This is a genomic window from Candidatus Omnitrophota bacterium, from assembly GCA_023227985.1.
Classification (GTDB): domain Bacteria; phylum Omnitrophota; class Gorgyraeia; order Gygaellales; family Profunditerraquicolaceae; genus JALOCB01.
This window is the reverse complement of sequence record JALOCB010000005.1, coordinates 1-56,632: the sequence shown is the minus strand read 5'-3', so window position 1 is coordinate 56,632 and position 56,632 is coordinate 1. Positions and strand designations below refer to the sequence as shown.

The following is a 56,632-nucleotide window of genomic DNA, read 5'->3' as shown; positions in this document are numbered from 1 at the left end:
TGTTAGATCCGCATCGTTCTGATGCAGGAAAAAATTCCAAATAACCTCGGTTATCTTATCGTAATCGGGAATATTTGAAATTCCCGGATTTTCAACCCAGGATTCGCCTTGGGCGTGCTGTATATTGTTTATTTTCCATCCGGAAACTTCCCTTTTTAATATGACGGTTTTATATGAAGCGCTCAGAAAAAAAGAAACGCTGACCGTGATGGAATTGTTATCGGCGTTCAAGACAATATCATCAAGCGTAAAATCCTCCATACCCTCCCGGATATCATTTGCTTGGCGGATATTGCGTTTTGCCCGGTTAAACAAAAAAATTTCCCTGAATTCATCCGTAACGCTGGTAAAAAACTGCGTTAGGTCCGCATCATACTGATGCAGGAAAAAATTCTTAATAGTCGAGGTTAGTTTGTCGCGATCAAGGTCGCGCAAATCTATGCGCGGGGCATCAGCTTGATTCGCGGGCGGTTCGGCGGCGAGAATGGATCTTGTATCGCCGTCAGCTTTGGCATCAGGGTAAGGACTGGCGTTTACCGCCGTATTGCCCGGCGGGTTTATATCAGCGGCCGCGGGGGCCAGAGGGGATTCAATGATTTCTTTTATCTCTTCTGAAAAATATGTGATCGGTATGCCGTTTTCCTCGATACGGATGAAAGAGTCGGCCTTTTTTATTATTTTTCCTTCTATCTTTTGCCCGTCTGTTAAGATGAGCGTATCGGCGAAAGCCGCGTTCGGACAAACGGCCAGCACGACAACAAAAATAGCGGATAAAAATTTGATCCGGCCACTCATTTTTCACCCCCTCGATTTAAACGCTTCTTATGCGATTATATCATAAAGAAGCCCGTAATCAATAATTACTTGGTTATCGCCGGCAGAGGCAGGAATATGGGCAAATCGCGCAGTAATTCGGGTTTTCGTCGTCTGGACGGAATGTTGCTGCGGGGTCCAGCATTTCGCCGATCAGCGCGTCCAGCCCCTTTATGAATACCTCCATGGCCAGGCCCTTGTCCTGTTTTTCTTCGTCCTTGAAAAGAGCGGTTATCGCGGGGCTTTTGAGGTTGTAGAACGCTGCGTTTATATCGCGGCCGGAATAACAATCTTTGATAAAATAGTAATACAGCGGCAGTTGAAAGGATTTCACCGTATTTTTCAGAGCCTCCCGGCTAAAGCCCTTACTTTGTATCTTTTCTGTGCTTGCGGGTTTCAGGTCGGTGCTGCCTGTTTTATAATCCAGTATCAATAAACTTTCATCCCTCAGCCGGTCGATGCGGTCGATCCGGTATTTGAACCGGAATCCGCCGCAGGACAGGTTGATCGACCCTGTTTTTTCCTCCTCCAGGCATAGTATCTCCTGTATATCCCTGAGGCTTTCATAATCCAGAAAGTTGTTCATTCGCATAGATACGATCTCTTTAAGCATAAAAGAATCGGATTTCATTTTGCGGCTGAATTCCCGGTCAAAGCTTTTTTCAAGGATCCGGCCGAAGTAACTCCGGAAATCCCGGTCGAATGATGGAGGTTTTTTTCCCCGGAACGGCTTATAGGCGTCTTCCAGCAGGTTGTGGATGAATGTTCCGATATCCCTGGCTTCGGGATCATCAAGCAGGTCTTCTTTTTCCTCCAAACCCAGGACATACTGGTAATAAAAACGCAGCGGGCAGTTAAGATAGGTATTCACCCTGCTCGCGGAGAATGTCCGGTTAGCTAAGAATTCTACCATCTCTTTATTTTTGGGTATTTCCTGCTGTTCCGGCCGGATCTTTATCCCGAAGTTGGCGTGGATGGCCGGGTCCGCGCCCAAGGCCCCGGCAGCTTTCTGTTTTTCCCAGATCAATTCCTGGATGAACCTGCTTTTTTCCTTGTCGGTCCCGGCCGCATACACCAGGTACGCCTGCTTTGCCGCGCCCAAAAGCCGCATGAATTGATAACGCTGTATCTCGTCTTCCTTCTCCAGCCGGTTCAATCCCAGGGCCAGCATCACCTCGCGGGGTATCAACGGCTCATAAATATTCAATTTGGGCAGGACACCTTCATTCATATCCATAACGATCACGTTCTCGAAATTCAGCGACCTGGTCTCAAAAAGCCCCAGGATCTGCAGGCCCTTCAGCGGGGAACCGGAAAACGCGACCATTTCTTTTTCCAGGCCGTCCATAAAAATGCGGTAGATATCGCCGGCGCTGAACTGCTCCGCGGAAAAATCCGCTTTGCCCAATTCACGGCAGATCTCCAGCATCCGGCGGGTGACCAGGAGATTTACCGGGTAATTAGGCAACAGGCTGTCTTTGATCAGCGCGTTAAGCAGGCTTTCCAGGCAGTCCGCGAACCCCCGGAAGTCGCCAAGCCCCTGCCAGGAATAAAAAAGCAAATGATGCAGCCGGCAGATGTCCTTTTTTAGCCGGCTCGCGTTTATTTCCAGCCCCATTCCGCAGAGGGTTTCCTGCGCCTGGCTGTAAATATCCCCCATCTCCTCGACCTCATCAGGGCCGATAAAATGGCTTCCGGACACCTCGCTTTCGCGCATACCGGTCAGGTACTCCTCTATCTTATGGCAAAGCACGCGGGTTACAACCGGGTCGGCGGTTTGCGGCTTCAGGTTCTTGATCAAAGGATGGCTGATCGCCTTTAAATAATCGCGGGTATAATACTTGCCGCTCTTCATTGTTTCCTGGGCCTTGAAGATCAATTCCAAGAGCGAATACAGGGCGCTGCGTTTCAAAGGATAACCTATGGAAACATTATAATCCTGGGCAATGCCGGTTATCTCCGAAAGCAGGGGAATGACGCTGTCCGGGTCAGGCAGCAGTATAACGGTCTTGTCACGGTCAGGCGTGTCTCTTAGTATCTCGCGCACCAGGCAGACCTGGGAATGCGTATCGAAACCGGAATATATATTCAGCATATATCCGCTTTTTGCCGGTTTCTCCGGGGGGATCTTTATGCCCAGCTCTTTTTCTAACTCATCCAGCACCGGCCAGCGTTTATCATCTTTCTGAAAGAAAAGCGTTGCCGCTTCAGCGTCGTAATAGTTACGGATTATAGTTTTTTCGGTGCGATGCAGGTAGAAAAGATTGCAGAAAAATAACCGCTCAAAGCCGTTTTTCGCCGTTCGGCTGGACATCTCCGCCGCCATACGGTACAAAAGCCCCCGGGAATACCGCTTCTGTTTCTTTAATTCATTGTGGAATGACTCCCGCAATAAAATAATGTTCTTAAGCAGGATATTGATGTTTTCCGGGACATCGTAACCGATCGACGCGCTTTTCTGGATATTGTTCAGTGCGTCCGGACGGATATCTTCAACATCCAACTGCTCGATGAACAACAGTAATTCCCTGGACCACGGATAGAATTGTGAGAAGCGCTCCCTGCCTTTGAGCATCTCCGGCAGTATTTCGCGGCAGATCGTATAAAGCAGGAAACAGCCGTCCATTACGCTGATCGGCGGATATCCGGGTTCGACAAGCGCGATCGAGCGTACGAACTCATCCATCGAATAGAATTCCGGAGGCAAATACGCCTTCTTGATCCTGTTGGCCAGCTCGCGCTTCATGAATAAGGCCGGGCGTTTGCCGCCAAAAACCAAAGCGATCCTGCTGAAATCGCGTTCTTTCCCCGCGTAGTTTTGGCAGAGGAAATCGCTAATTTTCGCGATGAAATTATCCTTGAAGCCGTACGTAATGACCTTATCCATCCACTTCCTCATGCGTAGCGTCGGAAAGATAGATCAACGAGCCCCTGACCGTCTTCCCGGGATAAAGCTGTTTGACCATCCGGATATATTCGCGCATCTGGATGATCCCGGATCCCCTCTCTTCTTTTGATGATTTATAATCGGCCAGCAATACCTGGTTGGCGGTAACGATCATCCGGTCTATACGCTTTGTCTGGCCTTGAGCGTTGACAAACTCTTTCTCCGTATAGACCTTGGCGCCTTCCTCGCGGAAAAACTGCGCTAACCCCGGCGAATCCAGGGTAAGCCGGATTTTTTTCTTTAGGCCGACAAGATCAGTTATATCCTCAAAAAGCGGGTCGGCCTTTCCAATCGCCATCTTTAAGGCCTTTTGGAGGCTGACATCCTTGTCTACCAGGTTTGGTATGTAAGAAAGCACGGCGTGGCTGTATTCCCCTTCCCGGAGCCTTTGGCGGTTGTCCAATTCGGACACCTGGACGAACTCGTCCTTTAAGACCGGTATCCAACTGGCGTATCGCAACGGCGGGATATCCAGGGTTTTTACGGATATATTGGCATCCTCGCGGGATATCCGGTTTTTCTCGCCGGATTCCAGCAATTCTTCGGTTATAAGCAGGTTTGCCAGATTATAAGAATTCGCGCTTTTTGGGGGGATAAAGCAATAAAGTTCAGATCTGGCCCGGGTGAACGCGACATAGGCGTTGTTTAGTTCATCGATCAGGCTGCGCCGGTATTCGGCCCGGTAAACGCCGGCGAGGAATTCCGAAAATTGCAGGTAGTTTTTGTTCAATTTTAAAAGCCGCAGTTCTCCCTGTTCCGGATACACGGCATACGGCCTTTTATCCTGTCCCGCGCTTATTTCCGGGTTGATCTCCAAAAACGGTATTATCACCGCGTCAAACCCCAGGCCTTTGGCTTTATGCACGCTCATGACCTTTACCGCGTCCGCCGAAGAGATGTTTAAATACATATCTTCGTTATGCCCGGATTCGAAATATTCCAGGAATGATCCTATGCTCGCGTTCTCCTCGTTGACCCGGTTCTTTATCATTTCCAGGAAGCGCATTATAAATCCCTGCGCGTCCCGGAACCTCTCCGTTATCCTGAATCGGGAAAATATGGTTATGACCAGTTCGTAAATCGGGATAAACCCTACGCCTTTGAAGAATTCCTCAATAAACTCATCCCATATCCCCGGGTAACGCCTGCGGAATTCCCGGTACAGATAAACATCCCTGGCTTTGCTCTGCCGGTCGCGATGCGCCGAAAAAATAAAACCGCTTATTTCTTCTTTACTGATACCGCCGGCCCGCGTGAATATGTCGCCGAGAATAAACGAGGCGAAGGAAAGATCGTCGATGGGAGAGTTCAGGAACTTTAGGAATGAAATTATTTCCTTGATCAGGCCATGGCTGCGGATGTTCAGGGTTTTTTCGGACTCAACCGGGATATGCTCCAATCCCAGCCAGGAGGTGATCTCCTCGATCTGGCGGTTGGTCCGGCAGAGTATGGCGATATTGCGGTATCCGTTCAGCCTGGCGGACAATTCACGGATCAATTCAACGCACTTAACCCGTATAATATCGCCTGTATCTTCGCCTGCCTGGGCATCCACCCGCTCGATCCGGACATATCCCGAGCTTTTAACCTGGGACTTTTGAGCGGAGCAGTCAAAAACCGCCAGGATATCCGCGGCTTCGGAAGCGGTTAGAGTTAACCCGCTTTTTTTTGTTTCTTCCTGCGCATCTTTTTCCTGCAGGAAACGCTTGAGGTTATCCAGGGAAAATACCCGGTTATTAAAATCGACGATAGCAAAACAGCTGCGGTAATTATCGCTTAAATACGAACGTTTTACCGGAAAATTCTGAAATTGGCTCTGCAGGCCGTCAAAAAGCCGGGTATCCCCGCCCCGGAACCGGAATATAGCCTGTTTTTTGTCCCCTACGTAAAACAGGCTTCCGCCGGTTGATAAAGCCTCTTCCACCATCAAAAAAAGGTTTTTCCACTGTAATGCGCTGGTGTCCTGGAATTCGTCGATCAGGTAGTGCCGAAAACGGGTGGCCAGGCGGTAATACAGCTCAGGCACTGTTATTCCCTGCTCATCGAACAATACCCTGGCCTTGCGGTTAAGCTCCGCCAGGAAAACCACGTCATCCTTTCCCGCCGCGGATAATAATTCACCGTAGAAAAGCTTGAAAATATCTATATAGCAGTTTAAAAGCGCCAGGGCTTCCAGTTCGAACAGCTCCCCGATCTCTTTGCGGATCCGCGCCCATAGCAGGGCGGTCTTTTCCGGGGCCTGGTAATTTTTACGGATCGGGAATTCCTTCGCAATAAACGACCGGGAAAGCTCCTCGATATTCAGGCTCTCCCCGTATTTGTCCAGCTTGTTCCGAAAAGCTTTAAATACCGACTGGTTCGTCCCGTCAGGTTCATTATCGCGTAATTCAGTCATCAGCCCGATAAGGTTTCTTCTGGCAACGAACAGGCTGTTTTTATCCTTCAAGCTGTAGCCGGTAAATCCTTTCCCGTAAACATTGCTGTCGTTTAACATCTTTGCCAGCGTATCCAGGATATCTTTCTTCGGCAGCCATCCGGCTTTGTTCTCCAGGTATAAATACTGGCGCAGGTACCCCTCAAAAACCGCCATTACCTCATTATTGCCGGCTGCGCGGTCGATCAATTTATCCAGGCAGAAACTCAAATATTCGTCATAATTGGTCTTGATCTTGAACCCGGCGGAAAGGTTCAGTTTGAACGCGCACCCGGAAAGGATCGCGTTTATAAAACTGTCGATGGTCTGGACCTGGAAAAAATTATAGTTCCGGATGATCTCGTCCATCACCAGGAACGCCTTTTCCCTGGCCGCCTCTTCGCCGGTCTCCAGGAAGGATAATATCTCTTTTTTCTCCCCGGGGTCCCTGAATTGGTTAAAAGCGATCTTCTTCAGGAATTCCAGGATCCGTTCCTTCATTTCTACGGCCGCTTTATTGGTAAAGGTGATCGCCAGGATGGAGCGCAAAGGGATCTCCCCGGGTTTTAGCCCGGGGCCGATCAAAAGGCGCAGGTATTGCTTTGCCAGGGCATAGGTTTTGCCAGAGCCGGCTGAGGCCTCGACAACATATATCTGGGCTTTAGATATCGTAGTCATCTTCAGGGTCTAAGGATACATTCTGTTCAAGCTTGGACAACAGCTCAGGGCATTCCAGGAAGCGCGAGACCTTATTAAACTGGCTGGTGCCGAATCCGGCTGACTCGTGATGCAGGGATAATATCAGGTGTTTTCTGGCCCTGGTTACCGCCACATAAAAAAGCCGCTGCTCCTCCTCGATACCGTCTTCGTCGTTAAGCGAAAAACTCACCGGCAGCACGCCGTCAACCATTCCGATCAGGAAAACGCAGGTCCATTCCAGGCCTTTGGCCGAGTGTATCGTGGACAGGGTCAGCGGTTTCTCGCTTGCGTTAGCCAAACGGCTTTCCTGCGCCTGGTTTTTTTCCGGAGGATCAAGGGCGAAATCCGCCAGGAAGTCTTTAATGGAATCGTACCTGCGGCAGATCTGCTTCAACGCCTCAAGGTCGTTCAGTCTCTGCTGCCAGTCATCGAATTTCTCTTTCATTATCGGCCGGTAGTATCCCAGGATCTCGTCGAACTGCTTATAAATATCGGCTTCGCCGCCGGCGATAGCCGAGAACAGACCGCCCAGCCTGGCCAGCCCCCGGGAATATTTGGCAGGTTTATCCAGCTTGCCGGAAAGGACATTGTTCATCATCCCGTCCATGCCCGGCTCTTCTTTTAATCTGGTTATTATCCTTGAGGCTGTTTTTTCACCAATCCCGTCGATCAGCATCAATAGCCTGTTCCAGGCTAACTCATCTTTCGGATTATTAGCCGCCTTTAAATGCGCCAGCAGGTCTTTAACGTGGCTGGTCTCATTGAACTTTAAGCCTCCGAACACCTGAAAAGGGATATTGCGCTTATTCAGCTCCATCTGCAGCGGGATCGAGATATACGCGGAGCGGAACAGCACTGCCTGGCGGCCCAGATCGATGCCCTGATCGCGGAATTCCTGGATCTGCCTGCTGATCCACTCGGTTTCCTCATAAGCGTTACGGAAAAAAAGAAGCTCGGGTTTTTTTCCGGCATCCTTAACCGCCGAAACCAGGGATTTGGAGAATTTCTTTTTCATATTCTTCAATATGGCGTTAGCCACATCCAGGATCGTTTGATGGCTGCGGTAATTCTCCTCCAGCTTGATCACCCGGCATCCCGAAAAGTGTTTCGGGAAATCCAGTATATTCTGGTGCGAGGCCCCGCGAAACCCGTAAATGCTTTGGGCGTCGTCGCCGACCACCATTACGTTCTTATGCTCGCCGGCCAGAAGAAAGGTGATATCCGCCTGAAGTTTATTGGTATCCTGATATTCATCGACCATAATATAGCGGTATTTATCCGCGAGCTCTTTTCGGATAGATCCGTTCTTCTGCAAAAGCAGGCGTAAATAGATCAAAAGGTCGTCGTAATCAAAATAGCCTTTCTCGATTTTGTAGCGCAGGTACTCGTTCTTGATCTCTTCCACCTCGGCGGAATAATCCGCGAAATCCGGGTATTCTTTCTCCAGGGTTTCGCTTATCGACAGGGATTTATTGATCGACATGCTGATCACCTTGCGTATAGTGTCTTTCCTGGGGGCGCGCTTATCCTCGCTGAAAAAACCCCGCTTTTTGAGGCATGCCCCTACCGCCTCCTGGGCGTCATCCTCGTCAAGTATGGAGAAATCATCGAATCCGATGAGTTTTGAGTGTTTTTTGAGCATCTGGTAGGCGAATGAATGGAATGTCCCGCCATCTACGTGATTACAGCGGCTGTCGTGCCTGGCGGCCCTGGAGAGCATTTCCTTGGCCGCGCGCCTGGTAAAGGTGAGCAAGAGTATGGATTGCGGCCTGACGTTATTGCGTACCAGGTAAAGCACCCGGTATTCGATCACCCGGGTCTTGCCGGATCCGGCGCCGGCAATTACCAGGATCGGGCCGTCTATAGCCTTCACTACCTCAAGCTGGGCGGTATTCAGGTCTTTGGCGAATTCATGCATTTTAAAAATCCATCCTATCTCCGATTTGTATGTTATGCGCTGCCGCGAACCCGGCGTTGACCTCCAGGACATATTTTGCCGGCTCTGCCGGGTACAGGCTTTCACAGCTGTCAACGCACGGCTGCGCGCTGCGGGTAATATCCACCACTGTTTTGTCCCGGCTGATCCAGATCAGGTCCAGGGGGAATTTCATGTTCTTCATCCAGAAAGAATAGCGCAGCGGCCGGTCGAATATGAAAAGCATCCCTTCCTCAAGGCCCAATCTTTCGCGGGACATTAAACCCGCCGCCCTCTCTTCGCTTGAAAAAGCGATTTGGGCCTGGATGCAACAATCCCGGACGCAGACCTTGGATGTTCCTGCGGCCCGCGCAATGGATGGTATGAATAGCGAAGCGATGATCAGGACAAAAATGTATCCGCGCATCGGCTTATGATACTACAAAACAAGGCGCCCGGCAAGTTGGAATAACTCCATTTTCTTGCCGGGCGGCCTTATTTTTTTTATAGTTTGATCCGTTGTTTAATATTCGCGCTCGTGCGCCAGGCTCATATCCAGGAAAGTGCGCAGCCTGCGGGAACGCGTGGGATGGCGCAGTTTTTTAAGCACCTTGGCCTCGATCTGGCGGATCCGTTCGCGGGTCACCTTGAAAATATTGCCGACCTCTTCCAGGGTGCGCGGGCATCCGTCGTTTATCCCGAAGCGCAGGATCAGTATCTTTTTCTCCTTGTCGTTCAGTGTGTTCAGGATGCAGTTCATCTCTTCTTTAAGCATCGAGCGCACCGCGGTATTCGCAGGAGAAGCGACTTTCTTATCCTGGATAAAATCGCCGAAATGCGTGTCCCCCTCATCGCCGATAGGCATCTGCAGGGATATCGGCTTCTGGGCGAATTTCAATATCGCCTTGACCTTGTCCTGCGCCAGGCGCATCTTCTGGGCGATCTCATCCGGGGTAGGTTCACGGTCGTTCTTCTGCAGAAAAACCCGTGTAAAGCGGATTATCTTGTTGATGGTCTCGGTCATATGCACCGGTATGCGGATGGTCCGGGCCTGGTCCGCGATAGCCCGGGTGATCGCCTGCCGTATCCACCAGGTAGCGTATGTTGAGAACTTATAGCCTCTTTTGTATTCGAATTTCTCCACCGCGCGCATTAACCCGATATTGCCTTCCTGGATAAGGTCCAGGAACGACAGCCCGCGGTTATTGTATTTCTTGGCGATGCTGACCACTAATCTCAAGTTGGCGGCTACCAGCCGTTCTTTGGCGTGGTTGAACTTAAGATGGAAGGATTTGATCAACCTGATCTGCAGCTTTATCTTTACGTAAGGTTCCCCGATCACTTTAAGGGCTTCGCGCCATTTGGCGCTGTTGCGTTTGCCGCAGCGGTCAAGGTGGTCCAGTTCTTTCACCAGCTTATGCAGTTTATGCACCGCTTTTTCCACCACTGAAGTGGTGAAGTTGAACTGGCGGATCAATTGCATGGCTTTTTCTTCATTGCGCGTGGCCTTGATCCGGACGATTATACGCTGAAACCTGTTCATCACGCTTTTTACGCTGGTAGTCAACTCGCCTTTAAGCACTTCTTCGAGATTGACCTCCCCGGATATGACCCTCTGCGCCATTTTTATTACCTCATTCTTGGCAAACCGGGTGGCTAACACCGAGTTATAAAAATTCAACTCCGCTTCTTCGATCTTCTTGGCCAGGGCGATTTCCTCATCGCGGGTCAAAAGCGATATGGAGCCCATTTGCTTAAGGTACATCTTTACCGGATCGTCCAGCGGGAATACCTGCGCTTCGACGCGCGCGATTTCGTGTTCCGCCGAGGCGTCTTCTTTTACCCGGGAAGCGGGCTTATCCGCCGCAGCCTCCGCATCATCATCGTTCTCCACTACCGGAATATCCTCATTGCCCAGGATATCGAACAAATGGTCTATATCCGCAGAAGAAGATACGCCTTCGGGAAGCAGGTCGTTAACCTCGTCGTAAGTTATAAAACCTTTTTGCCTGCCCAGGGCGATTATTTTTTCGACGTCCTCCTTAGTGTAACTCTTGGATAATTCCTTCCCCGCGGTTGTCTTTAGCTTTAGGCTTTTCTTTTTCATCCGGATCTACCCCTTTTTTATTAATCGGTTGAATTCTTCCTTTAAGTTGTTGAGTTCATTTTCGTTTCGCTCTGTTTCCGCTTTTTTAATCTCCTGCTGAAGCCGGTGTTTTTTCTTGATCAGGCTGTTCTTCTTCAGCCGCTGCACGCATTCCTCTATGACCTTGTCCTTGTCCGGGTATTCCACCTCCGGAAGGTAAAAGCTGGTCTCGCGCAAAAGCTGGGAAAGGTTATTGTCCTCCAAATGGTTGATCAACGCGTTCGGTTTAAGCTCCCGGCCCGCCGTGACAAAGTCGAACATCAGCGATACGATCCGGGATATCTGCGTATCCTGAAAATCACAGGGCTCTATTTTTTCTTTAAGCTGCGCGATTATCCTGGTTTCTTCAAGCATGAACTTTACCAGTAGTTTTTCCGTGGGATTAGCCGCCTGCAGCGAGATCCCGGCCGCCGGCCGTTGTTCCGCGCCGCGCAGCCCGCTCGCGCCGGAAGCCTTTCCCGCTTCTTTCATCAGCGCGTCCTCGGAAACATTCAGCTCCAAAGACAGCTTCTTCAAATATTCCGATCTCAGTATGGCATTGGCGAATTTATTGATCGTCGGCAGCATCTCCGCCGATATTCCGGCTTTGCCTTCGATCTGACGGATGTCGAACTTAGCCTTTAATACCCGCATTTTATAATCGAAAAGATTATCGGCTTTGGCGATCATCTCTTTTAATCTGTCGATCCCGTGCTTGCGCACGAATGTGTCCGGGTCGAATCCCGCAGGCAATGCCGCCACCCGCACGTTCATCCCCTCTTCCACAAATATATCCAAACTGCGCAGGGTAGCCATTTCACCGGCTTTATCCCCGTCATACATAATCACCGCGTTATGGGTGTAACGTTTGATCAGCCTGACCTGATCGGAGGTCAATGCCGTGCCTAAAGAGGCGGCGATGTTATGCAATCCGGCCTGGTAGGGGACAATGCAGTCCAGATTCCCCTCAACAACCACAATGCAGTCCTCGGCGCGGACCGCTTCTTTTGCCAGGTCAAACCCAAAAAGATGTTTGCCTTTGGTATATACCGGGCTTTCCGGCGAATTGATGTATTTGGGCAGGCTGTTATCCAGGACCCTGGCCCCGAAGCCGACCACCTGCGACTTAACATCCGATATAGTGAATATTACCCGGTTGCGGAACCGGTCGTAATGCCCGCCGTCATCCCGGGGCAGGACCAATCCCGCCTTTTCCATCAAAGATACGCTTACCGATTTTACCTGCAGGTAATTCAACAACCCGTCCCATTTATCCGAAGCCAGGCCTAAACGGAATAATCCCGCGGTTTCTTTGGTGATCCCCCGTTTAACCAGGTATTCCCGGCCGGCATGCCCGGAAGCCGCGTTAAGGTTGGCGCTGTAATATTCCGCGGCCAGTTCATTGACCCGATAAACCTCTGTAGTAACCCCGGAAGGATTGCGCTGGCCCTGTTTTCTTTCCGGCAGCGTCACCCCTGTTTTTTTTGCCAGAAGTTCCACTGCCTCGGGAAACTGCAAACGCTCGTATTGCATCAGGAAATTAAATACATTGCCGCCGGCGCCGCAGCCGAAACAGTGATAGATCTGCTTGTCCACCGAGACCATGAACGACGCGGTCTTTTCATGGTGGAACGGGCAGTTAGTCTTAAAATTCCTTCCGCTTTTTTTAAGCGGGATATATTCGGAGATAACCTCGACTATATTGACCCTGCCGAGTATCTCGTTGATGATATTATCGTCTATAAGTCCGGCCATTGCTTATTCCTTAGCCCTGCGTATCCGCTGGAATCCGGAACAGGAAACGCAATTGAATTTTTCTTCCTGCTCGATCTTATCCAGCATCAGGTTAAGCCCGAGGTTATCCGAAGCGATATGCCCGGCGATGACAACATTGAGGTTGGCGTCCTTCACCTTTGATAAGTGCTCTTCGCTTAAATGCATTGAAACCAGCGTCCTGACCCCGGCCTTGTGCATCTTCCTAAAAACTTCTTTTGAGCCTTCAGTGCCTCCGGTCATATCCACGAATATCTTTCCGCAAGGCCGTTTGGGATCGCCCAGGATCAGCTTGGGCCCGGCCAGCCGTTGGGCCGCCTCTTTATACTCCGGGATCTGCAGCAATAGTTCGGGGATGTCGCCGACGCATCCGGGTTTCGCTTTTTGCAGGAATTTCAAAGCAAAATCCGCGACCTGATTGTCCGCCGGGGTGTGGATGCACATAAACGGCAGGCTTAACAGCCGCGCAGCGTCCACCGCGCGCATATGGTTAGCCGGAGATATCCTGCGTTCGACCTCGCGCTGCCTGACCTCCAGGAACTGTTCGGCGGACTTACGGTCAAAACCGATATGCTCCAGCAGGTCCACCTGCAGCTGCATTACCTGGTACAGCCCGGCATAAGCTATGCCTTCGGGATGGTGGCTGATCACCAGGTCCAATCCGTCACGGTGACGGATCTTATCCGCCAGCAGAAGTTCCGGGGTCTCGATATCGATGCCCACAAGTATCTTATGCACCTGCTTTTCCGGCGGTCCGTATAAGATAGCCGTATCCGCGTAAGCGCTTATCGCTGCTTTATTCCGGCGGGGATCGCATTCAATGCCGTATTTGAGGGCTAAATCGTAAATTCTGGATAATTGCATAGATCTTATTTATTTTATGCCGGGAATAGATTTATTCAGGCTTTCCTTGACCATAAACTTGGACATTACCGTGTTCCAGAACCAGGTGTAAGTGGCGGGAGCGATTTTAGAGACCCTGGCGCCTGTATAAGAGCTTTGGACGATCTTGGTAAAATACGGGGAAGCGCTGACCAGGAACGCGCAAAGAACAATGCTGGACAACAAAGACGCCCTGGCTAAAGAAATAACGAACGCGCCCCATTTGCTTAAATTAGGGACCACCTCAGCCTTAACCAGTTTACTGAAGAACAAACGGAAGAAAAAGAAAACTATATAACCTGATAGCGCCAACAGGATGAAGAACGAAAGGCAGAATATAGCCGGAGGGCCGCTTTTTTCCGCGGTTTTACCGCTTAAAAGGCCGGCTAAAATAATATAATAGTGCAAAGACAGGTAAAGCCCGGCAAAAGTGCCGGTAAATTTCAATAATTCCGTGGATAACCCGGTTTTAAGGCTTATGCAGCCTAACCTTATAAAAACCAATAAAACAAATATATCCACCCAATTGAAAAGGCCGAGTACGTTCAGGATGTTCTGCATTTTAACCCCTTGCTATTCAATAAGTAAAGGTTTTTTCAAGTATAACACAGGAAATGTTGATTGTCAAGGAAAGCGCTTTCATTTTTTCAAAAAACAAAGACCGGGCCAGTTCAAAACTGGCCCGGCCAATGTTTTTATTCCCGCCGCATAGGTTTAAGAACGGCTTGGGCTTAGTATCCGCCCATTCCTCCGCCCATTCCACCCATGCCGCCCATTCCGCCCGGCATTGCCGGCATCTTACCTTCTTTTTCCGGCAGGTCGGTTACCACAGCCTCGGTAGTCAGAAGCAGCGAAGCGATACTCGCGGCGTTCTGCAAGGCTGAACGGGTTACCTTAGTGGGGTCGATAACGCCCGCGTCGATCATATCCACATAAGCGTCCTGGGAAACATCATAACCGGTGCTGGTCTTCTCGGATTTGATCCGTTGAACGACCACTGATCCCTCAAGCCCGGCATTCTGGGCGATCATCCTTAAAGGCTCCTCGATGGCGCGCTTCACGATATCCACGCCTATCTTCTCGTCGCCATCCAGCTTCATTTTTTCCAGAGCGGGTATGGCCCGCAGCAACGCGACCCCGCCGCCCGGAACAATACCTTCCTGAGCTGCGGCCCTGGTGGCGTGCAAAGCGTCCTCAACCCTGGCTTTTTTCTCTTTCATTTCAGTCTCGGTCGCAGCGCCGACATTGATCACCGCTACGCCGCCATGCAGTTTTGCCAGCCTTTCCTGCAGCTTTTCTTTGTCATAATCGGAAGTGCTGTCCTCGATCTGTTTTTTGATCTGTGCGCATCTGGCGTTGATCGCCACGGTCTTTCCTGCGCCTTCGACTATCGTGGTGTTTTCTTTGTCGATCTTGACCCTTTTTGCCCGGCCGAGATCGTCTATATCCACGGTCTCCAGCTTTATCCCCAATTCCTCGGTTATCGCCTTTCCGTTGGTCAAAACAGCGATATCGTCGAGCATTGCCTTGCGTCTGTCGCCGTAACCCGGGGCCTTTACCGCGCAGGCGGTGAAAGTTCCGCGGATCTTGTTGACCACCAAAGTGGCCAGCGCTTCGCCTTCAACCTCTTCCGCCAAAATCAACAGCGGTTTTCCGGTGCGGGCGATTTTTTCCAGAAGCGGCAGCAGGTCTTTCAAGGAAGATATCTTTTTCTCATGGATCAGGATATACGGGTCATCCAGGATGACTTCCATTCTTTCCGCGTCGGTGACGAAATAAGGGGAAAGGTATCCCTGGTCGAACTGCATACCCTCGACCACATCCAGGGTGGTCGCGGTGGATTTCGCCTCTTCCACTGTGATAACCCCGTCCTTGCCGACTTTTTCCATAGCGTCGGCGATAAGGTCGCCGATAACGCTGTCGCCGTTAGCCGCTATCGAAGCGACCTGGGCGATCTCTTTTTTATCTTTGATCGGGGTGGATAATTTCTTTAGCTCCTCGATTATCTTTTCCACTGCCTTTTCGATACCGCGCTTTAAAGCCATGGGATTAGAGCCGGCGGTAACGTTCTTTAAGCCTTCGCGGTAGATCGCCTCAGCCAGGACTGTGGCTGTGGTAGTGCCGTCACCCGCGATATCCGAGGTCTTTTCGGCTACTTCCTTGACCATCTGCGCGCCCATATTCTCAAAAGGATCTTCCAATTCCACTTCTTTGGCTACGCTTACGCCGTCTTTGGTGATGGTCGGCGAGCCGAATTTTTTGTCAATGACCACGTTGCGTCCTTTAGGCCCGAGGGTCACTTTGACCGCGGCGGCCAATTGCTCTACGCCGCTGAGTATCTTCCTGCGGCCTTCATCGCTGAACAACAATTGTTTTGCCATTTTATCCTCTCTTTAAATTACTCCGCCGGAGGCGGAGGAATTTAACCCCGAGTTGTTTCAACCAAAAGAACAACAAGGGGTCAAACCGTTATTTTATTATTGCCAGGATATCCTCTTCCCGCATGATCAAGAGCTCTTCACCTTCCTTGCTGGTGAATTCGTTCCCGGAATATTTTCCGTATAATACCTTGTCCCCGACCTTTACCTCCAACGCCGCGACGCTGCCGTTTTCCAAAGTCTTGCCTTTGCCCGCGGCAATGATCTCGCCCTGCTGCGGTTTTTCTTTCGCTGTATCCGGAAGAAGTATTCCGCCTTTTGATTTAGTCTCAGCCTCTAAAGGCTTGACCACTACGCGGTCACCTAACGGTTGAAGCTTCATTGCACCACCTCCTGTTTTTGGATTAAAACATCTTAGCACTCTATGCCCCAGAGTGCTAATTATAATCACATTTGAAATTTTGTCAAGAAAAAATTTTACCGTTAATTCTCGTCGATATGCGCCAGGACCTGGCCGACATTCACCGTTTCGCCTTCGCGAAAGAATATCTCGGTGATCGTGCCTGTTCCGGGCGAAGGAAGGTTGAACGCGGCTTTATCCGTGGTCAGTTCCACTAAGTCGTCCTTTTCCTTGACCTTGTCGCCTTCTTTCAAAAACCAGAATGATACAGTCGCCTTATCGATCCCCTGTCCCAACTCCGGCAAAATGGCCTTTAACATTTCTGAAATCTCCTGATTATTGACGAGCTGACCTGTTCAAAGCTGACGTCTCTGTTGAGGAGAGTTTCCATTGAGGTCATCCGTATATCCATGCCGCACGGCCTGATCAATGAAAAACCCTCCAGGTCATCCTTTTTCACGTTCAAGGCTATCCCATGATAGCTTATCCAATTACGCACCGCTATGCCGATCGATGATATCTTCGCCTCATCCACCCATACCCCGGTCAATCCCGGTTTCCGGCAGGGGTTTATGCCGGATTCGGTCAATGTCCCCATGACCAGGCTTTCCAGCATACGCAGGTAATGATGCAGGTCTTTGCCGAAGAACCGCAGGTCGCAGACCGGATAAATGACCAGCTGGCCCGGGCCGTGGTAGGTCACATCCCCTCCGCGTTCCACAAAGACCGTGCGGATGCCTTTTATATCAAGCTCCGCCGGGCTGGATCTGATATTCTGAGGCTTTGCCTGCCTGCCCATAGTGATCACCGGGCGATGCCGGCATAAAATAAGCGCAGATCTCAAAGAGCCGCTCTTAACCTTTTCAAAGATCCCGGCCTGAAAGTCCCGGGAAAACTGATAATCCGTCAATCCAAGCTGATGAACCTCGCGCATCGTTAAAACCGGGTTATTTATCCAAGGCCTCGTTTATCGCCTCGGAAAGGCTGGGATGGGCCATAATCGTTCTTTTCAGCTGGCTGACGCTTAAACCCGAGCTCGCGGCTGTGCAGATCACGCTGATCAACTCCGTTGCCCTGGGTCCGATGATCGAGCCGCCGATTATCCGTCCGTTTTTTTCCTCGGCGACGATCTTGATAAAACCGTCGGTCTCATCAAGTATCCTGGCCATTCCCGAACCCAGGAAATCGAATTTATGCACTGTTACCGCGATGTTGTTTTTCCTGGCGGCTTCTTCGTTCATTCCGCAGCTGGCGATCTCCGGGTTAGTAAATATGCACCCCGGGATGACTTTATTATCCGCTTTCAGCAGTTTATCCGGATTACAGATATTCCAGGCCGCGGTCTTTCCCTGGTATGCCGCGTAATGCGCCAGCATTATCTTTGCGGTGCAGTCTCCGGCCGCGTAAACACCGGGCACGCTGGTCTGCAGGAATTCATTTACCGCGATGCCGCCTTTTTCAACTTCCAGGCCGAGCTTATCCAACCCGGCGAGATTAGGCCTGCGACCGACCGCGACCAACACCTTTTCATACGCGCCGATATCCAGCGCAGATGCGTCTGTCGCTGTATTTACCTTGACCGATCTTTTTTTGAAACAAAGCTCCAACTTGCGGCTGATTTCTTTATCCTCGCCCGGCAGAAGCTGTTCCATCATTTCAACGATGTGGACCTGCGTGCCCAGGCCGGAGAATAAACTGGCGAATTCGCAGCCGATCACCCCGCCGCCGACGATCAACAGCGATTTAGGGATGACTTCAAGATTAAGGATATTGTCGCTGGAAAGGAATTTGCTGCCGTCGAACTTGAAGGATTTCAGCTCGACCGGGAAAGAACCGGTGGCTATGATCATCGCCGTGGTTTTTATGGCCTGGTCCTGCGCCTGGATGGTCTGCGCATCGATTATCACGCAGGATTTATTGATGAAATCTATGCCGTTGATCCGGGAAAGCATCCCTTGGCGCAGCTGCTCGACTATTTTATTTTTCCTGGCCTGGATCCTGGCCAGATCAGCCGAAGGCGACGGGGAATCTACGCCGAAATTAGCCGCTTTTTTACAGGTATCCAGGACCTTTGCCGACTGCAGAAGAGCCTTGGTCGGTATGCATCCCCGGTTAAGGCAGGTCCCGCCGATAAGGGCCATTTCGATAAGGCAGACCTTAGCCCCCAGCTTTTGAGCCTCGATAGCGGCGTTATATCCCGCCCATCCCGCGCCGATCACTGTAAGGTCATACATAGGAACGTTCCAGGATTTGGATTATGCTTTGTTCAAAAAGCCAGGGTCTTGGTCAACTGGCGAATAGATTCAGCGGATTTGACGAACGCGGATCTTTCTTCCGGGTTAAGGTCCAGCTCAACGACTTTTTCCACGCCAAAGCGGCCGATAAGGCAAGGCACGCCCACGGTTATATCCTTAAGCCCGTATTCCCCGTTCAGATATGCGGATACGCCTAAGGTCAATTTTTCATCTTTTGCCACTGCCTTGACCAACTGGCATATCGCGGCAGACGGCGCGTAATACGCGCTTCCCGAGCCCAGCAGTGAAACTATCTCCTTGCCGCGGTCAACAGTGCGATCGAGTAATTCAGCGATCGCGGCTTTATCCGTGATGATCTCGGTCAGCGCTTTATTCTTTACCCTGGTAAAACGGGCCAATGGCAGCATCCCCTCGCCGTGGCAACCAACAACCACCGGCTGTATATCCGTGGCCGCGACCGATAACTTCTCGCTGATCAAATTAGCGAACCTGCTGGCGTCCAAAGTGACACCCATGCCGAAAACCCTGCCCGGCAGAAATTCCAATGTTTTTACCGCGAAATAAGTCATCACATCCAGAGGATTGGTCACGATGATCACCACCGCGTTCGCCGCCAATTCTTTGACCTTGACGCAGACGGATTTAAGGATCTGGCTGTTCTTGTTCAACAGGTCTTCCCTGGTCATTCCCGGCTTGCGGGCCAGGCCGGCGGTGATCACCACAATATCCGATCCTTTAAGCCCGTTGATATCATCCGTGCCGGTAAGCTGATAATTTTTCCCGGCCAGCCAGCGGCTGTCAGCCAGGTCGAAGCCTTTTCCTTTGGCCATTCCCGGGACCACGTCGATCAATACCACATCGCCGATATTTTCCTGGGCCACGCGCAAAGCCGCAGTCCCGCCTACATTACCCGCTCCGATAATAGATATTTTCATAGTTTTTTGATTATAGCGTCCGTCATCTCGCCCGTCCCCACTGCGGACGGGTCATCGCGCCGCGGTTTAAGGTCATAAGTAACGTCTTTTCCTTCTGCCAGCACAGCCTTTAAAGCAGATTCCAGCCGGTCCGCGGCTTTCTCTTCATTGAGGTAGCGCAGCATCAGTACCCCGGATAAGATCATTGCCGTAGGATTGACTTTATTCTGGCCGGCGTATTTGGGCGCTGATCCGTGAACAGCCTCGAATACCGCTATACCGTCACCGATATTCGCTCCGGGGGCGATCCCCAATCCGCCGATCAGTCCGGCGCACAGATCGGAAAGAATATCGCCGTAGAGGTTCGGCAGGACCAGCACGTCGAAATTATGCGGTTTCTGCACCAGTTGCATGCACATATTGTCGACCAGAGCTTCCTCAAAAACGATCTTGCCCTCGTAATCCTTAGCTACAGCCCTGGCGGTCTGCAGGAACAGGCCGTCGGTGAATTTCATTATATTCGCTTTTGTCACGCAGGTGACCTTCTTGCGGTTATTCTTGGCCGCGTATTCAAAAGCGAAACGGACGATTTTCCTGGTCGCGGTCTCGGAAATGGGCTTGATGGATATCCCGGAATCCGGACGGATATTTTTTTTAGAAGCCAGGATTATTTCTTTTATTAACTTTTCCGTCTCAGGCTTGCCGATCTCAAACTCGATCCCGGCATACAGGTCTTCGGTATTCTCACGGACAATAACCAGGTCGATGTCCTGATAGCGGCTTTTTACCCCGGGATAGGATTTGGCCGGCCGCAGGCAGGTGTAAAGATCCAGCGCCTGACGGATAGCCACGTTAACCGAACGGAACCCCGTGCCAATGGGCGTGATTATCGGGCCCTTTAAGGCCACCTTGTTTTTCTTTACAGAATCCAAAACTTTCTGCGGCAAAAGCTCCCCGCACTGCTCCATAGCGATCTGGCCTGCCTGCATCACTTCCCAGTCTATCTTTACCCCGGTGGCGTCAATGCACCGGCGCGCCGCCTGGGAAACCTCCGGGCCGATGCCGTCGCCCGGAATCAATGTCACCGTATATTTTGCCATAGCCTGCCTCGGTTTTTGCTTATACCTTAAGTTCGCCGTGTTTATTGATATAATTAACTACCCCGCCTTCTTTCAGGAATTCCTGCATAAAGCCGGGCAAAGGCTTGATATTCAACTGCAGATCTTTGGTAAGGTTAACCACCTTGCCTTTATCCAAGTCGATCTCCAGACGGTCGTTCGCCTCGATCTTGCTGGTATCGGTCTCGATCAAAAGCAGGCCGACATTAAAGGCGTTGCGAAAGAATATCCGGGCGAAAGATTCCGCCAGCACAGCCACCAGCCCGGCGCCTTTTATTACCAGCGGCGCCTGCTCGCGCGACGAGCCCATACCGAAGTTCTTGCCGGCGACCAGGATCGTATCCCCGGGAACGATCTTTTTTGAAAAATCCGGGTCAATATCTTCCATAATATGCTTGGATAATTCTTTAATATCAGTGATCGCGAACTTATACCTTCCGGAAATTATAAAATCCGTATTAATATCATCCCCTAACCTTACCGTGTTCCCTTTTATTTCCACTCTTCCCCCAGTAGACGTTGTACGTAACCGTCTATCATTTAACAAGTTACAAATAAATTACTAAACCGGACTAAATTGAGTGATATAACATTTAATTGTAAAGCTAAACACGCCAGCGGGTTAGCTACAACGTCTACAGCTGGCGGAATTCTTCGGGATTTTTAACCTTGGTCATTGCCGCGTCCAAAGTGATAATCCCCTTTGAATATAAAGACTTTAAAGATTTATCCATTGTATGCATGCCGTATTGGCTTCCGGTTTGCATCAAAGTGGGTATCTGCTCAACTTCCTGTTCGCGGATAAGATTGCGGATACCCGGGGTGGCAATCATAACTTCGGTCGCCAACACTCTGCCTGAACCCGAGGCATTCGGCAGCAAAAGCTGCGACACTACTCCCTGCAAACAATCCGCTAACTGCAGCTTTACCTGCGCCTGTTGATGCGGCGGGAATACGTCGATGATCCTTTCCACGGTCTGCGGCGCGTCCGGCGTATGCAATGTAGCCAGGACAAGATGCCCGGTTTCCGCGGCGGTAAGCGTAGTGGATATCGTCTCCAGGTCGCGCATTTCGCCGACTACGATGACGTCGGGGTCCTGCCTGAGGCAATGCCTTAAAGCGTCGGAAAAAGAATGCGTATCCGAATATAATTCCCTCTGTTTTATTATGGATTTTTTGTTGCTGTAGATGAACTCTATCGGGTCTTCGATGGATATGATCAGGCACTCCCTTTCCTGGTTGATCAGGTTGACCATCGACGCCAGGGTCGTGGTTTTGCCCACGCCGGTCGGCCCGGTTACCAGGACCAGGCCGTTCGGCCTGCGGGCCAGGTCAATGACCACCGGAGGAAGCCCTAACTGTTCGACGCTGGGGATGACCAGGGGCACCCTGCGGAAAGCGGCCTCAACCGTGCCCTTTTGCATATGGATATTCACCCGGAACCGGTCAAGCCCCTGCAAAGCCAGGGAAAAATCCAATTCCAGGTTCTTTTCGAAGATCTCCTTCTGGGAATCAGTGAGCACTCCGTAGACCAATTTTTTAAGGTCATCCTGGTTCAAGGCGGGCAGATCGGTGCGGATCAATTTTCCGTCGACGCGCAAGAGCGGAGGCTCATTCTCGGAAAAATGAAGGTCAGAGGCCTTTCTTTCGATGCACAATACAAGTAATTGATGCATATCCATCCCCATCCCCCTTTTATAGGTATTTTCTGGGATCAGTTATCCGGCCGGTGATCGCTGAAGCGCAGACTGTTGCCGGAGACGCCAGATAAATAAACGCTTTAGGATTGCCCATCCTGCCTTTGAAATTCCTGTTAGCCGTGGAGATGACTATCTCGCCATCAGCGGGTATGCCGTTATGCGTTCCGACGCATGGCCCGCATCCAGGAGCCACTACCACTGCCCCCGCCTTTACAAAAATATCGATCAATCCCAGGTCAAGAGCCTCGAGGAAGATCGGGCGCGACGCGGCGGCGATGATAAAACGCACCCCGGAAGCGACCTTCTTATTCTTCAATATTTTAGCGGCGACCTTAAGGTCGGCGAGCCTTCCGTTGGTGCAGGTCCCCAGGAACGCCTCGTTTATCTTTATGCCCTTTAATTTATCCGCCTCAGTCACGGTATCCACGTTATGCGGCACCGAGACCTGGGGCTTAAGCCCGGATATATCAAGCTCCAGGACACGCTCATAAACCGCGTCCGGGTCAGCAGCGACCGGAATTATTTTCTTAGCCGACGGGACGTTCTTCCTGAACCAATCCCGGGTCTTATTGTCCTGGGGCATAAAACCGGCCTTCGCGCCCATCTCCACCACCATATTGCACATAGTGAACCTGCCGTCCATGTCGATCTTGTCGATGACCGGCCCGCAGAACTCCACCGCTTTATAAGTGGCGCCGCTGGCAGTGGTCCTTGAGATCACATATAAAATGATATCCTTGGCGAATATGCCTTTCGGGATCCTGCCTTTCAATACGATCTTGATCGTTGCCGGGACCTTGAACCAGTTCTTTCCGGTAGCCAGAGCCACGGCCAGGTCGGTAGAACCCACGCCGGTAGAGAATACGCCGATCGCCCCATAGGTGCAGGTATGCGAATCCGCACCAAGGACCAGGTATCCGGGCAAAACGCAGCCGGATTCCGGGATCACCTGATGGCAAACCCCGCATCCGACATCAAAAAGCCCGGCTTTATGGTCTGCGGCAAACTGGCGCATCTTTTTATGCACCCGGGAAACCCCTTCGCTCGGCGACGGCGCGCTATGGTCGATGACCATTCGGAATTTTGTCTTCAGGCTGCTTACGCCGAGTTCCTTGATCTGATCGATTATGATCGATGATGTTCCGTCCTGGCCAAAGGCGAAATCGATGCCGCAAAGGGCAAAATCGCCGGCGCTGACATCCCGGCCAGCGTGCTTGCTTAAGATCTTCTCCGCTATTGTTTTACCCATATGTTCTTTTTTCTCCGAACGCGATTTTATAATTTATTAAGCCAAAGTTCGAGCCTGTCCATGCCTTTTTCTATCTGTTTAAGCCCTGTGGCAAAGCTCAGGCGTATGCAATCATCGTTGCCGAATGCAATACCGGGGATAACCGCCACCATTTGTTCATCGAGCAGGCGGGTCGCTATCGTCATAGAATCAAGCCCTGTTTTTGAAATATCGCAGAAAATATAAAACGCGCCTCTGGGGATCACACAGGATATTTTTGTCATAGCCGATATCCGCTGAACGATATAATCCCTGCGCTTCTGGAACTCCGCGGTCATTGCCCGCGTGGCCTCATCCGGCATCGCCAACGCTGCCACCGCCGCTTTTTGGCTGATGGAAACCGGATTAGAGGTCGAGTGGTCCTGAAATTTCGAGATCGCCGCGATTATATCCGCGGGGCCTCCGATATACCCGATGCGCCAGCCGGTCATCGCGTGGCTTTTGGAAAGCCCGTTGACCGTGATGGTCAAATCATAAATATCCTTATTGAACGACGCGATGGACGCGGTTTGGATATTATCATAGATCATTTTTTCATATATCTCGTCGCTGATCACAAACATTTTATTGCACACGCATATATCAGCGATCGCCCGCAATTCATTCTCAGTATACACGCATCCCGTTGGATTTGAAGGCGAATTCAGGATAAGCGCCTTGGTCTTGGGGCCGATATACGTCTTTAACTCCCTGGGGGTCATTTTAAAGCCGTTCGCCGCGCTGGTCTTTATCAGTTTAGGCGATGCCTGGCAGAGATTGACCATCTCCGGGTAGCTCACCCAATACGGAGACGGGATGATCACCTCGTCCCCGGCTTCGACTAAAACGAACAGCGTATTGAAGATACTGTGCTTTGCGCCGCAGGAAACAACGATCTGATGCGGCGCGTATGTGAGATTGTTTTCCTTTTTGAATTTGTTCACGATAGCCGCTTTTAATTCCTGGGTGCCGGTGGTCGGGGTATATTTGGTGAAGCCGGAGTTTATCGCATTGATCGCCGCGGCCTTGATCGGCTCCGGGGTATCGAAATCCGGCTCGCCGGCGGCAAAACTGACCACATCCCTGCCGTCGGCCTTGAGCTTATTCGCTTTGGCGGTAATGGCCAGAGTTGAAGACGGGTTTATCTTCGCCAGCCTTTCAGCTATCCTGGTATTAATTTTCATTTTTAATCGTCAGTTAAAAAAAACGAAGACTTACGTGAAAATCAGCTTATTTCCCCGCAAGTCTTCGTCTTTAGATCTGTAATTGGCATAACAATGTTTTATAACGAGTCTCTTTCCTTCTTGAAAATATCCCTTATGCCGCCTAAAAACTTCTTCGCGGGTTTCGGCCCGGCCGCCGGCTTTTCGCCTGCCTTATGCTCTGCCTTGGGCCGGTCCTGCTCAGCGGATCTGTCTTTTTCCGCGTGCTCTTGCGGTGCGGACGGATGCTCTGTTTTTGCCGCGGTTTCGGCTTTCGCCGTTTTCTTTTTATTTTCTTTTATCTCGGTGAATTCCAGGACTACCAGTTCGGCGTTATCCCCGCGGCGAAAACCCAGTTTCAATATGCGGGTAAAGCCGGACTGCCTCTTGGCGAAACGCGGGCCGATATCCTCGAAAAGGACCGAAACCAGCTTATGGTCTGAGAGGATCTGATTGGCTTGGCGTTTTTGCGCCAGGGTGTTCTTCTTGGCCATTGTGATAAGCTTATCAGCAATGGAACGGACCATTTTTGCGCGGACCAGAGTGGTCTTGATCCTCTGGTATTTCAGGAGGCTTTTGACCATGCTGATCAAGGTGGCCTTGCGCCAACTGGTGATCCGGTTAAGGTTATCTTTTGCTTTTTTGTGTCTCATCGTTCATATCCTCTTAAGATTTCTTGAGTTTTTTAAGATCGATCGGGGTGCCCAGGCTTAATCCCATACCGCCCAAAAGCTGCTTTATCTCGGTCAACGACTTCTTGCCGAAATTCTTGAAGCCAAGCATCTCATCCTCGGCCCGGCGGACCAGGTCGGCGATGGTCTTGATATTGGCCTCGCGCAGGCAATTCGAGCTGCGCACGGAAAGCTCCAGCTCCGAGATCGGAAGCCTCAGCTTCTCATACAGCGCTGTTTCTTCCTGGGTCATCTCCGGCTCGTCATCTTCTTCCTCCGGCAGCTGGCCGAAATTAACGAAGATATCCAGATGGCGCTGAAGTATGTTGGACGCGTACAGAAGCGCGTCTTTCGGGCTGATCCCGCCGTTAGTCCATATCTCAAGGCTCAGCTTATCGTAATCGGTCTTCTGGCCGACGCGGGTATTCTCCACCGAGAAATTAACTTTTCTCACCGGGGAAAATATCGAATCGATCGGAATAACGCCGATAGCCTGGTCTTCTTTCTTATTTGCTTCCTGGGTCACATAACCGCGGCCCCTGGCCACTTCCAATTCCATATGGAATTTGATGTCTTTGGTCAGAGTGCAGATATGCAGTTCGGGATTGATTATCTCAACCGTTTCATCGGTCGCGATATCCTTGGCCTTTACCGGGCCTTTGCCGTTCTTCTTGATCACCAGTGTTTTGGGGACCTTCGAGTGCGAACGCAGGATAAGGTTTTTCAGGTTAAGGATTATCTCGGTAACGTCCTCGACCACCCCCGGAACGGACGAAAACTCGTGCTGAACGCCGGTGATCTTGATCGAAGTGACCGCGCTGCCTTCTATTGAAGACAACAGGACGCGCCTTAATGAATTGCCCAGAGTGATCGCGTAACCCTTTTCAAAAGGAGCGGCAAAAAACTTCCCGTAAGTATCCGTGCTGCTCGACTCCTCGCATTCCAATTTTTTTGGTAGTTGAAAATCTCTCCACTTAACACCCATATGCGCTCTCCTTAATACTTCGGCAACGCCGTTGCTTCTCGTTGCGTTTGTTTGGTTAACCCGTCCGAAACGGGAAATTACCTGTTATTTGGAATACAACTCGACGATCAACTGTTCTTCGATCGGCATGAGGATATCGCCCTTTTCCGGAAGGCGGATCACATGCGCGGTCATATTCGCCGGCTCGAACTGCAGCCAGGAAGGGACAGTGCGGCTTTTGGAAAGCTCCATATTCTCCTTCAGCTTATTCTTAGCCTTATCCTTAGCCTTGATCGAAATAGTCTCGCCTACCACGATCTGATAAGACGGGATATTCACGCGCTTGGAATTGACTTCCACGAAGTTATGCCTGACGATCTGACGTGCCTGCGACCGGGAAACCCCCAGCCCCATCCGGAAGATGACGTTATCCAGCCGTCTCTCCAAAAGCTGCAGAAGGACTTTGCCGGTAACGCCCTTGGATTTCGCAGCCTCCGCGAAATAGCGGCGGAACTGCCTCTCCAGGACGCCGTACATTCTCTTTACCCTTTGTTTTTCGCGCAGCTGCAGACCGTAGTTGGACATCTTTATACGGGTCTTGGTCGGCCCATGCTGGCCGGGCGCGAAATTACGCTTGGTGATCGGGCACTTGTCAGTGTTGCACTTGGTCCCCTTAAGGAATAATTTCTTTTGCTCTCTTCTGCACAACCTGCAAACCGCTTCTGTATACCTTGCCATATTTAGTTTACTCCGTTTAAATTAAAAAACGTCGCTTATACTCTTCTCTTCTTTTTGGCGCGACAGCCGTTGTGTGGGATTGGTGTGATATCTTTGATCGAAGTAACGGTAAGCCCGCCTGCCTGAAGCGCCCTGATCGCCGATTCGCGGCCGGGTCCCGGGCCTCTTACCAGGACTTCTACATCTTTAAGGCCCATATCCTTGGCCTTTTTGGCGGCATCGCCTGCCGCGGTTTGGGCGGCAAAAGGGGTCGCCTTTTTGGAACCGCTGTAGCCTACGATACCAGGGCTCGACCACGAAATGGTATTGCCCTGTTTATCGGTGATCGTGATCATTGTATTATTGAAACTCGCCAGTATATGCGCGACCCCGGAAGTGATGCCTTTCAAGACTTTCTTCTTTTTTGCTTTCTCAACCATTCAAATCTCCTCAAATTTGATCCGCCTTAGGCGGAGAAAATTTGACCCTGAGGCCGCTTCAGCGACCGAAGGGTCAAAACACTTATTTCTTTCCCGGCTCCGCTTTCTTGATCGCCATATTCGCGCGGCGCGGTCCTTTTCTGGTCCGGGCATTGGTCCTGGTCCTCTGTCCTCTGGCCGGCAGGCCTTTCTTGTGGCGCATCCCCCGGTAAGAGCCGATATCCATAAGCCGTTTTATGTTCTGGGCTATATCACGGCGCAAGTCGCCTTCGAATTTAAAGCTGCTTTTCTGCAGGGTATTAGTGATCCGGGAGACTTCTTCTTCGGTCAGGTCCTTGGCCCGTTTGCTTGGCTCGATCCCAGCTTCTTTAAGAAGCTGGGCGGATAAAAAATGCCCTACGCCGTAAAGATAGCACAACGCGACATCTATTCTCTTTGCTTTTGGTAAGTCCACACCTAAGATTCTCGGCACCTTTACTCCTCCTGAAATGTGAGCTCGCGAGAGCGAACATTTAATTCTGGGTCCGTTTCTAACGCACTCAGAATCTACATTAAATTCCCTATCCCTGTCTTTGTTTATGCTTGGGATTAGTGCAGATGACCCGCACCACTCCGCGCCTTCTGATAACCTTGCAATTATCGCATATTTTACGTATCGAAGCTTTTACTTTCACGTCTCGCCCTTTCTATGATCTTGTTATTTGACCCTGAAAGTTATCCTGCCCTTAGCCAGGTCGTACGGAGACAATTCCAGTTTTACCTTGTCGCCGGGCAATATCCGGATGAAATTCATCCTCATTTTTCCGGAAACATGCGCCATAACTACATGGCCGTTCTCCAATTCAACCTTAAAAACCGCGTTAGGCAACGCTTCCAGGACTTTACCTTCGGTTTCAATAAGATCTTCTTTTGGCATACGATCCTTGTTTTACTGTTCTTAAAGCCTGGTCAGTATCTGCGGGCCGGCCTCGGTCACTGCCACAGTATGCTCGAAATGCGCGGAAAACGCGCCGTCTTTGGTTACCGCGGTCCAACCGTCGGCCAGGACCTCGCATTCCCATGTCCCGGCGTTGATCATCGGCTCGATCGCCAGGACCATCCCGGATTTTAATACCGGTCCGCGGTGCGCCTGGCCGAAATTAGCGACCTCAGGCTCTTCATGAAGCCGGCGGCCTATGCCATGGCCGACAAATTGCCGGACCACTGAAAAACCGTTTTTCTCGGCATGACGCTGTATCGCCCAGGAAACATCGGATAAATGATTACCGCAAACAGCCTTCTTTATCCCTTCGTTCAACGACTGCCTGGTAGTATCGACCAGCTTTCTGGCTTTAGCGTCGCTCTTGCCTACGGCGACCGTAACCGCTAAATCCGAGAAATAACCTTGATAATTCAAACCCAGGTCTAAACTCGCGATATCGCCGTCTTCCAACCGGCGTTCACCCGGTATTCCATGGACCACCTGCTCGTTTATCGAAATACACAGGGCCGCGGGATAACCGTTATAACCTTTAAAAGCCGGCAGTGTTCTATTCTCAATGATCAGTTCCTCGGCCAACCGGTCCAATTCACCGGTCGTTATACCCGGCCGCACCGCCTGCTGGACCTTATGCATCACCTGGGCCAATATCTCGCCTGCCCGGCGCATCAACTCCAGTTCGCTTTCAGATTTTATGGGGATCATCTGAGCTTCTTGCCAATTCTATGATCTTGTTCAGTACAATGCCAGCGTCCTCATCCGCCGAAATGGTGGTCAAAAGCCTGTTCCGGCGGTAATATTCCAACAGCGCCGAAACCTCTTCACGGTAAACCGCAAGGCGCTTCCTTATCGTTTCCTCTTTATCGTCGGCTCTCTGGTAAAGCTCGCCGCCGCAAATATCGCAAATGCCCTCGGTTTTAGGAGGCATATTCGTCCTGTGATAATTCGCCGAACATTTCCGGCAGACCAGCCTTCCGGAAAGCCGCTGAATGATCACCGGCTCGCTTGAATCCAGGTCGACCGCCAGGTCGATGTCCATATTAATCGATTTAAGTATTTCATCGAGCACTTTGGCCTGGTTCAGATTGCGGGGGTATCCGTCTAATATAAAGCCCTTTGCCAGATCAGGCTGTTTGAATCTTTCGGTGAGCATGCTGGTAACCAGCTCATCCGGAACAAGCAGCCCTTTGTTCATGAAATCCTTGGCCTGTTTACCCAGGCCAGTCCCCTTGGAAACATTCTGGCGCAACAGGTCGCCGGTGGAAATATGCGGCAACTCCAGTTTCTTGGATAACTGCTTTGCCTGAGTACCTTTTCCCGCCCCCGGAGGCCCTAAAAGCACGATCCTCATGACCTGCGCCCCTTGATCCGGCCGCTCTTGATGAAGCCTTCATAATGATGCATCACCAGGTGAGACTCGATCTGTTTTATAGTGTCCAGCATTACCCCGACTATGATCAGGATACCCGTGCCGCCGAAAAACGAAGCGACCAGGTACGGGATCTTCAGCCAGTACATGATCAGGTCCGGGAATATGGCGATCGCCGCGATAAATACCGCGCCGGCCAGAGTGATCCTGTTCATCACGTAAAAAAGATAATCCGATGTCGGCGTGCCCGGGCGTATCCCCGGGATAAAACCGCCGTATTTCTTCATATTCTCGGCTATATCGGTGGGGTTAAAAACTATGGCGTTATAAAAATAGCAGAAGAAAATTATCAAAAGCGCGTTTCCCGCCACATAAGTCCAGTGCCCCCTGGCGAAATTCATCGCCCAATTCTGCAATGCCGGGTTAGGTATAAAAGAGGCGATAGTCGCCGGGAAGAGTATTATTGACTGCGCAAAAATGATCGCGATAACCCCGGAGGTATCCACCTTAAGGGGGATATAAGTCGATTGCCCGCCATAGATCTTTCTACCCACTATCCTGCGGGCATACTGCACAGGGATCTTGCGGTAGCCCTGGGTGATCATTACAACAGCATATATTACCAGGCACAGAAGCCCGGCCATGATCAGAAGCGTAACCGGCTGTATCTGCCTGCGTGAAGCCGCAAACGGAGAGATCAAAACGAAAAGCTGATGCAAAGCCGAAGGTATGCGCGAGATTATGCCTGCAGTGATCACCAGGGATATGCCGTTACCTATGCCCCTTTCCTGTATCTGCTCTCCCAGCCACATGATAAATATGGTGCCGGTGGTCAGGGTCATCATGGTCAAGAGCCTGAAGCCCAGGCCCGGGTCCAGCACGATCCGGACGCCTTCCTGCGCTCCGAGGTTCTCGATCCAGATAGCGATAAAGAACGACTGCACTAATGCCAGGGCTACGGTTCCGTAACGGGTATACTGATTGATCTTTTCGTATCCCTGCCTGCCCTCTTTGGAAAGTTTCTCCAGAAAAGGGATCACCGCGGTCAAAAGCTGCATAATGATCGAGGCGGATATATAAGGCATGATACCCAGCGCGAAAATGGTCAGCTTTTCCATAGCGCCGCCGGAAAACATATTGATTATGCCAAAGAGCGTGCCGCCCTGCGTTTTGGCCATCCGCTCGAAGAAACTGGCCAGTTCGATGCCGTCTATGCCGGGCGTGGGGATAAAACAGCCCATCCGGTAAACAACCAGCAGGGCTCCGGTGATCAACAAACGCCTTTTTAGATCGGGGATTTTAAACGAATTAGCTAAAGCGCTAAGCATTCAAAACCTCAAATTTTCCGCCGGCCTTGGTTATCTTTTCCTGAGCGGACAAAGAAAAGGCATGTGCGGAAACGCTCACCGCATTCTTTAACTCGCCCTCTCCCAGGATCTTGACCATCTTATTCCTGCTTTTGATCAAACCCGCCTTTAACAATACATCCGGGTTCACTACCTTATCCTTAAGCCCGTTCAGGCCGTCGATATTTACCACCTGGTACACCTTGGCAAACTTGCTGGTAAAACCGCGTTTGGGCATCCTGCGGATCAAAGGGCTTTGCCCCCCTTCAAAACCGGTATACGTAGCCCGTCCGGAGCGCGAGGTCTCGCCTTTGCTGCCGCGGGTTGATGTCTTGCCATGGCCCGAACTTGAGCCGCGGCCGAGGTACTTGCGCTTTTTATGAGCCCCTTTGGGGACCTGCAAATTATGCAGCCCGAATACCTGTTTTGCTTCAGTTGAAACTTTAGCGGTTTTCTTCTTCATTTTACGCTTCCTTTAAATCTTGAAGGCCGGCGATCGTAGCCTTGATCACGTTTATTGGGTTATTGGATTTTAACGATTTAGTCAGGATATCCCTTATGCCGCAAGCCTCGCAGATAGCCCGTACCGGGCCGCAGGCGATAATACCGGTGCCTTCGGAAGCAGGCTTAAGCATAACCATCGCCCCGCCGAATTTTCCCAGGACCTCGTGGGGTATAGTGCCGTTCTCGACCGGCATTCTCATCTGGCCGCGTTTTGCCTGGTTCAGGCCTTTGCGGATGGCGTCGGCGACTTCGTTGGCCTTGCCCAGCGCGATCCCTACCCGGCCTTTTCTGTCACCGACCACCACCAAAGCGCTGAAAGACATCTTTTTGCCGCCCTTGGTGACCTTGGTAATGCGGTTGATGGCGACGATCTTCTCCACTTCCTGCTGCTCGATATTCATTTCACGCATTTTTTAATTACCTCTCGTTTTGAAAACTTAGAATTCCAGGCCGCCTTTTCTGGCGCTGTCCGCAAATGCCTTGACCCGCCCGTGATAAAGATACCCGGCCCGGTCGAAAACCACCTTGGTCACACCCTTTTCTTTCGCCTGCCTGGCAAAAAGCTCGCCGAAAAATTCCGCGGCCTTGATATTGCCGGCATAGGGGAACTTTGCCTTTATTTCCTTGTCGGTCGTCGAAAGAGAAAAAACCGTCTTGTTCTTTACGTCGTCGATTATCTGGGCGGAGATATTCGCCAGGCTGCGGTGTATCGCCAGCCGCGGCTTTTCCGTTGTCCCGGATAACCTTACCCTTAAATTACGGTGCCTTCTTAATCTGAGCAGCTCTTTTTTATTTTTCATTTTATATATGCCTTCGTTATCACCCTGCCCCGGATCACCGTCCGACAAGACAGCGATCTTGGAGGGTTTATTTACCGGTTGCCTGCGCCTTACCGACCTTCTTGCGCACCCGTTCCCCAACAAATCTGATGCCTTTTCCCTTATACGGTTCCGGCGGACAGATCGCGCGCAACTCCGCAGCCACCTCTCCGACCTTTTCCTTATCTATCCCGCGGATCACTACCAGCGTGTTCTTCGGGCATTCGATCTTTATTCCCGCCGGTATCTCAAAATTGACCTGATGAGAAAAACCCACGTTAAGCACCAGTTTATTCCCCTGGACCACGGCCTTGAAACCCACGCCGATGATCTCCAATTCCTTGACATAGCCTTCGGTAACGCCTTTTATCATATTGAAAGTCAGGGCGCGGATCAACCCCTGCAGCGCCTTATCCGAAGCGATATTCCCGCGGCGCTTGACCGATATCTTTGCATCGGCGATCTCCAGCTCGATCCTGTCGGGCAGCTTAATGTCAAGCTTGCCTTTGGCCCCTTCGACGAAAATCCGTCCGTCCTTAGTCTCGACCTTTACACCGCTTGGTATGCTGATTATCTTTCTTCCTATACGTGACATATTTTCCCTGACTTTTAAATGTTGTTAGTTAAACCTTACCAGATATAACCTATTATTTCCCCGCCTACGCCCTGCGCCTTGGCGTCTTTGTCCGTAAGCACCCCTTTAGAGGTGGAAACTATGGCCAGGCCTCGTCCGCGCAATACCGAAGGGATCTTGGCGCTTTCCTTATACATCCTCAATCCCGGGCGCGATACCCTTTTTATGGCCCGGATCACCGATTTGCCGCCGACATATTTAAGGTATATCCTGAACACGCCCTGTTTCTTATCTTCGATAAGCTTGTAATCGTCGATATAATTCTCCTTCTTCAGGATGTCCAGGATAGACCGGGTCATCTTGGAAGCGGGCGCGTCCAGATTCACCTTATGCGCCATTACGGCGTTCCGGATCCTCGTAAATGTATCGGCGATCAGATCAGTTCTTGACATTTATGCTCCTTTTAATGTTTCGTTTTATATCCTTACCAGCTTGCTTTCTTGATCCCGGGGATCAATCCCTGCCAGGCCAGCTCCCGGAAACACATACGGCAGAGCTTGAACCTGTTCAGAAAACCGCCGCTCCTTCCGCAGATCGCGCAGCGGTTATATTTCCGGGTTGAAAATTTAGCGGGCCTCTTCCACCTGACCAACTGGGACGTCTTTGCCATTGTTAATCTTTCTCCTTGAAGGGTATTCCGAATAATTTCAAAAGCTCTTTCGACTGCTCCGAGCTTTTGGAGTTCTTGATCACGAATACAATATCCATACCCTGGGTCCGGCCGATCCTGTCGGCGTCGATCTCCGGGAATATATTCTGTTCGGTAAGCCCCAGCGTGTAATTGCCGGCCTGATCGAAGGAATACAAAGGCACGCCGCGGAAGTCGCGGATACGCGGCAGGGCTATGCTGATCAGCCTGTCCAGGAACTCGTACATCCTCGCCCGACGCAGGGTAACCTTGCAGCCGATAGGATTGTTCTCTTTTATCTTAAAGTTGGCGATCGCCAGCTTTGCCCGGCGCATCAACGGCTTCTGCCCGGTTATGATCCCCAGTTCCTCCATTGCCTTATCCAGGATCTTCACGTCCTGCAGCGCCTCTCCCACGCCCATATTCACCACGATCTTATCCAGGCGCGGCACGGCCATGCGGTTCTTCAGGCCGAATTTCTCCATCATTTTTACGGTGATCTCACTGCGGTATCTTTCCAATAATCTCGGTATCATCGCTTACATTACCCCTTGACACTTCCTGCATACCCTGGCCTTGGTCCCATCGTCGGATTTCTTAAATCCCAAACGGGTCGGCTGGCTGCAGTTTTTACAAAAGACCATAAGATTTGACAGCGCGATAGGCATTTCAATATTGACTATCCCGCCCTGCTGGTCCTGGCGTGTCTGCCTTTTATGTTTTTTAGCTTGATTTATCCCTTCCACGAGGGCTTTTTTTTGGGAAAAAAATACGCGGATAACCTTGCCTTTTTTTCCTTTATCCTTGCCTTTGATTACCTGAACTGTATCGTTGCGCTTGATCTTGAACATTAAATAACCTCCGGTGCCAGGGATATGATCTTGGTGAAGTTCTTCTCCCTTAGTTCCTTCGCCACCGGGCCGAATACGCGCGTGCCGCGGGGATTCATCTGAGGATCGATAAAAACAACGGCGTTACGGTCGAATCTGAGAACCGAGCCATCGGACCTGCGGATCGCGTGCCTTGTCCTGACCACTACCGCCTTGGCCACCTCGCCTTTTTTTACCGCGGCCTCAGGGGCGGATTCCTTGACATTGACATTGACGATATCGCCGATCCCGGCTATGAAGCAATTCTTTTTGCCCAGGACGCTGATCATCGCCACGCGTTTTGCCCCGGTATTGTCAGCTACATCCAGAATACTGCGTAATTGTATCATCTTATCTCTTTCTTCTTGATGACCCCGACCAGGCGGAAGCTCTTTTCCTTGGACAAGGGCCGAGTCGCCACTATTCGCACCGTGTCGCCGGTCTTGGCCGCGCCTTTTTCGTCATGGACCTTGAACTTGTTATACCTTTTGAGGATGCGGTTGTACATAGGATGCTTTGCCTTATGCATGGTCCTGACCACGATGGTCTTCTGCATCTTATCGCTTACAACCGTGCCTATTAATTCTTGCTGTTTAGCCATTTTTCTTCTCTTTCCTCTCGGACAGAATGGTCTTTATCCGCGCGATCTCCTTTTTAACCAGGGAGAACTTATGCGGTTTTTCCACTCTTCCGGTGTAACGATCCAGATTGAGTTTGAACATCTCTTCCTTAAGCGATTTTTCTTTCGCCAGGAGTTCTTCAACAGACATTTCCCTTAATTCCTTGGTCTTCATAGTATTATCCGGTTACCCTGGTTACGAATTTTGTTTTAAACGGAAGTTTGAAAGCCACCAGCCTGAAACACAAACGGGCATACTCTTCCGGCACGCCGCCAAGCTCGAAAATGATCTTTCCGCGCTTGATCACGCAGACCCAGTGGTCGATATCCCCTTTACCTTTACCCATGCGGACTTCAGCCGGTTTTTTGGTGATAGCCTTATCCGTAAAAACGCGTATCCACAGCTTGCCGCCTTTATGCAGCTGGCGGGCCAGGACCACGCGGGCCGCTTCGATCTGGTTGTTCTTAAGCCAGGCGTTCTCCAGAGACTTAAGGCCGAACTCGCCGAACACCAAGGTCGAGCCCCGGGTAGCCACGCCCCTGCGCTGGCCTTTGATCAATTTACGATATTTGACTCTTTTGGGCATCATTGCCATTTTTTATCTCGCTTTGCTGACTTGAAATTAAGACGCTTTTTGTTTAACTTCCCCTGCCTGCTCAACCGCCGGCTTTTCCCTGACCACATTCTTCTTTATCAGGATATCGCCGTGATAAACCCATACCTTGATACCGATCAAACCGTAGGTCGTAAGGCACTCCACCTGTCCGTACATTATATCCGCCCTGAATGTCTGCAGCGGGACCTTCCCCTGCTTGTAAGTCTCTGTCCTGCACATCTCCGCGCCGTCAAGCCTTCCGGCTACGGTTATCTTGATCCCTTTGGCGCCCTGCATCATTGCCTGCTCGATCGCCCTTTTTACGGTCCTGCGAAAACCTACGCGCTTTTCGATCTGAAAAGAGATATTCTGCGCCACCAGCTGAGCGTCCGTGCCGGGATTCTTTATCTCTTCGATATCTATCGATGTTTCTTTCTTGACTATGGCAAAAAGGTCTTCCCTGAGCTTTTCGATATCCGCGCCGTGCCTGCCGATGATTATACCGGGCCTTGCGGAGCAGATCCGGACCTTCACCTTTTCCGTAAGCCTCTCAATGATCACCCGGGCTACCAGCGCCTGCTTGAACTTATTGAAAATATGCTTGCGGATCTTCTGATCCTCGGCGACAAAACGCGCGTAATCGCGCGGGTTAGCGAACCACCGGCTCTGCCATGTCCGGATCAACCCAATTCTCTGCACAAACGGATGTACTTTTTGTCCCATATCTCCTCTTAGCGATTTTTCAGATCCAACTCTATTTTAATATGCGCGGTTCTTTTTTTTATCGACGTGGCCCTGCCGAAAGCCGCAGCCTTGAATCTTTTCCATACCGGGCCGACATTGCAGACGACCTTGGAAACATAGAGCTGCTCCGGAGTAAACCCCTTGACCTTGGCATTGGCGATCGCCGACCGGAGGATCTTTATCAAGCTCTCCTTAGGCCGTTTATTCACGTTCACCAGGATCGCCTCCGCTTCCACGGCGTCCTTGCCTCTGATCAGATCGATCACCTGCCGCATCTTGGGCGGCGATATCCTTATGTGCTTATTCTCTGCTTTAACTATCATTTTATGTCCTTATTAGGTTTTCTCTGCGGCTTTCTTAGCCTTGACGCCGCCGTGCTTCCTGAATATCCGGCTGGGGGCGAATTCTCCGAGCTTATGTCCGACCATGTTCTCGCTTACAAAGACCGGGACATGCTTTTTCCCGTCATATACGGAAAAGGTCAAGCCCACGAAATCCGGGACAACGGTAGATCTCCTCGACCATGTCTTTATCGCCAGCCTTGTTCCGGAACGGCGGGCATCCTCTACTTTCTTCAATAATTTTTCTTCTACGTACGGGCCTTTTTTTACTGAACGCGGCATCTCTTCCTCTTTCTTATGCTTATTTGTTTATCTACGGTCTGCGGCGCTTAACGATAAACTTGTTTGAATACTTTGTCCTGTTCCGGGTCCTGTAACCTTTGGTGGGTTTACCCCATGGCGTCACCGGATGAGGATTGCCCTGGCCGGCCTTGCCTTCGCCGCCGCCGTGGCCGTGGTCGACCGGGTTCATCGCCGAACCTCTGGACTGGGGTTTTCTTCCCAGCCAGCGGGATTTGCCGGCCTTCCCCAGTATGACCGCATCGTGCTCGACATTGCCTAATTGGCCGATAGTCGCCTGGCAATCCAGGTTAATAAGCCGGACTTCCCCGGAAGGTAATTTAATGTGCGCGTAAGGCTCTTCTTTAGCCATGATCTGCGCGCATGTGCCGGCGCAGCGGACGACCTGCCCGCCTTTGCCGCGGGTCAGTTCCAGGTTATGGATCATTGTCCCTTGCGGGATATGGCGCAGGATCATACAATTTCCCGGATTGATATCTACGTCTTTTTCTTTCGATGAAACCACCTTATCCCCGACATTAAGCCCGACCGGGGCCAGCATATACCGTCTTACTTTATCCGGGTACTCGATCAAAGCCAGGCGGCAGGTGCGGTTAGGGTCGTATTCTATAGCGATGACCTTGCCGGTGATACCGTAAAGATCGCGTTTAAAATCTACGATACGGTACATTCTTTTATGCCCGCCGCCGCGGTGACGGATGGTTATCCGCCCGTGGCAATTCCGCCCGCCGGATTTCTTAAGCGGCAGGAGCAGGGCCTTTTCCGGGGTATCCTTGGTGATCTCTTTGAAATCATGGCCGACCATCCATCGTCTTGACGGGGTTGTCGGTTTGAATTTTATTATTCCCATTTTATCCTTTTCCTGTTGTCGCGTTTAAGATCAGCTTACTTCGATCTTCTGCCCCTCTTTTAAAGTTACGATCGCCTTCTTTGAATCCGGCGACTTGCCCACCTGGTACCTTACCCTGCGCATTTTGCCGCGGGATATCATCGTGTTCACGGTGTTGACCTTGACCTTATAGATGAATTCCACCGCCCTCTTGATCTCCGTCTTATTGCTGGTTTTAGCCACCAGAAACAGATATTTGCCCAGAGGTTCGGATACGGTCGATTTCTCGGTTCTGATCAGTGCCTTGATTATGTCGTAGTGCGATTTCATTTTTTTGTCCGTTTAGTTTTTCTTCAAGCGTTGTTCTATTGATTTGAGCCCGTCCAGGGTGACGATCACTTTATGGGCGGATAAAAGCTCGTAAGTGTTGACGTTCTTAGCCAGGTCGATCTTAAGGAAACCGATGTTCTTGAACGCCCTGACCAGTTCCTCGTCATAGGTGTTCAAAAGGATCAGGCAGCTCTTGCATTTCGCGTCGATCTTAAGATTAGCCAGAAGCTTTATCGCGTCCTTGGTCTTAGGCTTTTCCACCGCCAGTTTATCCAGGACGATAAGATCGTTGTTTTGGGCTTTCTGCGAAAGAGCGAATTTTACCGCCTGGGCCTTCAACTTCTTGGGGACATCGTAACCGAAATCCCGGGGGTGCGGGCCAAAAACCACGCCGCCGTGACGCCACAAAGGATTACGGCTGGAACCAACGCGCGCCCGGCCTGTCCCTTTTTGCTTCCAGGGTTTCTTGCCGCCGCCGGAGACCTCGCCTCTGGTCTTTGTTTCCGCCAGCCCCTTCCTCTGGTTCGCCATGAAACTATTGATCACGACGTAAATGGAGGAAGCTAATATTTTATCATTAAAAACATTTTCGTCAAGCTTTATTGTTTCTATTTCTTTTCCGTCGCTACTCTTCAATGGTATCGTAAACATTTCTCGTTTTTATTTTTTCTTCGCTTTCTTGATTATTAAATAGTTGTTGGCATAACCGGGAACCGCGCCCTTTACGACCAACAGGTTGTTTTCGACGTCAACCTTAACGACCTTCAGGCTCTGGACAGTGGCTCTCGCGTTGCCCATATGCCCGGGCATATGATGCCCCTTAAAAACACGGCCCGGAGTCGTGCTCGCGCCGATTGAGCCCACCCGGCGATGCGTGGTATGCCCGTGTGATCCCGGGCCTCCGCGCCAGTGCCAGCGCTTCATCCCTCCCTGAAAGCCCTTGCCTTTGGAGATCCCGGTGACATCCACAAAATCTCCGGCCTTGAACATATCGACCTTGAGTTCCGCGCCGACCGAGTATTCGACGCCCGGCTCTTTAGCGATCTCGCCGATAAGCTTGCGGACGGGAATATTAAGCTTCTTGAAGATGCCCAGGACAGGCTTCTTCACCCTGGATTCTTTATCGACCAGGTCAAACGCCAACTGTACGTTCTTATCCTTTATGCCGAGCACCGGGCACGGCCCGGCCTCGATCACGCTCACCATCACTTCACTTCCATCCTCAGTGAAGACCTGAGTCATCCCGATTTTTTTACCAAGTATTGCTATCATTTGATTTATTCGTCTAAGCCGAGAGTCATCCCCGGGCGGCGGTCATTAACGCCGCCAGCCAGGGAAAATAACTTTCAGGATCAACGTCCTATTTTATCTCAACATCTACGCCGGCCGGTAGATTCAGCTTGCGCAGTCCGTCTATCGTTTTGGATGTCGGCTCGAGTATTTCGATCATCCGTTTATGAGTGGACAGGTCGAACTGCTCGCGTGACTTCTTGTCGATGACCGGCGAACGCAACACCGTGTAGATCTCCCGTTTAGTGGGAAGCGGCAGGGGCCCTGATATCTTTGCGCCCGTGCGTTTGGCCGACTCGACTATCTCTTCGGCGGCCTGGTCTAACAACCGGTGGTCATATGCTCTTAGTTTTATTCTGATTTTTTGCATTTTTTCTTTCTCAAGCGGTTATGCGATGATCTCGGTGACGACACCCGCGCCTACCGTATGGCCGCCTTCGCGAATAGCGAAACGCGACTCTTTTTCCATGGCTATAGGCGTGATCAATTCCACTGCCAGGCTGACGTTATCCCCGGGCATAACCATCTCGGCTCCCTCAGGAAGCTGAACCGCTCCGGTAACATCGGTGGTCCTGAAATAGAACTGCGGCCTGTAACCCTTGAAGAAAGGCGTGTGCCTTCCGCCCTCTTCCTTGGTCAGGATGTAAACCTGAGCCTTGAATTTCGTGTGCGGGGTGATGGATTTCGGGGCGGCGATTACCATGCCTCTTTCGATCGCGTCCTTGTCCACGCCTCGCAACAACAGGCCCACGTTATCCCCTGCCTGTCCCTCATCAAGCATCTTGCGGAACATTTCAATGCCGGTAACAACCGATTTCTTGACCTCCGGGCGCAGCCCGATGATCTCGATCTCTTCATTGATCTTTACCTTGCCGCGCTCGATTCTTCCGGTGCCTACGGTGCCGCGGCCTTCGATGGTAAATACATCCTCGACAGCCATAAGTAACGGCTTATCCAGGTCTCTGACCGGCAGCGGGATGAATTCGTCGCAGGCCTTCATCAGATCGATTATGCATTTCGCGTCCGGGCTGGCCGCGTCCGGGGCCAACAGGGCCTTGGAGGCGCTTCCGCGGACTATCGGGGTCTTGTCTCCCGGATATCCGTATTTGGTCAAAAGATCCCTGACTTCCATCTCGACCAGGTCGAGCAATTCGGCGTCGGTGACCAGATCGCATTTGTTAAGAAAAACCACCATTGAAGGAACGTTTACCTGACGGGCCAGAAGTATATGCTCTCTGGTCTGAGGCATCGGGCCGTCAGCCGCTGAAACAACCAGAATAGCCCCGTCCATCTGCGCCGCGCCGGTGATCATGTTCTTTATATAGTCGGCATGGCCCGGGCAGTCGATGTGCGCGTAGTGGCGGTTATCTGTTTCATATTCGACGTGCGCTACCGATATGGTAACGATCTTGGAATCGTCTCTTACGGTACCGCCCTTGGCGATATCGGCGTAATCGCGGACAGTCGCTTTGCCAAGTTTGGCCTGAACGCTGGTGATAGCGGCGGTCAAAGTGGTCTTGCCATGATCGATATGCCCTATGGTCCCGATGTTCACGTGCGGTTTTGTCCTTACAAATTTTTCCTTAGCCATTACTACACCTCCTGTTAGTTATTATGTGCGTTTTGTCCCAGCTGATGCGAAACCTGCGATAATCTTCTCCGCGATATGTGAAGGCACCTCCGCGTAATATGAGGGCTCCATAGTATAGGATCCGCGCCCCTGCGTTATGGAACGAACAACTGTTGCGTAATTGAATATCTCCGCCAGCGGTATGTCTGTGCGGATCGCCCGGACATTGGCCCGGGAATTGATCGAGCCGATCTTGGCGCGCCGAGAGCTCAGGTCGCCGATTACCGCGCCCATATATTCCTCCGGCACGGTGATCTCCATATCCATGATCGGCTCCAGAAGCACCGAATGCGCCTTCCTGAGGGCGTCGGAAAGGGCGATACTCCCTGCCATCTTAAAGGCCATTTCTGACGAGTCAACGTCGTGAAAAGATCCGTCGACCAGGGTAACCTTTATATCCGTGACCGGATACCTGGCCAGCACGCCGGATTTTGCCGCCTCAAAAACACCTTGTTTTACCGCCGGGATGAATTCCTGCGGAATTGCCCCGCCTTTTATCTTATTCTCAAAAATAACGCCTTTTTCCGGGGGTTCCAACGGCTCCACCTCGATAACTACATGGCCGTATTGGCCGCGGCCGCCCGATTGCTGAATGAATTTACCGGACACATTGACCTTCTTGCGGATGGTCTCGCGATAGGCGACTTCCGGGAATCCCACCTGCACCGCCACATTGAATTCCCTTAAAATACGGTCGACGATGACGTCCAAATGCAACTGGCCCATCCCGGAGATGATCACCTGGCCGGTCTCATTGTTATAGGTAACGCGGAACGTAGGATCCTCATCGAGCATCTTGTGCAATGCCATACCCAGGCGTTCCTGCTCATTCTTGGCTTTTGGTTCTATAGCCTGCTGTATAACCGGCTCGGGAAAACGCATCGCCTCGATCAGTATCGGGATACCCTCGTCGCAAAGCGTATCCCCGGTCTTGGTATCCTTAAGCCCAACCGCGGCGACAATGTCGCCGGTAAAGGCGCTCTCGATTATCTCCTGGTGATTGGCATGCATCCGGACCAGTTTGGTCAAACGCTCGCGCAGCCGTTTTGAGGCGTTATAAATATATTTACCGCTGGTTATCGATCCGGAATAAACCCGGATGTAATAGATCTTGCCCACGAACGGGTCTGTGGCCACTTTAAAGCAAAGCGCGCAAAACGGGGCTTTATCCGAAGCCTTAATCTCCTCAAAACTGCCGGTATCCGGGTTTGTCCCCTTAATCGACGGGACATCGAGCGGCGACGGCAGGTAATCCACCACGCCGTCAAGCAGGAACTGAACACCCTTATTTTTAAAAGCCGACCCGCAGAAAACCGGGGTGAATTTATTGGCGATCGTGGCCCTGCGGATAGCCGCTTTGATATCAGCAGGCGCGGGGACTTCATTCGCCAGGTATTTTTCCATGATCAGGTCGTCAGCCTCGGCCACCCGCTCAAGCAAATCAGTATGATAACGTTTTACCTCATCCGCCATCTCCGCGGGGATATCCGTTACTTCAAATTCTTTGCCCATCTCATCCGTATACAGCATCATCTTACTATCGATCAGGTCGATGACCCCGCGAAAATTCTCCTCTGCCCCTAAAGGAAGCTGCACCGCGGCAGCGTTGGCGCCCAGGCGCTCGCGTATCTGTTTCAAGACCTCGGCGAAATTCGCCGCAGTCCGGTCCATTTTGTTCACAAAAGCTAACCGGGGGACATTATAACGGTCCGCCTGGCGCCACACGGTCTCAGACTGCGGTTGAACCCCGCCTACCGCACAGAAAACGACCACAGCGCCGTCCAAAACCTTAAGAGACCTTTCCACCTCCACGGTGAAATCCACGTGGCCGGGGGTATCGATCAGGTTAATGGTAATATCCTTCCAATGGCAGGTAGTGGCGGCGGAAGTGATCGTAATTCCTCTTTCCTGCTCCTGGACCATCCAATCCATTGTCGCGGCGCCGTCATGCACCTCGCCGATCTTATAATTCTTTCCGGTATAAAACAGGATGCGCTCCGATGTCGTGGTTTTTCCGGCATCGATGTGGGCGATGACCCCGATGTTTCTGATCTTCTCGAGATGGATTTTTCTCATGTATTAAGTTTAACCCTTATTTTGCTTTTTTAGTGTTCTTAACTTTTCCCGTGGCGAATACTTTTATTTACATCTGCCCTTACACCCATGAGCAAGTCTACACCTGCCCTCTACACCCAAGTTTATTGGAAAACTTAGTGTAGCCCCTCCGGTCTACCACCTGAAGTGAGCGTAGGCCTTGTTTGAATCCGCCATTTTATGCGTATCGTCGCGCTTCTTTATTGCCGCGCCTTCGCCTTTGTAAGCGGACATTATCTCATCCGCCAGTTTATCGACCATAGACTTGCCTTTTCTATTCCTGGCATAGTCCCTGATCCAGCGCAAAGCGATGGACGATCCGCGCTCCTGCTTCACCTCGATAGGCACCTGATAGGTGGCACCGCCGACCCTGCGCGGTTTTACCTCAAGGCGCGGCCGGACATTGTCGATCGCCTTATGGAAGATCTTCAACGCGTCCGGTTCATTCAACGCGGTCTTGACCTTTTCAAAAGCCGAATACACGATCAGTTCGGCGAGGGCCTTCTTCCCGTCGTCCATGACCATATTGATGAACTTGCCTACGATCTTTGAATTGAATTTCGGATCAGCCTGCAGGTCTTTCTTAAATACGTGTCGTCTTCTCATTTTCTCGTTCTATTTGTACCGCTGGCTCGCTTTGCGCTTTGTCAACGGGCCTGCCGAACAGCTTAACCGGCAGGATCGGTTAATTATTTTGCGCCTTCTTTTGGCGTTTTAGCGCCGTACTTGGAGCGCGATTTATGGCGCGTGTTAACGCCAGCCGAATCCAACGTGCCCCTTACAATATGGTATCTACACCCGGGCAGATCCTTGACGCGGCCGCCTCTGACCAGGACGATCGAATGCTCCTGGAGGTTATGGCCTTCTCCCGGGATATAGGCAGTGACTTCTATGCCGGTAGTAAGCCTGACCCTGGCGATCTTACGCAAAGCCGAGTTGGGCTTTTTCGGGGTCATAGTCTTTACCTGAAGGCATACCCCGCGTCTCTGCGGGCAGGCCTTCAATGCCGGAGATTTATTGCTTTTCGATTTTAGATTCCTGCCGAAACGTATAAGCTGCGTGATTGTTGGCATATCCTTATTCCTTTTTATTTGGTTGTGCGGGTTCTTCTTTTCCGCCGGCCATAGTGAACACCTCGACCGCGTGATGCGATTTATAACCGGTTCCCGCCGGGATCAAATGCCCGACGATAACGTTCTCCTTCAAACCGAACAGCTCGTCATGCTTTCCGGCGGCTGCCGCGTCGGTAAGGATGCGGGTCGTCTCCTGGAAACTCGCAGCGGACATAAAGCTGTCTGTGGTCAGCGACGCCTTAGTGATGCCCAGCAATAACGGGGTAGCCTGGGCGGGTTTACCGCCTTTTTTCGCGACCCGGGCGTTCTCCTTCTGGAAGGCTATCTTATCCACCTGCTGCATCGGAAGGAACTCGGTATCGCCCGGATCCTCGATCTTTACTTTCTTAAGCATCTGGCGGATGATCACCTCGATATGCTTATCATTGATATGCACGCCCTGCAAACGGTAAACTTCCTGAACCTCGTTCACCAGGTATTCCTGAAGGACCTTGTCCCCGCAGACACGCAGGATATCCTGAAGCACCACAGGGCCGTCGGTCAACTGCTGACCGGCCATAACTTTATCCCCTTTATAAACGTTGGGATGTTTGCCGTGCGGTATGACATATTCCTTGGCCATACCTGTAGGCGATTTGACGATAATAACCCTTTGGCCTTTCTTGGTCTGCCCGAATTCCACAAACCCGTCGATCTCGCTGATGGTAGCCGGATCCTTGGGGCGCCTTGTCTCGAACAGCTCGGCGACCCTGGGAAGGCCTCCGGTAATGTCCCTGGTCTTAACCGACAACCGGGGTATCTTGGCCAACAGATCGCCGGCTTCCAGGCTCTGGCCGTCTTTAACCAGGATATGCGCGCCGACCGGTATGGGGTATATCCCCATGATCTCTTTTTTACCGTCAAGAATAACGATCTGCGGCTGGAATTCCTGTTTATGCTCCACGACCACCTGTTCGGTGGACTTAGTTACAGGGTTGAGCTCCTGAAGCACCGTTACCCCGTCCTTGAGGTCCTCGTATTTAACTATGCCTCCCACTTCGGTCAAGACCGGAGCGGTATACGGGTCCCAGCGCACGAATGATACGTTCTCGGCGACCTGCTCGTTATCCTTGAACGCGATGAACGCTCCCTGAGGAATAATATATCTTTCCAGTTCCCTTCCATCCTGATCGTTAATGCTCAATGAACCGTTACGGTTCAGGACAACGAATTCCTTCTTCTTGGGAACTACCCTTAAATTGTGATATTTGATAAGCCCCGCGTTCTTGGCTTTAATGAACGATTGTTCGATAGTACGCGACGCAGTGCCGCCGATATGGAACGTCCTCAGGGTAAGCTGCGTGCCCGGTTCGCCGATGCTCTGCGCGGCTATTACGCCGACTGCTTGGCCCGCTTCAACCAACCGTCCCGAACCCAGGTTGCGGCCGTAACACTTGACACAGACCCCGCGGTCGGATTCACAGGTCAGAACCGAACGGATACGGATCTTTTCGATCCCAAGCTTCTCGATCATTTCGGCCTTTTCCTCAGTGATCTCCTCGCCCTGCTCGACAATAACCTGGTCGGTGATGATATCCACGATATTATCCAGAGCCACCCTGCCCATTATCCTTTCGCCCAGGCTTACCACGACCTCGTTACCTTCGGTGATCGCCTCAACCGTTATGCCGTTGAGCGTGCCGCAGTCTGTTTCGCTGACAATGATATCCTGCGCCACATCGACCAGACGGCGGGTAAGATAACCCGCGTCGGCGGTCTTAAGAGCGGTATCGGCAAGACCCTTACGGGCGCCGTGAGCCGAGATAAAATATTCCAGCACAGTGAGGCCTTCCTTGAAGTTCGCGGTGATCGGGTTCTCGATGATCTCGCCCGAAGGCTTGGCCATAAGGCCGCGCATCCCGGAAAGCTGCCTTACCTGCAGTTTTGAGCCGCGGGCCCCGGAATCAGCCATCAGGAATATAGGATTGAACGGCGGCATCTCTTTGAACAACAGGTCGGAGACCTTGTCGGTCGCGTGAGTCCACACGTCGATAACTTTGTTATAGCGCTCTTTTTCGGTGATCGCGCCTTTCTGGTACTGATCTTCGACCCTGGCGACCTCGTCCCGGGCGTCTTTAAGCACCTCGGGCTTGGCTTTCGGGATCACCAGATCGTCTATGCCTATGGAAATGCCTCCCAGTGTAGCCATTCTGAAACCCAACCGTTTAAAATCATCCAACAGCTGTATGGTCCGGGTATGCCCGAATCTCTTAAAGCATTCCCCGACTATGATCCCGATGTTGCCTTTGTTCAGGTCGCGGTTGACAAAACCGAAGCCTTCGGGAAGCTCTTGGTTAAAAATAACCCGCCCCATAGTGGTAGCAATCAACTGTACGCCCGGGATATACTGTTTCTCATCCAGGTCCCATACGTCGCTGACCCGCACCTTGATCCGGGCATGCAGGTCGACTTCCTTGTCATCGTATGCGATTATCGCTTCGTTGGCGTTGGAAAAAACCTTATTCTCGCCTTTGGCCCCGCGTTTTTCCTTGCTTAAATACGACAACCCGAGGACTATGTCCTGGGTAGAGGTAAGCACCGGCCTTCCGTGCGCCGGCGAAAAAATATTATTTATGGAAAGCATCAGCACCCGCGCCTCGATCTGGGCCTCAAGCGAAAGCGGGACATGCACAGCCATCTGGTCGCCGTCAAAGTCCGCGTTAAAACCCGAACAGACCAAAGGATGGATCTTGATCGCTTTGCCTTCGATGAGCACCGGCTGGAACGCCTGGATGCTCAAACGGTGCAAAGTCGGGGCGCGGTTCAAAAGCACCGGATGGTCCTTAATGACTTCATCCAGGATATCCCACACCTCGATCTTGCCGTGCCCGACCATTCGGCGCGCGCCTTTGATCGTGTGCACGAACCCTTTTTCCTTTAATTTCTTGATAATGAACGGCTCGAACAGCTCCAGCGCCATTTGTTTCGGCAGGCCGCATTCGTGTAAGCGAAGCTCGGGCCCGACCACAATGACCGAACGTCCGGAATAATCCACGCGCTTTCCCAGAAGGTTCTGGCGGAAACGGCCCTGTTTGCCTTTAAGCATATCAGACAGGGATTTTAACGGCCGGTTATTCGCTCCGACAACAGCCTTTCCGTGCCTTCCGTTGTCAAAAAGCGCGTCCACCGCCTCCTGAAGCATCCTTTTCTCGTTGCGGATGATGATCTCCGGGGCGTTCAATTCAATAAGCTTCTTCAAACGGTTGTTCCGGTTGATCACCCTGCGATAAAGATCGTTAAGGTCCGATGTAGCGAACCTTCCGCCGTCAAGCGGGACTAACGGCCGCAGATCCGGAGGTATGACCGGCAGGACTTCCAAAACCATCCATTCCGGCTTGTTGCCGGATTTGCGGAAATCCTCCACGATCTTGAGCGTCTTTAAGGTCTTGCGGTTACCCAGGACCTCTTTTGATTTTTCCAGTTCCTTGCGCAGCTTCCGGCAATAGGCGTCCAGGTCCAGGTCCTTCAGTATCTCCTGCACCGCCTCGCCGCCGATCTTGGCCTTGAATTTGCTTCCGTATTTATTAATCGCCTCCTGATATTTTTCCTCATTCAGCAGTTCGTTCTTCTTTAAAGCTGTGACTCCGGGGTCAAGGACAATGTATTCCTCGTAATAGATCACCTTTTCCAGGTCGCGCAAGGACATATCCAACAGCGCGGCGATCTTGCTGGGGACTACCTTGAAGAACCATATATGGGTCACCGGGGCAGCCAGCTCGATATGTCCCATCCTCTCGCGGCGCACCGATGAACGGTCCACGGTCACCCCGCAGCGGTCGCAGGTAATGCCCTTGTATTTGATCCCTTTATATTTTCCGCAGTTGCATTCCCAGTCGCGGACCGGCCCGAATATGCGCTCACAGAACAAGCCGTCTTTTTCCGGCTTCAATGTCCGGTAATTGATGGTCTCTGCCCTTCTGACCTCGCCCTTGGACCAGGACTTGATGACCTGCGGTGCGGCGAGTTTTATGGAAACATTATCGAATAATATATTTTCTATCATTATTTCCCCTTCTCCATCCGGATATCTAAACACAATCCCTGAAGTTCTTTGACCAATACGTTAAATGATTCTGGGGTCCCGTGGGTCAGCCGCTGTTCGCCCTTGACTATAGCCTCATAGATCCGGGTCCTTCCGGCGACATCGTCGCTCTTTACGGTAAGCATTTCCTGCAGAGTAAAAGCAGCGCCGTAGGCCTCAAGCGCCCACACTTCCATTTCACCCAATCGCTGGCCGCCGAACTGGGCCTTGCCGCCCAACGGCTGCTGGGTGACCAGCGAATACGGGCCGATGGAGCGGGCGTGGATCTTTTCGTCCGCCAAATGGATAAGCTTCATCATATAGATGTAGCCTACGGTTATCTCCTGGTCGAAAGCCTCGCCGGTTTGCCCGTCGGATAATTTTATCTTGCCGCTGGTAGGCAGCTTGGCGCTCTTGAGCATCTCTTTGATCTCATCCTGGGTAGCGCCGTCAAAGACAGGGGTCATGATATTAAGGCCCAATGCCCTGGCAGCCCAGCCGAGATGCGTCTCCAGTATCTGTCCGATGTTCATACGCGAAGGGACGCCCAGGGGGTTCAGCACGATCTCCACCGGCGTTCCGTCAGGAAGGTAAGGCATATCCTCTTCGGGGATGATGCGGGAAACCACGCCTTTGTTGCCGTGGCGCCCGGACAACTTGTCCCCTACCGAAAGCTTGCGCTTGGTGGCGATATAAACCACTACCCGCTTCAACACGCCGGGAGGCAGTTCGTCGCCGCGCTTTACCTTATCCAACTCCTGCTGCTCTTCAACCAGCAATTCCTGGATCTGCTCGTCGAATGACGCCGCCAGGATCTTTGCCTCTTCGTTATCGTCAAAATTTACCTTCTCTAATTTCGATTTATCCACATGCAGAAAATGCGCCAGGCGCGTCGTTCTATCGTTCTGGACGAATTCAATCTCCTGCTTATAATACGCCTTCAATTCTTTGACCTTGGCGAGCTCCTTGGCCTTATCCTCTTTGGACTTGCGGCCGCGCTCTTTCCTTTGGAAGATATGCACGTCCACTATAAAACCCTCTACCCCCGGAGGCACCCTTAACGAGGTATCGCGCACATCCGAGGCCTTTTCGCCGAATATAGCCCTTAGCAGCCGCTCTTCAGGGGAAAGCTCGGATTCGGTCTTGGGCGTGACTTTGCCCACCATAATATCGCCAGGGTTGACCTCGGCGCCTATGCGTACGATCCCGTCGGCGTCAAGGTTCAACAGCGAATCTTCGCTGACATTGGGTATATCGCGGGTGATCTCTTCGTTGCCCAAACGGGTCTCAATCGCCTCTATCTCGAATTCCTTTATATGTATCGATGTGAACGTGTCCTTCTTGACCAGCCTCTCGCTGATCAGGATAGCGTCCTCGAAGTTATAACCTCTCCAGGGCATAAACGCCACCAGGATATTCTTTCCCAGCGCCAATTCCCCCTGCTGCGTGCTCACGCCGTCGGCGACGACCTGGCCTTTTTCGATGTGTTCGCCCAGTTTCACGATCGGCCTCTGGTTAAGGCAGGTATCCGCGTTGGTGCGCAGGAATTTATGCAAAGGATAGGTCTTTTTGCCTACAGTGATCGCCGCGCTGTCCACGGCATTGACCTTGCCGGATTCAGTGGCGACCACGACCGCGCCGCTGTCATAGGCTACTTTAGCTTCCATACCGGTAGCCACAACAGGGGATTCGGTGATCATCAAAGGAACAGCCTGCCTCTGCATGTTCGAACCCATCAAAGCGCGGTTCGCGTCGTCATGCTCAAGGAAGGGTATCAACGAAGCGGCCACGGAGACCAGCTGCCTCGGTGAAACATCCATATATTCAACCTGCTTCGCACCGAGCTTCGGGAAATCATCCATATGCCGGCAGGAAATATCTTTTTCCAGAAAATTGCCGCTGGCGTCTATAGGAACGTTGGCCTGCGCCACCGTCTTTCCCTCGTCGATATCAGCGGTAAGGTACTCGATCCTCTTGGTAACCCTTCCATCATCCACCTTGCGGTAAGGGGTCTCGATAAACCCTAAAGGATTGACCCTGGCGTATGTGCTCAAAGAGGCGATCAAACCGATATTCGGGCCTTCAGGGGTTTCAATGGGGCAGATCCTTCCGTAATGCGAAGGATGGATGTCGCGCACCTCGAAGCCGGCGCGTTCGCGGGAAAGCCCGCCGGGTCCGACTGCGGACAACCTTCTTTTATGGGTCATCTCCGCCAGCGGGTTGACCATATCCATAAACTGCGACAACTGGCTGCGGGCGAAGAAATCGTGTATCTGGGTGAAGAAAAGCTTGGAATTGATCAACGAATGGATGTTCAGATTCTCCACATCCCCCATCACGCTTAAGCGTTCGCGGATCGAGCGCTCCACGCGGCTCATCCCGATGCGCACCTGGTTCTGCACCAGTTCGCCCACGGTCTTGATCCGGCGGTTGCCGAGATGGTCGATATCGTCTATCTTTCCGACGCCTTCCTGCAGTTTGATCAGGTATTCAATGACTTTGATCACGGTTGCCGAATCCAAAACGCGCTTTTCGATATCCACGTCCATCCCCAGCTTGCGGTTCAGGATGAACCGGCCGGACCTTTCCAGGTCGTAGCGCACCGGGTCAAAGAATAATTTATAAAATAGATTCTCCGCCGACTCGCGGGTTACCGGTTCGGTAGGCCGCATCTTGCGGTAAAAATCGATATATGCCTCATCCTTGTTCTTGGTAATGTCTTTCTTGAAGGTATTATGGATCTCCGGATAATCCTTGGCAAAAACCGCGGTGATCTCGGCGTCCGTGGAAAATCCCAGTATCCTTAATAACTGCGTGGCCGGGAAACTCTTCCTGCGGTCCACATAGGCGATAATTGTTTCGGAAAGGTCGTATTTAAACTCCAGCCAGGCCCCGCGGTAAGGTATGATCCTGCCGTAAAAGATCTTCTTTCCGGTAGGATGGTCCTCTTCCTCGAAGGAAACGCCCGGGGAACGGTGAAGCTGGCTGACCACCACCCGCTCATCGCCGTTTATGATGAAGCTTCCGGTATCGGTCATCAGCGGTATTTCACCGAAATACGCGTCCTGTTCCTTGGTGTCCTGTGCGGTGATAAGGCGGAATTTTACTTTCAACGGAGATGCGTAACTAAGCGAGCGTTTCTTGGATTCGGCTATATCGTACTTGGGTTTGCCCAGGGTATAGCTTACGAATTCCAGCCTTACCGTACGGTCCGCGCTTTCAATGGGAAATGTGTCAGCCAGAACTTCCTGCAACCCGACATTCCCGCGTTCATCGGACGCAACGTCCATTTGCAGGAATTCCTTGTAGGAAACAGACTGAATGTCCAGTAAATTAGGCAGATCGTAAACGTCCTTGAATTTGGCGAAATTCTTCCGTTTGCTCATTATTATTTATCGCTTTCTTACCTGCGCGTGCGCGCCGGAAACCTTCTATTAACGCCGGGTCATACCAATGTCAACCCGCGGCCCCGCCGGATAAACCCGGCAGCCTTAGCGTTTATTTCAATTCGACTGATGCGCCGGCAGCTTCCAGCTTTTTCTTCATCTCTTCGGCTTCGTCTTTGGTCACGCCGTCTTTGATCGGTTTAGGCGCTCCGTCGACCAGGTCCTTAGCTTCTTTCAGGCCCAAGCTGGTCATAGTGCGGACTTCTTTGATAACCGCGATCTTATTGGCGCCTGCTGCGGTCAGAACCACGGTAAAAGCGGTTTTCTCTTCTGCGGCAGGGGCGGCGGCTGCGCCGGCTGCGGGAGCGGCCATCATCGGCATATTCGCGCTGACGCCGAATTTATCCTCAAGGGCCTTGACCAGGTCGGAAAGCTCCAGAACGGTCATTGTTTCGATCGATTTAATCATCTCTTCCAATTTCTCGCTAGCCATTTCTTTTCTCCTCCTCAAATTTTTCCGCACGCATTATGTGCCGGAAAATTTGATCTCGAGCCCGCCAAAGGCAGGCGAGAGATCTTCTTGTTATTGTTTTTTATTTTTAATCTGCTCCAAGCAGTATACCATTTTCCGCAAATTCCCTTTTAACACGAATACCAGACCGTTTATCGGGGACTTCAACCCGCAGACAACCTGGGTCAAAAGTTCCTGGCGGCCGGGCAGTTTTGCCAGCGCCTCGATATCCTTTTTGGTAATAACATTGGTGAAAAGCAAGCCGCCCTCGAGTTTTAAACTCTCGTGGTCTTTTGCGAAATTATAAAGAGCCTTGGACGCGGCGACCGGCTCATCTTTCGGAAAGACCATTGCCGAGGGGCCGTCGATGAGTTTGAGCAGATCGTCGTTGCCGATATCCTTTAAGGCGCGCTTGGCGATATTGTTGCGGACCACGAAAAGTTCCGAATTCGCGTCGCGCAGGGCCTGGCGCAGGGCGTTCAGGTCCGGGCCGGAAAGGCCGGAATACTTGATCACAAAAAAGCTGTCAGAGCTTTTCAGGTTATTCTTTATCTTTGATTCAGACGCTTCCTTGAATATTGTGCCGAGTTTTTTCATAGGTCAGACCTTATCTTTAATAATCCAGTAACAATCCGGGGTTCATTGATGAAGAGATGCACAGGCTTTTAATATACTTGCCCTTTATGGTGGATGGCTTTGCCTCTGAAAGCGCGTTTATCACGCAGGTGGCGTTGTCCAGCAGTTTGCCTTCGTCGAAAGAACACTTGCCGATCGAAAGATGCACCCCGCCCTGTTTATCCACGCGAAACTCCACTTTACCCCGGCGCACGTCCTCGATCGCCTTGGCGATGTCGAAAGTTACCGTGCCGGTCTTAGGGCTGGGCATCAGGCCGCGTGGTCCTAAAACCTTACCCAGTTTGCTCAAATCCTTCATAATATCGGGCGTGGCAATAACGCAGTCGAAATCCATAAATCCGGCCGCAACCTTATCCATAAGCTCATTGCTTCCCACATAATCAGCCCCGGAATCCTGGGCGACCTTTTCATGCTCGCCGCGGCAGAATACCGCGACCCTTACTTTTTTGCCGGTCCCGTGCGGCAGGACCACTGTGCCCCTGACCATCTGCTCGGCTTTTTTCGAATCGACGTTCAGGCTGAAATGCAGGTCCACCGAGCCGTCAAATTTAGCGTTCTTCATCTTCTTGACCAGGGCGAGAGCGTCCTTGAGCGCGTACCTTTTCTCCAGGTCCAGCCCTTTTACCGATTCCTCATATCTCTTGCTTCGCGTTTTCATAATTCCATTATCCTTCGATAACAATACCCATGCTCCGGGCGGTGCCCTGGATTATCTTTACGGCCTTGGACATATCCGTGGTATTGATATCTTTCATTTTCAGTTTAGCGATCTCTTCGACCTGTTTTAAAGTCACTTTCCCGATTATTTCCTTGCCGCTTATCCCCGAGGCCTTGGCCAGGTTGGCCGCGCGCTTCAAAAGCACCGATGACGGCGGGCTCTTGATGATGAACGAGAATGTCCTGTCCTCAAAAACCGAGATGATTACCGGCAGGATCATCCCGTCGCGATTCTTGGTCTGATCGTTGAACTGCTTGCAGAACTGCATAATATTCACACCGTGCTGGCCCAATGCCGGGCCGACCGGAGGAGCGGGATTCGCAGCGCCTGCGGGAACGTGTAATTTGATCTGTGCCTTGACTACTTTTGCCATAGTTATACCTTTTCTACCTGCCAATATTCCAGCTCAACCGGCGTTGACCGGCCGAAGATGGAGATACTGACCTTAAGTTTTCCTTTTTCAGGATGAATATCATCAATAGTCCCGTTGAAATTCATGAACGGCCCTTCTTTTACTCTTATCTGCTCGCCTTTTTCAAATATCGTTTTCGGGCTGGGTTTTAATTTAGTCTCTTCTGTTCTTTTGAGGATATTGTCTACTTCTGCGGGGGAAAGCGGTATGGGTTTTTTGCCGGCGCCCAAAAAACCGGTTACTCCGGGGATATTCTTGAGGAACGAATAGGTGTTCTCGTTCATATCCATCTCCACCAGGATATAACCCGGGAAGAATCTGCGCTCGGAAACGCGTTTCTTTCCGGAACGGACTTCCGATATCTGCTCGGTGGGGATGACCACCTTGGTTATCGAATCCTTGTAAGGGCTGGCGGCGATCTGGCCGTTAAGTATGGTTCTGACCCTGTCCTCCAAACCCGTCTGCGTGTGCACTACGTACCAGTTTTTCATTTATCCTTTGAATACGATGCTTAATATTTTGGCCAGCGCCGAGTCGATCACGAAAATAAAAACCGCGATGATCGAAGTAAGGGCAATGACCACTGTGGTTGAACCGATCAGCTCTTCGCGGGTGGACCAGGAAACCTTTCCCAGCTCGGCTTTTACTTCGCGCAAAAAACTTACGATTTTTTTAAACATATTTACTCTTCTCTTTGGTTCATGTCCAAAATCTGCAGCGGCTTCCGCACGCCTGCTTCAGCCTACTTGTTCGACAATCTACAGGGGCGGAGGGAGTTGAACCCCCAGGACGGGATTTGGAGTCTCGCCGTTTGCCAATTAACGGACGCCCCTAAAATTATTCAAAACCTCGTCTGGTGGTGATTTTTTATTACTTGATCTCTTTATGGGCCGTGTGCTTGCGGCAATGCCTGCAATATTTGCTGGTTTCCAGCCGATCAGCGTGCGTTTTCTTGTTCTTGGTATCGCTGTAATTGCGGTTCTTGCATACCGTGCACTCTAATGTGATTATCTCGCGCATTTTTATCTACCCTTAATTTACTGTTACGCCGCATTTAAGCTGGAGAAGGGAATTGAACCCTTGACCCCGTCCTTACCAAGGACGTGCTCTGCCGACTGAGCTACTCCAGCAGAATTATTCTTAGTTTTTCACGCCGGCCAGCTCCATCGCGCGTTTAATATTAAAAAGATAAAAAATTCCCCATCAAGAATTCTTTCGAGATTCTTGTGTCCAAATTGGCTATAGCCTAGAGTAAATAAATCGATTTACCGTCGAGAGGCTATTCGGTGTTTGACGTAGAGAATTAAATATACCTTATAATGCGGTTTTTGTCAACAACTTTTTTAACTTTTTTTCAATATCGCCCCTGGCCCGGATTTAGCGGCATATGACAGGAACAACAGGCTCGCGGATTTTATCCCCGCAACCAGAGCCAGGGTATTTACCGCGCCCAAAAGCGGCAGAAAAACGACGCCCGCGCACAGGCCGGCGAACCACCCCCCGGCCAGGTCAACGAAATAAAGATCCCCGGATATCTCTCCCGGCTTCTCCTCTTTTTCCCCGTATAGCCGGCTGGCAAGCGGAAATTCCAGCCCCGGGAATATCCCCGCCAAAAAGATCAATCCGGTAAACAGCGCTTTGGCAGAAGCCGGGGCCATATCCGCCCGGCCGGGCAGCGCCGTCAGCAAAAGAGCATAAACAATAACTGCGGCCTCGGTCCATACGAAGATCCGGTATTCATTTCTTTCTCTCCTCGGCTTGAGGGCCGTCAAAATACTCCCGCAGGCCATACCCGCCATATTCGCGCTGATCAAAACGCCGATCAGCTGATACAAATAACCGCAGCGTATCTGGAAAGCAAATATCAAAATAAGGCCCGCGGCCATTCCGTAAAAGCCCGTGGAGGATATGGCAAAGGCGATCGCGCACTTTCGCAAGCTCCTCTTCCTTATATATATCCCGCCTGCGATCAGCAGAAAGAACAAAAGTCCGGCGGCAAAAAACAAGGCCGCGTTCAGTCCGCGCAAGCCCGCGAAGATAGCGCTGAAAGCCGGGGCGAACTGGCGATTCCAGAACAACAGGCCCTCAAAAAGGGCGAACGGCCGGAAATCCCGGTTTATTCTCCGGGTCGCCCCTTTTGTCGACTCTTCGAACCATTCATTCCAGCGCTTATCCAGCCGGTATTCGATATACGGCTCCTGCAGCATCTTAACAGGGATATTATCCGCAGCCAGGCGCAAGCTCAAAGCCGCGGCGTCCACCCCCAGCAGCCTTGGCGAATCCGAGCCCAAAACAAGGTTATAATCCCCGGGGATTATCCGCA

The 56,632-nt window shown here is 51.4% G+C and carries 64 protein-coding genes and 2 tRNA genes (1 of these 66 cut by a window edge); all 66 read right to left on the bottom strand.

Annotated elements, in window-relative coordinates; translation table 11 throughout:
• On the bottom strand, positions 1-795 hold the 5' portion of the coding sequence (locus M0R35_02015; protein ID MCK9594435.1) for a hypothetical protein. It extends 273 nt beyond the left edge of the window; 795 of the gene's 1,068 nt are visible here — the first part of the coding sequence; it begins with the start codon at positions 793-795; its stop codon lies beyond the left edge, outside the window.
• A gap of 73 nt (positions 796-868) precedes the next feature.
• Positions 869-3,700: a PD-(D/E)XK nuclease family protein gene (locus M0R35_02010; GenBank protein MCK9594434.1), complete on the bottom strand. Its 2,832-nt coding sequence runs from the start codon at positions 3,698-3,700 to the stop codon at positions 869-871.
• Positions 3,693-6,851, bottom strand: a complete 3,159-nt coding sequence (locus tag M0R35_02005) for a UvrD-helicase domain-containing protein (GenBank protein MCK9594433.1) — start codon at positions 6,849-6,851, stop codon at positions 3,693-3,695. The genes M0R35_02010 and M0R35_02005 overlap by 8 nt, the downstream gene beginning before the upstream one ends.
• Positions 6,835-8,790 carry an ATP-dependent helicase gene (locus M0R35_02000; protein ID MCK9594432.1) on the bottom strand — a complete coding sequence of 652 codons (1,956 nt, stop codon included), beginning with the start codon at positions 8,788-8,790 and terminating at the stop codon, positions 6,835-6,837. Before M0R35_02000 ends, M0R35_02005 begins: the two co-directional genes overlap by 17 nt.
• A gap of 1 nt (position 8,791) precedes the next feature.
• Positions 8,792-9,214 (bottom strand): DUF192 domain-containing protein, encoded by a 423-nt coding sequence (locus tag M0R35_01995; GenBank protein MCK9594431.1) that lies wholly within the window; start codon positions 9,212-9,214, stop codon positions 8,792-8,794.
• A 96-nt stretch (positions 9,215-9,310) separates the two neighbouring features.
• Positions 9,311-10,894 carry an RNA polymerase sigma factor RpoD gene (rpoD, locus tag M0R35_01990; protein MCK9594430.1) on the bottom strand — a complete coding sequence of 528 codons (1,584 nt, stop codon included), beginning with the start codon at positions 10,892-10,894 and terminating at the stop codon, positions 9,311-9,313.
• Positions 10,895-10,900: 6 nt separating this feature from the next.
• Positions 10,901-12,667 (bottom strand): DNA primase, encoded by a 1,767-nt coding sequence (gene dnaG, locus M0R35_01985; protein ID MCK9594429.1) that lies wholly within the window; start codon positions 12,665-12,667, stop codon positions 10,901-10,903.
• Between the two features lie 3 nt (positions 12,668-12,670).
• Positions 12,671-13,549: an NGG1p interacting factor NIF3 gene (locus M0R35_01980; GenBank protein MCK9594428.1), complete on the bottom strand. Its 879-nt coding sequence runs from the start codon at positions 13,547-13,549 to the stop codon at positions 12,671-12,673.
• 9 nt (positions 13,550-13,558) lie between these two features.
• On the bottom strand, positions 13,559-14,128 hold the full coding sequence (locus M0R35_01975) for a CvpA family protein (GenBank protein ID MCK9594427.1): 570 nt from the start codon (positions 14,126-14,128) through the stop codon (positions 13,559-13,561).
• Between the two features lie 170 nt (positions 14,129-14,298).
• Positions 14,299-15,948 (bottom strand): chaperonin GroEL, encoded by a 1,650-nt coding sequence (gene groL / locus M0R35_01970; protein MCK9594426.1) that lies wholly within the window; start codon positions 15,946-15,948, stop codon positions 14,299-14,301.
• Between the two features lie 88 nt (positions 15,949-16,036).
• On the bottom strand, positions 16,037-16,327 hold the full coding sequence (gene groES / locus M0R35_01965) for a co-chaperone GroES (GenBank protein MCK9594425.1): 291 nt from the start codon (positions 16,325-16,327) through the stop codon (positions 16,037-16,039).
• 101 nt (positions 16,328-16,428) lie between these two features.
• Positions 16,429-16,665 carry a lipoyl domain-containing protein gene (locus tag M0R35_01960; GenBank protein ID MCK9594424.1) on the bottom strand — a complete coding sequence of 79 codons (237 nt, stop codon included), beginning with the start codon at positions 16,663-16,665 and terminating at the stop codon, positions 16,429-16,431.
• On the bottom strand, positions 16,659-17,279 hold the full coding sequence (lipB, locus tag M0R35_01955; GenBank protein MCK9594423.1) for a lipoyl(octanoyl) transferase LipB: 621 nt from the start codon (positions 17,277-17,279) through the stop codon (positions 16,659-16,661). Before lipB ends, M0R35_01960 begins: the two co-directional genes overlap by 7 nt.
• Before the next feature lie 13 nt (positions 17,280-17,292).
• Positions 17,293-18,579: a dihydrolipoyl dehydrogenase gene (lpdA, locus tag M0R35_01950; GenBank protein ID MCK9594422.1), complete on the bottom strand. Its 1,287-nt coding sequence runs from the start codon at positions 18,577-18,579 to the stop codon at positions 17,293-17,295.
• 32 nt (positions 18,580-18,611) lie between these two features.
• Complete coding sequence (locus M0R35_01945) at positions 18,612-19,535, bottom strand: malate dehydrogenase (protein MCK9594421.1); 924 nt, start codon at positions 19,533-19,535, stop codon at positions 18,612-18,614.
• Positions 19,532-20,614: an isocitrate/isopropylmalate dehydrogenase family protein gene (locus M0R35_01940; protein MCK9594420.1), complete on the bottom strand. Its 1,083-nt coding sequence runs from the start codon at positions 20,612-20,614 to the stop codon at positions 19,532-19,534. The genes M0R35_01945 and M0R35_01940 overlap by 4 nt, the downstream gene beginning before the upstream one ends.
• Positions 20,615-20,633: 19 nt before the next feature.
• Positions 20,634-21,134, bottom strand: coding sequence for a 3-isopropylmalate dehydratase (locus tag M0R35_01935; GenBank protein ID MCK9594419.1), 501 nt, complete (start codon positions 21,132-21,134; stop codon positions 20,634-20,636).
• A 133-nt stretch (positions 21,135-21,267) separates the two neighbouring features.
• Positions 21,268-22,314 carry a type IV pilus twitching motility protein PilT gene (locus M0R35_01930; GenBank protein ID MCK9594418.1) on the bottom strand — a complete coding sequence of 349 codons (1,047 nt, stop codon included), beginning with the start codon at positions 22,312-22,314 and terminating at the stop codon, positions 21,268-21,270.
• A 13-nt stretch (positions 22,315-22,327) separates the two neighbouring features.
• A complete protein-coding gene (locus M0R35_01925) occupies positions 22,328-23,581 on the bottom strand; it encodes a 3-isopropylmalate dehydratase large subunit (GenBank protein ID MCK9594417.1) in 1,254 nt (417 codons plus the stop codon).
• 26 nt (positions 23,582-23,607) lie between these two features.
• The gene (locus tag M0R35_01920) at positions 23,608-24,783 is read right to left on the bottom strand and encodes a pyridoxal phosphate-dependent aminotransferase (protein ID MCK9594416.1); all 1,176 of its coding nucleotides are present in this window, start codon (positions 24,781-24,783) and stop codon (positions 23,608-23,610) included.
• 98 nt (positions 24,784-24,881) lie between these two features.
• On the bottom strand, positions 24,882-25,454 hold the full coding sequence (gene rplQ, locus M0R35_01915) for a 50S ribosomal protein L17 (GenBank protein ID MCK9594415.1): 573 nt from the start codon (positions 25,452-25,454) through the stop codon (positions 24,882-24,884).
• A gap of 13 nt (positions 25,455-25,467) precedes the next feature.
• Positions 25,468-26,457: a DNA-directed RNA polymerase subunit alpha gene (locus M0R35_01910; GenBank protein ID MCK9594414.1), complete on the bottom strand. Its 990-nt coding sequence runs from the start codon at positions 26,455-26,457 to the stop codon at positions 25,468-25,470.
• A gap of 84 nt (positions 26,458-26,541) precedes the next feature.
• The gene (gene rpsD / locus M0R35_01905; protein ID MCK9594413.1) at positions 26,542-27,174 is read right to left on the bottom strand and encodes a 30S ribosomal protein S4; all 633 of its coding nucleotides are present in this window, start codon (positions 27,172-27,174) and stop codon (positions 26,542-26,544) included.
• A 35-nt stretch (positions 27,175-27,209) separates the two neighbouring features.
• Complete coding sequence (gene rpsK, locus M0R35_01900) at positions 27,210-27,593, bottom strand: 30S ribosomal protein S11 (GenBank protein MCK9594412.1); 384 nt, start codon at positions 27,591-27,593, stop codon at positions 27,210-27,212.
• Between the two features lie 82 nt (positions 27,594-27,675).
• Complete coding sequence (gene rpsM / locus M0R35_01895; protein ID MCK9594411.1) at positions 27,676-28,065, bottom strand: 30S ribosomal protein S13; 390 nt, start codon at positions 28,063-28,065, stop codon at positions 27,676-27,678.
• 88 nt (positions 28,066-28,153) lie between these two features.
• Entirely contained in the window at positions 28,154-28,267 is a 114-nt protein-coding gene (gene rpmJ / locus M0R35_01890; protein MCK9594410.1) for a 50S ribosomal protein L36, read from the bottom strand.
• A 23-nt stretch (positions 28,268-28,290) separates the two neighbouring features.
• Positions 28,291-28,509, bottom strand: coding sequence for a translation initiation factor IF-1 (gene infA / locus M0R35_01885; GenBank protein ID MCK9594409.1), 219 nt, complete (start codon positions 28,507-28,509; stop codon positions 28,291-28,293).
• A 21-nt stretch (positions 28,510-28,530) separates the two neighbouring features.
• Positions 28,531-29,277, bottom strand: a complete 747-nt coding sequence (gene map / locus M0R35_01880) for a type I methionyl aminopeptidase (protein ID MCK9594408.1) — start codon at positions 29,275-29,277, stop codon at positions 28,531-28,533.
• Positions 29,258-29,923: an adenylate kinase gene (locus M0R35_01875; GenBank protein MCK9594407.1), complete on the bottom strand. Its 666-nt coding sequence runs from the start codon at positions 29,921-29,923 to the stop codon at positions 29,258-29,260. Before M0R35_01875 ends, map begins: the two co-directional genes overlap by 20 nt.
• Complete coding sequence (secY, locus tag M0R35_01870; GenBank protein ID MCK9594406.1) at positions 29,920-31,269, bottom strand: preprotein translocase subunit SecY; 1,350 nt, start codon at positions 31,267-31,269, stop codon at positions 29,920-29,922. The genes M0R35_01875 and secY overlap by 4 nt, the downstream gene beginning before the upstream one ends.
• Positions 31,262-31,750 carry a 50S ribosomal protein L15 gene (rplO, locus tag M0R35_01865; GenBank protein ID MCK9594405.1) on the bottom strand — a complete coding sequence of 163 codons (489 nt, stop codon included), beginning with the start codon at positions 31,748-31,750 and terminating at the stop codon, positions 31,262-31,264. Before rplO ends, secY begins: the two co-directional genes overlap by 8 nt.
• 1 nt (position 31,751) lies before the next feature.
• Positions 31,752-32,192, bottom strand: a complete 441-nt coding sequence (rpsE, locus tag M0R35_01860; GenBank protein ID MCK9594404.1) for a 30S ribosomal protein S5 — start codon at positions 32,190-32,192, stop codon at positions 31,752-31,754.
• Positions 32,193-32,228: 36 nt separating this feature from the next.
• Entirely contained in the window at positions 32,229-32,591 is a 363-nt protein-coding gene (gene rplR, locus M0R35_01855) for a 50S ribosomal protein L18 (protein MCK9594403.1), read from the bottom strand.
• A gap of 67 nt (positions 32,592-32,658) precedes the next feature.
• A complete protein-coding gene (gene rplF / locus M0R35_01850) occupies positions 32,659-33,204 on the bottom strand; it encodes a 50S ribosomal protein L6 (GenBank protein MCK9594402.1) in 546 nt (181 codons plus the stop codon).
• A 35-nt stretch (positions 33,205-33,239) separates the two neighbouring features.
• Positions 33,240-33,635 (bottom strand): 30S ribosomal protein S8, encoded by a 396-nt coding sequence (gene rpsH, locus M0R35_01845; protein MCK9594401.1) that lies wholly within the window; start codon positions 33,633-33,635, stop codon positions 33,240-33,242.
• A gap of 32 nt (positions 33,636-33,667) precedes the next feature.
• Complete coding sequence (locus M0R35_01840; GenBank protein MCK9594400.1) at positions 33,668-33,853, bottom strand: type Z 30S ribosomal protein S14; 186 nt, start codon at positions 33,851-33,853, stop codon at positions 33,668-33,670.
• A 2-nt stretch (positions 33,854-33,855) separates the two neighbouring features.
• Complete coding sequence (gene rplE / locus M0R35_01835; GenBank protein ID MCK9594399.1) at positions 33,856-34,407, bottom strand: 50S ribosomal protein L5; 552 nt, start codon at positions 34,405-34,407, stop codon at positions 33,856-33,858.
• 3 nt (positions 34,408-34,410) lie between these two features.
• Positions 34,411-34,722, bottom strand: coding sequence for a 50S ribosomal protein L24 (gene rplX / locus M0R35_01830; protein MCK9594398.1), 312 nt, complete (start codon positions 34,720-34,722; stop codon positions 34,411-34,413).
• Positions 34,722-35,090 (bottom strand): 50S ribosomal protein L14, encoded by a 369-nt coding sequence (gene rplN / locus M0R35_01825; GenBank protein ID MCK9594397.1) that lies wholly within the window; start codon positions 35,088-35,090, stop codon positions 34,722-34,724. The genes rplX and rplN overlap by 1 nt, the downstream gene beginning before the upstream one ends.
• Positions 35,087-35,341, bottom strand: coding sequence for a 30S ribosomal protein S17 (gene rpsQ / locus M0R35_01820; GenBank protein ID MCK9594396.1), 255 nt, complete (start codon positions 35,339-35,341; stop codon positions 35,087-35,089). Before rpsQ ends, rplN begins: the two co-directional genes overlap by 4 nt.
• Positions 35,334-35,534: a 50S ribosomal protein L29 gene (gene rpmC / locus M0R35_01815; GenBank protein MCK9594395.1), complete on the bottom strand. Its 201-nt coding sequence runs from the start codon at positions 35,532-35,534 to the stop codon at positions 35,334-35,336. Before rpmC ends, rpsQ begins: the two co-directional genes overlap by 8 nt.
• Before the next feature lie 4 nt (positions 35,535-35,538).
• Positions 35,539-35,949, bottom strand: a complete 411-nt coding sequence (gene rplP, locus M0R35_01810) for a 50S ribosomal protein L16 (protein MCK9594394.1) — start codon at positions 35,947-35,949, stop codon at positions 35,539-35,541.
• A gap of 33 nt (positions 35,950-35,982) precedes the next feature.
• Positions 35,983-36,678 (bottom strand): 30S ribosomal protein S3, encoded by a 696-nt coding sequence (rpsC, locus tag M0R35_01805; protein MCK9594393.1) that lies wholly within the window; start codon positions 36,676-36,678, stop codon positions 35,983-35,985.
• An 8-nt stretch (positions 36,679-36,686) separates the two neighbouring features.
• On the bottom strand, positions 36,687-37,022 hold the full coding sequence (gene rplV, locus M0R35_01800) for a 50S ribosomal protein L22 (GenBank protein MCK9594392.1): 336 nt from the start codon (positions 37,020-37,022) through the stop codon (positions 36,687-36,689).
• Positions 37,023-37,034: 12 nt separating this feature from the next.
• Entirely contained in the window at positions 37,035-37,322 is a 288-nt protein-coding gene (gene rpsS / locus M0R35_01795) for a 30S ribosomal protein S19 (GenBank protein ID MCK9594391.1), read from the bottom strand.
• A 31-nt stretch (positions 37,323-37,353) separates the two neighbouring features.
• A complete protein-coding gene (gene rplB, locus M0R35_01790; GenBank protein MCK9594390.1) occupies positions 37,354-38,190 on the bottom strand; it encodes a 50S ribosomal protein L2 in 837 nt (278 codons plus the stop codon).
• 30 nt (positions 38,191-38,220) lie between these two features.
• On the bottom strand, positions 38,221-38,499 hold the full coding sequence (gene rplW, locus M0R35_01785) for a 50S ribosomal protein L23 (GenBank protein MCK9594389.1): 279 nt from the start codon (positions 38,497-38,499) through the stop codon (positions 38,221-38,223).
• 12 nt (positions 38,500-38,511) lie between these two features.
• Positions 38,512-39,150 (bottom strand): 50S ribosomal protein L4, encoded by a 639-nt coding sequence (gene rplD, locus M0R35_01780; protein ID MCK9594388.1) that lies wholly within the window; start codon positions 39,148-39,150, stop codon positions 38,512-38,514.
• A 9-nt stretch (positions 39,151-39,159) separates the two neighbouring features.
• On the bottom strand, positions 39,160-39,771 hold the full coding sequence (rplC, locus tag M0R35_01775) for a 50S ribosomal protein L3 (GenBank protein MCK9594387.1): 612 nt from the start codon (positions 39,769-39,771) through the stop codon (positions 39,160-39,162).
• Between the two features lie 88 nt (positions 39,772-39,859).
• Complete coding sequence (gene rpsJ, locus M0R35_01770; GenBank protein MCK9594386.1) at positions 39,860-40,159, bottom strand: 30S ribosomal protein S10; 300 nt, start codon at positions 40,157-40,159, stop codon at positions 39,860-39,862.
• A gap of 18 nt (positions 40,160-40,177) precedes the next feature.
• Positions 40,178-41,380: an elongation factor Tu gene (gene tuf / locus M0R35_01765; protein ID MCK9594385.1), complete on the bottom strand. Its 1,203-nt coding sequence runs from the start codon at positions 41,378-41,380 to the stop codon at positions 40,178-40,180.
• Between the two features lie 21 nt (positions 41,381-41,401).
• Complete coding sequence (gene fusA, locus M0R35_01760; GenBank protein ID MCK9594384.1) at positions 41,402-43,495, bottom strand: elongation factor G; 2,094 nt, start codon at positions 43,493-43,495, stop codon at positions 41,402-41,404.
• A 153-nt stretch (positions 43,496-43,648) separates the two neighbouring features.
• Positions 43,649-44,119: a 30S ribosomal protein S7 gene (gene rpsG / locus M0R35_01755; protein ID MCK9594383.1), complete on the bottom strand. Its 471-nt coding sequence runs from the start codon at positions 44,117-44,119 to the stop codon at positions 43,649-43,651.
• 83 nt (positions 44,120-44,202) lie between these two features.
• Positions 44,203-44,586: a 30S ribosomal protein S12 gene (rpsL, locus tag M0R35_01750; protein MCK9594382.1), complete on the bottom strand. Its 384-nt coding sequence runs from the start codon at positions 44,584-44,586 to the stop codon at positions 44,203-44,205.
• Positions 44,587-44,590: 4 nt separating this feature from the next.
• The gene (gene rpoC, locus M0R35_01745) at positions 44,591-48,628 is read right to left on the bottom strand and encodes a DNA-directed RNA polymerase subunit beta' (GenBank protein MCK9594381.1); all 4,038 of its coding nucleotides are present in this window, start codon (positions 48,626-48,628) and stop codon (positions 44,591-44,593) included.
• Positions 48,628-52,032 carry a DNA-directed RNA polymerase subunit beta gene (rpoB, locus tag M0R35_01740; protein MCK9594380.1) on the bottom strand — a complete coding sequence of 1,135 codons (3,405 nt, stop codon included), beginning with the start codon at positions 52,030-52,032 and terminating at the stop codon, positions 48,628-48,630. Before rpoB ends, rpoC begins: the two co-directional genes overlap by 1 nt.
• 112 nt (positions 52,033-52,144) lie before the next feature.
• Entirely contained in the window at positions 52,145-52,525 is a 381-nt protein-coding gene (gene rplL / locus M0R35_01735) for a 50S ribosomal protein L7/L12 (GenBank protein ID MCK9594379.1), read from the bottom strand.
• Between the two features lie 90 nt (positions 52,526-52,615).
• Positions 52,616-53,140 (bottom strand): 50S ribosomal protein L10, encoded by a 525-nt coding sequence (gene rplJ, locus M0R35_01730; GenBank protein ID MCK9594378.1) that lies wholly within the window; start codon positions 53,138-53,140, stop codon positions 52,616-52,618.
• A gap of 16 nt (positions 53,141-53,156) precedes the next feature.
• Entirely contained in the window at positions 53,157-53,837 is a 681-nt protein-coding gene (gene rplA / locus M0R35_01725; GenBank protein MCK9594377.1) for a 50S ribosomal protein L1, read from the bottom strand.
• A 7-nt stretch (positions 53,838-53,844) separates the two neighbouring features.
• Positions 53,845-54,270 carry a 50S ribosomal protein L11 gene (gene rplK / locus M0R35_01720; GenBank protein ID MCK9594376.1) on the bottom strand — a complete coding sequence of 142 codons (426 nt, stop codon included), beginning with the start codon at positions 54,268-54,270 and terminating at the stop codon, positions 53,845-53,847.
• Between the two features lie 2 nt (positions 54,271-54,272).
• On the bottom strand, positions 54,273-54,800 hold the full coding sequence (gene nusG, locus M0R35_01715) for a transcription termination/antitermination protein NusG (GenBank protein ID MCK9594375.1): 528 nt from the start codon (positions 54,798-54,800) through the stop codon (positions 54,273-54,275).
• A complete protein-coding gene (gene secE, locus M0R35_01710; GenBank protein ID MCK9594374.1) occupies positions 54,801-54,989 on the bottom strand; it encodes a preprotein translocase subunit SecE in 189 nt (62 codons plus the stop codon).
• An 81-nt stretch (positions 54,990-55,070) separates the two neighbouring features.
• Positions 55,071-55,142, bottom strand: a tRNA-Trp gene (locus M0R35_01705).
• Positions 55,143-55,179: 37 nt separating this feature from the next.
• On the bottom strand, positions 55,180-55,329 hold the full coding sequence (gene rpmG, locus M0R35_01700) for a 50S ribosomal protein L33 (protein MCK9594373.1): 150 nt from the start codon (positions 55,327-55,329) through the stop codon (positions 55,180-55,182).
• Positions 55,330-55,366: 37 nt separating this feature from the next.
• Positions 55,367-55,439: transfer RNA gene (locus M0R35_01695), tRNA-Thr, on the bottom strand.
• A gap of 213 nt (positions 55,440-55,652) precedes the next feature.
• Positions 55,653-56,632: hypothetical protein (locus tag M0R35_01690; protein MCK9594372.1), on the bottom strand; the 980-nt coding region annotated here is incomplete at its 5' end.

Bases quoted from the DNA above. Each gene is read 5' to 3' on its own strand.
- M0R35_02010 (MCK9594434.1), bottom strand. From the start codon at position 3,700: ATGGATAAGGTCATTACGTACGGCTTCAAGGATAATTTCATCGCGAAA.
- M0R35_02005 (MCK9594433.1), bottom strand. From the start codon at position 6,851: ATGACTACGATATCTAAAGCCCAGATATATGTTGTCGAGGCCTCAGCC.
- M0R35_02000 (MCK9594432.1), bottom strand. From the start codon at position 8,790: ATGCATGAATTCGCCAAAGACCTGAATACCGCCCAGCTTGAGGTAGTG.
- M0R35_01995 (MCK9594431.1), bottom strand. From the start codon at position 9,214: ATGCGCGGATACATTTTTGTCCTGATCATCGCTTCGCTATTCATACCA.
- rpoD (MCK9594430.1), bottom strand. From the start codon at position 10,894: ATGAAAAAGAAAAGCCTAAAGCTAAAGACAACCGCGGGGAAGGAATTA.
- dnaG (MCK9594429.1), bottom strand. From the start codon at position 12,667: ATGGCCGGACTTATAGACGATAATATCATCAACGAGATACTCGGCAGG.
- M0R35_01980 (MCK9594428.1), bottom strand. From the start codon at position 13,549: ATGCAATTATCCAGAATTTACGATTTAGCCCTCAAATACGGCATTGAA.
- M0R35_01975 (MCK9594427.1), bottom strand. From the start codon at position 14,128: ATGCAGAACATCCTGAACGTACTCGGCCTTTTCAATTGGGTGGATATA.
- groL (MCK9594426.1), bottom strand. From the start codon at position 15,948: ATGGCAAAACAATTGTTGTTCAGCGATGAAGGCCGCAGGAAGATACTC.
- groES (MCK9594425.1), bottom strand. From the start codon at position 16,327: ATGAAGCTTCAACCGTTAGGTGACCGCGTAGTGGTCAAGCCTTTAGAG.
- M0R35_01960 (MCK9594424.1), bottom strand. From the start codon at position 16,665: ATGTTAAAGGCCATTTTGCCGGAGTTGGGACAGGGGATCGATAAGGCG.
- lipB (MCK9594423.1), bottom strand. From the start codon at position 17,279: ATGCGCGAGGTTCATCAGCTTGGATTGACGGATTATCAGTTTTCCCGG.
- lpdA (MCK9594422.1), bottom strand. From the start codon at position 18,579: ATGTATGACCTTACAGTGATCGGCGCGGGATGGGCGGGATATAACGCC.
- M0R35_01945 (MCK9594421.1), bottom strand. From the start codon at position 19,535: ATGAAAATATCTATTATCGGAGCGGGTAATGTAGGCGGGACTGCGGCT.
- M0R35_01940 (MCK9594420.1), bottom strand. From the start codon at position 20,614: ATGGCAAAATATACGGTGACATTGATTCCGGGCGACGGCATCGGCCCG.
- M0R35_01930 (MCK9594418.1), bottom strand. From the start codon at position 22,314: ATGGATATGCATCAATTACTTGTATTGTGCATCGAAAGAAAGGCCTCT.
- M0R35_01925 (MCK9594417.1), bottom strand. From the start codon at position 23,581: ATGGGTAAAACAATAGCGGAGAAGATCTTAAGCAAGCACGCTGGCCGG.
- M0R35_01920 (MCK9594416.1), bottom strand. From the start codon at position 24,783: ATGAAAATTAATACCAGGATAGCTGAAAGGCTGGCGAAGATAAACCCG.
- rplQ (MCK9594415.1), bottom strand. From the start codon at position 25,454: ATGAGACACAAAAAAGCAAAAGATAACCTTAACCGGATCACCAGTTGG.
- M0R35_01910 (MCK9594414.1), bottom strand. From the start codon at position 26,457: ATGGGTGTTAAGTGGAGAGATTTTCAACTACCAAAAAAATTGGAATGC.
- rpsD (MCK9594413.1), bottom strand. From the start codon at position 27,174: ATGGCAAGGTATACAGAAGCGGTTTGCAGGTTGTGCAGAAGAGAGCAA.
- rpsK (MCK9594412.1), bottom strand. From the start codon at position 27,593: ATGGTTGAGAAAGCAAAAAAGAAGAAAGTCTTGAAAGGCATCACTTCC.
- infA (MCK9594409.1), bottom strand. From the start codon at position 28,509: ATGCCAAAAGAAGATCTTATTGAAACCGAAGGTAAAGTCCTGGAAGCG.
- map (MCK9594408.1), bottom strand. From the start codon at position 29,277: ATGATCCCCATAAAATCTGAAAGCGAACTGGAGTTGATGCGCCGGGCA.
- M0R35_01875 (MCK9594407.1), bottom strand. From the start codon at position 29,923: ATGAGGATCGTGCTTTTAGGGCCTCCGGGGGCGGGAAAAGGTACTCAG.
- secY (MCK9594406.1), bottom strand. From the start codon at position 31,269: ATGCTTAGCGCTTTAGCTAATTCGTTTAAAATCCCCGATCTAAAAAGG.
- rplO (MCK9594405.1), bottom strand. From the start codon at position 31,750: ATGAAGAAGAAAACCGCTAAAGTTTCAACTGAAGCAAAACAGGTATTC.
- rpsE (MCK9594404.1), bottom strand. From the start codon at position 32,192: ATGAATATCGAGCAGCAGGAAGTGGAGAAGATCGTCGCCATCAACCGC.
- rplR (MCK9594403.1), bottom strand. From the start codon at position 32,591: ATGAAAAATAAAAAAGAGCTGCTCAGATTAAGAAGGCACCGTAATTTA.
- rplF (MCK9594402.1), bottom strand. From the start codon at position 33,204: ATGTCACGTATAGGAAGAAAGATAATCAGCATACCAAGCGGTGTAAAG.
- rpsH (MCK9594401.1), bottom strand. From the start codon at position 33,635: ATGTCAAGAACTGATCTGATCGCCGATACATTTACGAGGATCCGGAAC.
- M0R35_01840 (MCK9594400.1), bottom strand. From the start codon at position 33,853: ATGGCAAAGACGTCCCAGTTGGTCAGGTGGAAGAGGCCCGCTAAATTT.
- rplE (MCK9594399.1), bottom strand. From the start codon at position 34,407: ATGATACCGAGATTATTGGAAAGATACCGCAGTGAGATCACCGTAAAA.
- rplX (MCK9594398.1), bottom strand. From the start codon at position 34,722: ATGTTCAAGATCAAGCGCAACGATACAGTTCAGGTAATCAAAGGCAAG.
- rplN (MCK9594397.1), bottom strand. From the start codon at position 35,090: ATGATACAATTACGCAGTATTCTGGATGTAGCTGACAATACCGGGGCA.
- rpsQ (MCK9594396.1), bottom strand. From the start codon at position 35,341: ATGGCTAAACAGCAAGAATTAATAGGCACGGTTGTAAGCGATAAGATG.
- rpmC (MCK9594395.1), bottom strand. From the start codon at position 35,534: ATGAAGACCAAGGAATTAAGGGAAATGTCTGTTGAAGAACTCCTGGCG.
- rplP (MCK9594394.1), bottom strand. From the start codon at position 35,949: ATGATGCCCAAAAGAGTCAAATATCGTAAATTGATCAAAGGCCAGCGC.
- rpsC (MCK9594393.1), bottom strand. From the start codon at position 36,678: ATGGGACAAAAAGTACATCCGTTTGTGCAGAGAATTGGGTTGATCCGG.
- rplV (MCK9594392.1), bottom strand. From the start codon at position 37,022: ATGATAGTTAAAGCAGAGAATAAGCACATAAGGATATCGCCGCCCAAG.
- rpsS (MCK9594391.1), bottom strand. From the start codon at position 37,322: ATGCCGCGTTCAGTAAAAAAAGGCCCGTACGTAGAAGAAAAATTATTG.
- rplB (MCK9594390.1), bottom strand. From the start codon at position 38,190: ATGGGAATAATAAAATTCAAACCGACAACCCCGTCAAGACGATGGATG.
- rplW (MCK9594389.1), bottom strand. From the start codon at position 38,499: ATGAAATCGCACTACGACATAATCAAGGCACTGATCAGAACCGAGAAA.
- rplD (MCK9594388.1), bottom strand. From the start codon at position 39,150: ATGTTTACGATACCATTGAAGAGTAGCGACGGAAAAGAAATAGAAACA.
- rplC (MCK9594387.1), bottom strand. From the start codon at position 39,771: ATGATAGCAATACTTGGTAAAAAAATCGGGATGACTCAGGTCTTCACT.
- rpsJ (MCK9594386.1), bottom strand. From the start codon at position 40,159: ATGCAAAAAATCAGAATAAAACTAAGAGCATATGACCACCGGTTGTTA.
- tuf (MCK9594385.1), bottom strand. From the start codon at position 41,380: ATGGCTAAGGAAAAATTTGTAAGGACAAAACCGCACGTGAACATCGGG.
- fusA (MCK9594384.1), bottom strand. From the start codon at position 43,495: ATGAGAAAAATCCATCTCGAGAAGATCAGAAACATCGGGGTCATCGCC.
- rpsG (MCK9594383.1), bottom strand. From the start codon at position 44,119: ATGAGAAGACGACACGTATTTAAGAAAGACCTGCAGGCTGATCCGAAA.
- rpsL (MCK9594382.1), bottom strand. From the start codon at position 44,586: ATGCCAACAATCACGCAGCTTATACGTTTCGGCAGGAATCTAAAATCG.
- rpoC (MCK9594381.1), bottom strand. From the start codon at position 48,628: ATGATAGAAAATATATTATTCGATAATGTTTCCATAAAACTCGCCGCA.
- rpoB (MCK9594380.1), bottom strand. From the start codon at position 52,032: ATGAGCAAACGGAAGAATTTCGCCAAATTCAAGGACGTTTACGATCTG.
- rplL (MCK9594379.1), bottom strand. From the start codon at position 52,525: ATGGCTAGCGAGAAATTGGAAGAGATGATTAAATCGATCGAAACAATG.
- rplJ (MCK9594378.1), bottom strand. From the start codon at position 53,140: ATGAAAAAACTCGGCACAATATTCAAGGAAGCGTCTGAATCAAAGATA.
- rplA (MCK9594377.1), bottom strand. From the start codon at position 53,837: ATGAAAACGCGAAGCAAGAGATATGAGGAATCGGTAAAAGGGCTGGAC.
- rplK (MCK9594376.1), bottom strand. From the start codon at position 54,270: ATGGCAAAAGTAGTCAAGGCACAGATCAAATTACACGTTCCCGCAGGC.
- nusG (MCK9594375.1), bottom strand. From the start codon at position 54,800: ATGAAAAACTGGTACGTAGTGCACACGCAGACGGGTTTGGAGGACAGG.
- secE (MCK9594374.1), bottom strand. From the start codon at position 54,989: ATGTTTAAAAAAATCGTAAGTTTTTTGCGCGAAGTAAAAGCCGAGCTG.
- rpmG (MCK9594373.1), bottom strand. From the start codon at position 55,329: ATGCGCGAGATAATCACATTAGAGTGCACGGTATGCAAGAACCGCAAT.